This window comes from Kribbella sp. NPDC026596 (genome assembly GCF_040638415.1).
Classification (GTDB): domain Bacteria; phylum Actinomycetota; class Actinomycetes; order Propionibacteriales; family Kribbellaceae; genus Kribbella.
Genome location: NZ_JBEZYF010000039.1, coordinates 1 through 55,918, shown reverse-complemented (window position 1 = coordinate 55,918; position 55,918 = coordinate 1). Strand labels below are relative to the sequence as shown.

Sequence of the window (55,918 nt, the reverse complement as noted above, 5' to 3'; positions counted from 1 at the left end):
TGAATCTCCTCTCCGCCGTCCTACTCGATCCCAGGGAACAGGAGCTCCGCCGGGACTGGGACGACCTGACCGAGGAAGGCGTCGCGATCCTCCGCACCGAGCTTGGGCCTGATGTGCACGACCCGCGCCTGAAGGAGCTGGTCGGAGATCTGTCGCTGCGCAGCGACCGGTTCCGGCAGCTGTGGGCGCGGCACGACGTGCGTCCGAGGCGCGGCCGGTTGAGCCAGCTGACCCATCCCGCCGTCGGTGACCTCGACCTCCGCTCGGACAAGCTCACGATTGGTGGCACCGACAACATCACTCTGGTCGTCTTCCATGCCGTGCCGGGGTCCCGCGACGTCGAGTCGCTCGCGTTACTGGGGAGCCTCACCGCCGACGAGGTTCCTGAGCGGACCATCAAGCCCACCGACCGAAGGCCCGAATGATCTGCGGGAACGCCGCGAACGCCGTGCCGAAGTGGTCGACCGCGCCCATCGAGTGGACGGTGACCTTGGCACCGCGGGCCCGCAGCGAGGTCGCGCAGGAGTCCGCGTTGGCGGCGACGACGTCGGTGTCCTTCGTGCCGCTGTAGAAATGGACCGGTACGCGCGGAGTCCAGTCGTGGCAGATCTGGTCAGCAGCGCGCAAGGCCCGCAGGAAGCGGCCGGTGGGGTGCTTCAGCCGCTCAGCGAACTTCGGTGTGAACAGCTTCTCCGGTGAGTCCGGCAGCTTGGTGACGATCTCCTCATCAGGGTGCGTTCCGTCGAACAGTCCCTCGACGGTGTCGGCGTACGGCTCCTGGAAGGCCTCGCGCGGGTCGTCGTACAGGCCAACCGTCCGGTTCAAGGCCGTGACGAAGTACGCCAGGTAGAACGCCGCGGTTGCGGGCGCGACACCGCCGTCGAAGGTTGCCGGCAGTTCGCTGCCGAGCAGGTCGTACGGTCCGGCGACGGCCTGCAGCGCACCGAGCCGGAACGGCCCGGCCTCGCCGCGGCTCAGCGCCCGCCCGAGAGCGAGCGAGGCTCGGCCGCCCTGCGAGAACCCCGTGACCAGGACGTCCCGCTTGAGCGTGACCCCGTGCTTGGCCGCGAAGGTCCGGGCCGCAAGCAACAGGTCCGCGGACGCGGTGGTCTCGGTCTTGGTGTCGATGTACGGGTGCAGTCCCGGACCGAGCCCGAGGCCCAGGTAGTCGGGCGCGACGCCGACCAGGCCCGCGCCGGCGAAGAGCGCGGTCACCAGGCGATCCGTCGAGGTGTCGTCCAGGGACGCCGCGTAGGCCTTGGTCGCGTTGGTGCCGTGCAGGTACTCCGCGACCGTGAGCGCGCCCCGGCGCCCGTCGGGAAGCACGACGATGCCGCTCGCGGTGGTCGGCCGGCCGTTGTGGTCGATCGTGCGGTAGATCAAGCGGTACACCGTGACGCCGTACCGAGCCGGTGGGGCATCGGGGAAGTCGGCCGCGGCGGCGTCCAACTGAGCGGCCGTCAGAGTGGCGACCGGGACCGCGGACACGAGGGCACCCCGCACCGCGTGCATGCTGGTGACGGCAGCCTCGGACAGCGTCGGCTCGGTGACCGAGGCGTACGCCGAGAGCGGGAAGGCGAGCAGGGCTGCGGTGGCGAGGGTGGCGGCGACCGTCCTGGTCAGGCGAGAAGTCATGCCTCAACCCAACCTCCAGGCCGCCGCCTGGACGATGGTGCGAACCCCCGGGCGGAGGTGGGGTTTTCCCTACCCGAGCAGGCTGTTGTACAGCTGCACGGTCCGATCCGCGACGGCGTCCCAGCCGAATTGCGAGACTGCGCGCTCCCGGCCGGCCTTGCCCATCGCCTCGGCTTTGGCCGGGTCGTCGACCAGCGCGTTGATCCCCGCGGCCAGACCGCGCTCGAAGGTGTCGATGTCATTCTCGTCGTACGGGACGAGGATGCCGGTCGCGCCGTCGTCGACCACCTCGGGGATACCGCCGACCGCACTGGCCACGACGGCCGTCTCGCACGCCATCGCCTCCAGGTTGACGATGCCGAGCGGCTCGTAGATCGACGGGCAGCAGAACGCCAGCGCGTGCGTCAGCACCTGCCGGACCTCCTCGCGCGGCAGCATCTCGGAGACCACGAACACGCCGTCGCGGGCAGCCTTGAGGTCGTCGATCAGCGCATCGGTCTCGGCCTTCAGCTCGACTGTGTCGGCCGCGCCGGCCAGCAGTACGAGCTGCACCGACGGATCCAGCCGCAGACCGGCCCGGAGCAGGTGCGGGACACCCTTCTGCCGGGTGATCCGGCCGACGAACGTCACGTACGGGCGGTTCAGGTCGACCCCGAGCCGCTCGAGCACCGTGGTCTTCGGGTCCGGGCGGTAGAAGTCGGCGTCGATCCCGTTCGAGATCACGTGCACCTTGGCCGGGTCGATCGACGGGTAGCAGGCCAGGACGTCGTCGCGCATCCCCCGGCTCACCGCGACGACGGCGTCGGCCGCCTCGTACGCTGTCTGCTCGGCCCAGCCGGACAGCCGGTAGCCACCGCCGAGCTGCTCGGCCTTCCACGGGCGGCGCGGCTCCAGCGAGTGCGCGGTCACCACATGCGGGACGTCGTACAGGAGCTTGGCCCAGTGGCCGGCCATGTTCGCGTACCAGGTGTGGGAGTGCACGAGCTGTGCGTCGCCGACCGCCGCCGTCATCGTGAGGTCCGTGGACAGGATGCGCAGCGCCGCGTTCGCGTTCGGCATCCGTGGGTCGTCCTCGGAGTGCGCGGTCGCGCCCTGCCGGGGCTCGCCCATGCAATGCACGTCCACGTCGATCAGCCGGCGCAGCTCGCGGACCAGGAAGTCCACGTGCACCCCTGCCCCGCCGTACACATCCGGAGGAAACTCACGCGTCAGGATGGCGACCTTCATGCAGCCGACCTTAGGACATCATCTGAGCTCTGTCGGCACCCAGAACCGCAGCTTTCCGTGTCGTTCGTCTTCCAATTCGCCGCCGGCCGCCTCGATCACCTTGCGCGAGGCGACGTTGCCGGTGTCGCAGGTCACCAGCGCCGGGTCGATGCCGAGAGCCGCCGCGATCGGTAGTGACTGGGTCAGCATCTGGGTCGCGTACCCCCGGCGCCGGGCCGACGGGCGCACGTAGTACCCGATGTGGCCGCCGACCTCGGTCAGGGCGGCGGTGAGGTCGTGCCGGATGGACAGCCGGCCGAGCCACTCGACGCCGTCGACGAACCAGAGCACGGTCTGGTGCACGATCCCGGCCGGCAGCTCGGTCTCCGGTTCCGCCTCGGTCCTGATCACCTCTACCATCCGGGCGAACTCGGCCGGATCGGCCGCCTGCTGCCGGGTCCACTCCTCCTCGGGACCGGCCACCGACCGCGCGCCCATCCACCGCTCCTCCTGCGGCCCGGCCTCGTCCCAAGCGGCCAGGAACCCACGGTGAACAGCAGTGGACGGTACGACAAGGATCGGCATCTTTACAGTGTCGCGACACTCGCAAGCGCTTATGCCCCCGGGGATCCGGAGCTAAGGTGCGGACATGGCAAAGGCGCCCAGAGTTCTCGGAATCGTGCTGGCCGGCGGTGAGGGCAAGCGGCTGATGCCGCTGACCGGGGACCGGGCCAAACCGGCCGTCCCGTTCGGAGGCAGTTATCGCCTGATCGATTTCGTGCTGTCCAACCTGGTCAATGCCGGCTACCGGAACCTCTGTGTCCTGACGCAGTACAAGTCGCACTCGCTCGACCGGCATGTCACGCTCACCTGGCGGATGTCGACACTGCTGGGCAACTTCGTCACCTGTGTACCGGCCCAGCAGCGGCTCGGCCCGCAGTGGTACCAGGGCAGCGCGGACGCGATCTACCAGTCGATGAACCTGATCAACGACCACAAGCCCGATGTGATCGTGGTGTTCGGTGCCGACCACGTCTACCGGATGGACGCCTCCCAGATGGTGCAGGCGCACCTCGAGCGCGGGAACGGCGTGACCGTGGCCGGGATCCGGGTGCCACGGGTCGAGGCGACCGAGTTCGGCGTGATCAAGACCGGCCCGGACGGGCACTCGATCGAGGAGTTCCTGGAGAAGCCGGCCGACCCGCCGGGCCTGCCGGACTCGCCGGACGAGACGTTCGCCTCGATGGGCAACTACGTGTTCAGCGCCGACGTCCTGGTGGAGGCGCTGCGCAAGGACGCCGCCAACCCGGCGTCCCGGCACGACATGGGCGGCGACATCGTCCCGATGCTGGTTGCCGAGGGCAAGGCCGGTGTCTACGACTTCAAGGACAACGACGTACCGGGCGCGTTGGACCGCGATCGCTCGTACTGGCGCGACGTCGGGTCACTGGACTCGTACCACGAGGCGCACATGGACCTGGTCTCGATCCAGCCGGTGTTCAACCTCTACAACTCCGACTGGCCGATCTTCACCTCGCACCCGCAGTTGCCGGGCGCGAAGTTCACCGACGACGCGACCGTCGGCGAGTCGATCGTCTGCCAGGGCTCGATCGTGTCCGGTGCGACCGTGGAGCACTCGGTGCTCGGCTCCAACGTGATCGTCAGCGCCGGCGCGTTCATCGAGCGCGCGGTGATCATGGACAACTGCAAGATCGGTGCGAACGCCGTCCTGAAGAACGTCATCCTGGACAAGAACGTGATCGTGCCGGACGGCGTCGAGATCGGCGTCGACCCGGATCACGACCGCGAACGCGGCTTCACCGTCTCCAAGGGCGGCGTCACCGTGCTCGGCAAGGGCCAGGTGATCGATCCGCCGAAGGCCGCTGCCCCGTCCGACGAGTCAGAAGACGAGGTTGCCAAGGCGTGAGCACGGAGACTGAGGCATTGGAGCTCGATGCCACGGATCCGGGGCACCGCGAACTGTTCGACGTACCGCCGGCGCAGGGTGGCGACTACCCCGAGGTGGCTTACTTCGCCGGCAACTCGCTCGGTCTGCGCCCGCGCGCGACCCGGATCGAGCTGCTCGAGGACCTGGACGTGTGGGCTGCCCTCGGCGTTGAGGGGCACCTGGACGCCGAGCGGCCCTGGCTGCCGTACCACGAGCTGCTGACCGGTCCCGCGGCGCGCCTGGTCGGTGCGCTGCCGAGTGAGACCGTCGTGATGAACTCGCTCACCGTCAACCTGCACCTGCTGATGGTGTCGTTCTACCGCCCGACCCGCTCGCGGCACCGGATCGTGATCGAGGACTCCGCCTTCCCCTCCGACAGCTACGCCGTCCGCTCCCAGGCTCGTTTCCACGGGTACGACGCCGAGGACGCGATCATCCGCCTGCGGCCCCGGCCCGGCGAAGACTCCCTGCGTACGGCGGACGTCGTCGAGCAACTGGGTGGCGACGTGGCCCTGGTCCTCCTGGGCGGCGTGAACTACCTGACCGGCGAGCTGATGGACATCCCCACGATCACCAAGGCCGGTCACGCGGCCGGGGCGATCGTCGGCTGGGATCTCGCGCACGCGGCCGGAAATGTCCCGTTGGCGTTGCACGATTGGGGTGTGGACTTCGCGGCGTGGTGTTCGTACAAGTACCTCAACTCGGGGCCGGGCGCGCTCGCGGGTGCTTTTGTGCACGAGCGGCACGTCGGTGGGGACCTCCCGCGGTTCGAGGGCTGGTGGAGCACCGACCCGTCGACCCGGTTCGAGATGACACCCGAGTCGCGGCCGCCCGCGTCCGCGGACGCCTGGCAGGTGTCGAACCCGCCGATCTTCTCGATGAGCCCGGTCCGGACGTCGCTGGAGATCTTCGACAAGGTCGGCATCGGGGTCCTGCGGGAGCGCAGTCTGCGGCTGACGGCGTACCTGGAGAAGCTCTTGGCCAACGGCTGTCCCTTCCGGGTGATCACGCCGTCCGACCCTGCGCGACGGGGAGCTCAGTTGTCCTTGAAGGTCGATGGGATGCGGGCGGGTGACTTGGCGCGGCGGTTGCGGTTCGAGCACGGCGTGATCGCGGATGCGCGGGAGCCCGACGTACTGCGGCTTGCACCGGTGCCGCTGTACTCGACGTACCACGACTGCTGGCGCGCCGCGTCCGCTCTGGCTGAGGTGGTGCCGGCATGAAGGTCGCGATCGTCGGGGCAGGGCTGACCGGAAGTCTGCTGGCGTGTTTCCTGGCCCGGCGTGGACTGCAGGTGACGTTGTACGAGCGTCGCCCGGATCCCCGCATCGGTACGGCGGAACGCGGCCGGTCGATCAACCTGGCGATCTCCGAGCGCGGACTGGATGCGTTGCGGCGGATCGGCCTGGTCGACCAGGTGATGGCGGACGCCTTACCGATGAAGGGGCGGATGATCCATCCGGTCGCCGGGCCACTGGACTTCCAGGCCTACTCGGCGTCCGGCGATCGGGCGATCAACTCGATCAGCCGGGGCGCACTGAACAACGCCTTGCTGTCGGCGGCTTCGGATGCCCCCGGAGTCAGCGTCGTCTTCGAGCATCGGCTGGTGGAGCTGGACTCGCAGGCCGGGCGGATGGTCTTCGCCACGCCATCGGGCAAGGTGTCGGCTTCGGCTGACGTGGTGCTCGGTGCGGACGGAGCCGGCTCCGCGGTCCGTGAGCAATTGCTTGCCGAAGGTGTCGTTGCCGAGGACGTCGACTTCCTCGACTACGGCTACAAGGAGCTCTCGATCCCTGCCGTAGCCGGCGATTTCGCACTCGATCCGGGCGCGCTTCACATCTGGCCGCGCGGGACCTCGATGATGATCGCGCTGCCGAACCCGGATCGATCCTTCACCTGCACGCTGTTCTGGCCGGCCGGGTCCTTCGATGCGTTGACGGACGCTGCCGGGATCGAAGAGCACTTCCGGGTGAACTACCCGGATCTGTTGCCGTTGGCACCGGATCTCGTCGACGACTATCTGCACAACCCGGTCGGCGTGCTCGGCACCGTCCACACGTTGCCCTGGCAGGCTCACGGGCGTACGGCGTTGCTCGGAGACGCTGCCCACGCGATCGTCCCGTTCTACGGCCAGGGCGCCAACTGCGCCTTCGAGGACGTGGTCGAGCTGGACCGGTGCCTCGACGACACCGGCGGCTCGTGGGCCCGGGCGCTGCCGTTGTTCGAGGCACGCCGCCGCGAGAACACCGAGGCCATCGCCGGCATGGCGCTGGCCAATTTCATCGAGATGCGCGACAAGGTGGCGTCCCCGGTCTTCCGGCTGACCAAGCGCGTCGAACACGCCCTGGAGCGGTTGCTACCCGGCCGGTACGTGTCCCGCTACGAGCTCGTGTCGTTCTCCACCACGCCGTACGCGGAGGTGCAGGAGCGGGTGAAGCGGCAGCACCAGGTGCTGGGCCTGGGAGCGGTCGCCGCGGCCGGTGTACTCCTCGGGTTGGCGCGAAAGTGGGGCCGGCGATGAGCTTGTGGACACCTGAGTTGCTGACCGGGCAACCCAACTCGGTCGGATTGTTGCGGCACTTCGTCGACGGAGACTTCGTGGAGAGCGCGTCGACGTTCGCGAAGATCTCGCCGGTGACGGGGGAGCAGATCTTCGACGTGTGTGAGGCTGACGCGGCGACGGTGGACGCGGCGGTGAGCGCGGCCCGGGCGGCTTTGCGCGGGCCTTGGGGACGTCTCAGCGAGCAGGAGCGGGCGGCGGTTCTGCGCCGCGTCGCGGACGGGCTGGAACGGCGGTTCGACGACCTGGTCGCGGCCGAGGTGGGCGATACCGGCAAGTCGATCAGTCAGGCGCGGACGCTGGACATCCCGCGCGGGGCAGCCAACTTCCGGGCCTTCGCCGACTTCGCGACGACGGCGCCGACCGAGTCGTATACGACCGTGTTGCCCGACGGGCGGCGGGCGTTGAACTACGCGGTCCGGAAACCCGTCGGCGTGGTGGCGATCGTCGTACCGTGGAACCTGCCGTTGCTGCTGCTGACCTGGAAGGTCGCGCCGGCGCTTGCCTGCGGCAACGCTGTGATCGTCAAGCCGTCCGAAGAGACGCCGGCGTCGGCGACCGTGCTGGCCGAGGTGATGGCGGAGGCCGGCGTACCGCCCGGCGTCTTCAACCTCGTGCACGGGTTCGGCCCGTCGTCGGCGGGGGAGTACCTGACCCGGCATCCGGGCGTGGATGCGATCACGTTCACGGGCGAGTCCGCGACCGGTACGGCGATCGCCAAGGTCGCGGCGGACCGGGTCAAGGCCGTCTCGTTCGAGCTCGGTGGGAAGAACGCCGGGCTGGTCTTCGCCGACGCGTCGCTGGATGCGGCCGTCGAGGGATCGGTACGTTCGGTCTTCACCAACGGCGGCCAGGTCTGCCTGTGCACCGAACGCTTGTACGTCGAACGCCCTGTCTTCACGGAGTTCGTCGAGCGCTTGGCCGCGCGGGCGTCCGAGCTGACCTACGGGTGGCCTGCCGACGAGGCGACCATGAACATGCCGCTGATCTCCAAACAACACCGCGACAAGGTTCTGTCGTACTACGACCTCGCGCGGACCGAGGGAGCCGAGGTACTCGCGGGTGGCGGCGTACCGTCGTTCGGTGACGCCCGTGACGGTGGCTGCTACGTGCAACCAACTGTCGTCACTGGGCTGCCGCCGGACGCGCGGACGAACACGGAGGAGATCTTCGGGCCGATCTGCCACATCGCTCCGTTCGACACCGAGGAGGAGGCGTACGCGCTCGCCAACGGGTCCGATTATGGGCTGGCAGCAACGGTCTGGACGCGTGACGTCGGCCGCGCCCACCGCGCCGGCCCAGCCCTGGACGTTGGCATTGTTTGGGTCAACACCTGGTTCCTCCGCGATCTGCGGACACCCTTTGGTGGCATGAAGTTGTCGGGGGTCGGGCGCGAGGGCGGTCGGCACTCGCTGGACTTCTACTCCGAGCCGACCAACGTCTGCGTGGAGCTCACATGACCGTCGTACCGGGGAAGGCGGTGCCGCGGGGGCGGTTTCCGCATGTGAAGGTCAGCGGCGGGTTCGCGTTCGTTTCGGGGACATCGAGCCGGCGGCCGGACAACACGATCGCCGGGGCTTCGGTGGACTCATCGGGGACGGTCTCGCTGGACATCCGGGAGCAGACGCGCGCGGTGCTGGCGAACATCGCGGACATCCTGGCGGCCGTGGGGGCGGGACTCGAGGACCTTGTCAGCGTGACGACGTACCTGGTGTCGATGAACGACTTCGGCGGGTACAACGAGGTGTACGGCGAATTCTTCGACGAGTCCGGGCCGAGCCGGACGACCGTCGCAGTTCATCAGCTGCCGCATCCCCAGCTGCTGATCGAAATCCAGGCCGTGGCGGCCGTTCCAAAAGAACACAGCCCGCAAAGGAGCGAGTGATGGTCAATCTGGAGTCGACGAACTTTCCGCAGTGGATCGAGGAGAACAAGCACCTGCTGAAGCCCCCGGTCGGCAACAAGCAGATGTTCCCGACCGGGGACGACTTCATCACCATGGTGGTCGGCGGGCCGAACCAGCGGACCGACTTCCACGTCGACCCGTACGAGGAGTTCTTCTACCAGATCAAGGGACACCTGCACGTCAATGTGATGACCGACGACGGGCCGGCCAGGGTCGACATCAACGAGGGTGAGATGTGGGTGCTGCCGCGGAACATGCCGCACTCGCCGCAGCGCGGTCCGGAGTCGATCGGCCTGGTGATGGAGCGTGTTCGTGAGCCCGGGGTGCTGGAGAAGTTCCGCTGGTACTGCGAGAACTGCAACGCGATCGTGCACGAGGTCGAGCTCCAGGTGACCGACATCGTCGCCGACCTGCCGCCGGTGTTCAAGGCCTTCTACGAGAGCGAGGACGCCCGTACCTGCCCCGACTGCGGCACTGTGCACCCGGGTAAGGGCTGATGGCTGTTGATGTCCACACCCACCTAGTGCCGAAGGGGTGGCCGGATCTCTCGGTCGCGTGCGGTGGGGACGGCTGGCCGTGGTTGCGGATCGACTCCGAGCGGGCCGCGATGATCATGGTCGGCTCGACCGAGTTCCGCCCGATCGGCCCACCGGCTTGGGATCCGGCGACCCGGCGTGCGGACATGGATGCCGACGGCATCGACGTACAGGTGGTGTCGCCGACGCCGGTGTTCTTCGGGTACGACCGGCCGGCTGATCAGGCGGTCAAGCTGGCCAGGATCTTCAACGATCTCACTCTGGAGACGCTCGCCGGGGACAGCCGTTTCGTGCCGTTCTGCCAGGTGCCGTTGCAGGATCCGGACGCTGCGTGTGCCGAGCTGGATCGCTGCCGGGCCGCCGGACATGTGGGCGTCGAGATCGGCAACCACGTTGGCGACAAGGATCTCGACGACCCCGGAATCGTTGCCTTCCTCAACCACTGCGCCGAGACCGGGACGCCGGTGCTGGTGCATCCGTGGGACATGCCCGGCGGTCCACGGCTGGACCGCTGGATGGCTCGCTGGCTGACCGGGATGCCGGCCGAGACCCATCTGTCTGTACTCGCGATGATCCTCGGGGGTGCCTTCGACGCGCTGCCGCCGTCCCTGCGGATCTGTTTCGCTCACGGTGGCGGGAGTTTCGCGTTCTGGCTCGGGCGGCTGGAGAACGCCTGGCACCGGCGCGGCGACATCGTCCGTGGTTGCTCCGAGCACCCACCATCGCACTATCTGGACCGGTTCTTCGTCGACACGGTCGTGTTTGAATCAGCGCCTTTACGGCTACTTGTCGATACCTTGGGGGAAGACCGCGTTCTGGTCGGCAGTGATTATCCCTATCCACTGGGTGAGCGGCCGGTCGGGGAGGTGGTACGGAAGGCCGGTTTCCTGACCGCGGACCAGCAGCACAAGCTGCTGTCCGGGAACGCATTGCGCTATCTCGGGAGGTCTGATGAGTGAAGACCGATCGGTACTGTCGCGTGAAGCGCGCGAGCCCGACGAGGAGCTCCGGTACGGCGACCACGCGGACCAGGTGATCGACTACTGGCACGCGAAGGAGTACCGGCCGCTGGTCGTGTTCGTGCACGGTGGTTTCTGGCGGCCGGAGTACGACCGGACGCATGCTCGCCCGCTCGGTGAAGCGCTGGCCGACCTCGGCTGGCCCGTGCTGTCCCTGGAGTACCGCCGCGAGCCCGGTGATCCCGATGTCACGACGTCGGACGTCCGTACGGCGCTCGACGCGCTGCCCGACCTGGTCGACGTCCACGCCGGCTACGTGATGATCGGCCACTCCGCAGGGGGGCAACTCGCCTTGTGGGCCGCGTCTACGCTGAACCCGGTTCGCCTCCGCGGCCTGATCGCGCTGGCCCCGGTGGCCGACCTGCTGATGGCTGACCGCCTCGGCCTCGACGACGGCGCCGTACAGGACTTCATCGGCAGCGGCGTACGCAACGACCTCGACCCGGCGCACCTGCCCGCCCCGATCGCCCGGGTCGCCCTCATCCACGGCACCGCCGACACCCGCGTCCCGATCACCCTGACCGAGTCCTACTTCACCGCCCACCCCACCGCCCGCCTGATCCGCGTAGAACACGCCGGCCACTACGACCTCATAGACCCTCTGAGCGACTCCTGGCACGAGGTCACCACCGAACTCACCCGACTGACAAGCTGAGCATCATGCTCAACGGACAACGGATTGTGTTGCGTCCGGTGCGTGAACGCGATCTCGAGGTCTTCATCACCGCGCACACCGAGATGTCCACCCGCGGTGCGTACTTCCCGCTCGGTGTCCAGTCGGAGCCGGTACTGCGGCGGACGTACGCCGAGACCGGATTCTGGCAGCGCGACGAGGGCACCCTGCTGATCTGGGACCGGAGCGAGGTCATGGTCGGCCACATCGAGTTCTTCAAGTCGGTGGGCTACTGGGACGCCTACGAACTCTCTTACCAGCTTTATGGCGCGGAGCACGCCGGCCAGGGTTACACGACCGAGGCGGTCTGCCTGCTGGTCGACTACCTGTTCGGCTCGAAGAAGGTCAACCGCCTCTCCCTGGTGATCGTCCCCGAGAACACTCCCAGCCGGCGGATCGCAGAGAAATGCGGCTTCCAGCTCGAAGGCACCGCTCGTGGAGCGTTCTTCAACGCCGGCCGCAACCTCGACGTCCTCGTCTACTCACTGCTCCGCGACGACCCACGCCCCTGGCACGTCGACAGCTGAGGGGGTCGGCCTCAGGCATCGCGGCGTGGTTGGGCGGTGACGTCATCGATGACGTCGTCGAGGCTGGCCGGGGCCTCGTCGCTCCGCCCGGGCAGCTTCGCCTCGTCGTCGACCGGGGCGGCCTCGGCCTCCTCGATCTGTTCCGCGATCTCGACGACCTCGGCGGTGGTCAGGTCCTGATCGGCCATCCGGGCGTGCACCACGAACTCGTACAGCAGGAACAGGCTGACGTCGTCGTCCCCGCGCTCCTGACCGACTTTGAAGGGCTTGTTGATGACGTTGAGAAGCCGGAGCAAGTAGAGGAAGAAGAACGACAGGAACCCCAGCGTCACCAGGGTTTCCGTCTGGCCCCCGATCCTGGTGAACATCAGCAGCAGCAGGATCATCACCACGAACGAGACGATCATCGCGTACGCCGAGGGCAGGAACTCCTCGCGCTGGATGTGGTAGACCCGCAGGGCGGACTTGCGCAGACCGGCCTGCTCGGCCCGTAACCGTACGACGTAGTTGGCGGGGGCGTCGGACTCGTCCAGTTCGAGGAACGACTCTGAGACTTGTTCGATCGCGTCCTGGCACTTCCGGGTGTCACCTGCGCTGATGTCCTGCCTTAGTGCGTCCACGACGCCGATGAGCCGCTCCCGCAGCGAGTGCAGGTTCGGCGACCCCCACACGCGGCTCATCGACTCGCATTCACGCAGGATCGCGTACAGGCCGGCCGCGAGGTCGGTGGGGGCGCGTTCGGCGTCCTTGTAGTCCGACAGCGTCCCGGCGATCACCAGCGCCATCACGAACACACCGCCGGCGATGATGCTCGAGGCGAGCGCGGTCTGGCCGATGCCCTCGACCCCGATGTTCCACAGCACGGCCCGGATCCCGACCAGCACCGCGACGACGACCAGCGTCTGGAGGGCGAGGCGGTAGTCCTTCAACGACTTTCGCCACGGCATCTGCGGCCTCCACGTGCTCCCTGCTACTGGGCATCTCCCGCTCCGGAACGGAGGGGCGGACCGCGGAGACCGGCGTACCCGCCCGTCCCGAACACCGTAACGTCCGCAGAGACCCCACTGCGACGCCTGGCACGAACTAACACTTCACCGGCTGAGGTACGGGAGAAGACTCCGAGCGGTGTCGACGATCGTGCCCTCGACCGGCCGTGGCGACCAGCCGAGGACCCGGGTCGCCTTACCGAGCCGCGGTTCGCGGCGGACGCCCGCATCCCGGGCGAGCGCACGCAACGGACGTACGACGAGCGCGACAGCCTTCAGCAACCAGGTCGGAATCCGGCGCGTGGGCACCTTCGCCGCGTCGGCCCCGAGCCTGGACCGCAGAATCCCGGCGATCCCGGCCATCGACGAATAGCCGCCAGAGGCGATGAACCGCTGACCGGCGGCCCGATCGTCGGTCATCGCGACCAGGGGCAGAGCCGCCACATCGCGGACGTCGGCCACACCGAACCGCTGGTCGGGCAGGAACGGGAGGCGGCCCTCCAGCAGTGCGGTGATGACGCCGAGCGAACTGGCGAAGTCAGGCCCGAGAGCGGGACCGAAGATGCCGGTCGGGTTGATCACGGTCAGCTCGAGCCCCGCGGCGACGGCGTACTTCCAGGCCGCGCGTTCCGCCACGGTCTTCGACTTCACATAGGCACCGATCGGCGCGTCCAGGTTGGTCCAGGTCGCCTCGTCGTACGGCCCAGGACCGTCGTGGCCGTAACCGATCGCGGCGAACGACGACGTCAGTACGACGCGACGGACGCCGGCGTCACGGGCTGCGCGCAGTACTCGCAAGGTTCCGTCGCGCGCCGGAACGATCAAGGGCCGCCGGGATCGGCGTGATAGGTGACCAGGAGCTGATCGGACTCGGGCAGCACGAACTTCTGGTACCGCAGATCGAGCCGGCCGACCTGCGGACGGAGGAACTTCGTGATGCCTTCGTCCCGCACCTTCACGTCATGGCCGGCCCAGAGAGCGCCGGAAAGGATCGGTCTTCGCGGTCATCCCGTCCCAGTCGCGATAGAGCTCCCGCAGGTCCGGCTCGAGGAACGCGGCCCGCAACGTGTTGGACCCGACCGAGAAGTGCCGCGACAACGCCACCGCAAGCCGGTTCGCGGCCAGCACGGTGAACCCCCGGCCCTGCACGTACGCCGCCGGCGTCGGCCACCCGTCGATCAACGCCTGCAGATGCCGGCTCGCAGTGTCCTTCGACCGCCGCGGCCTGGCCGGCCGCGCGATGGCCCGCAGGTACGCCGTCGCGTCGCTGTCGAGCCGCAACGCCTCGGCAAGGCTCGCCAGGACCTGGTCACTCGGATGCAGATCCCGCCCCTGCTCCAGCCGCAGGTAGTACTCCGGACTGATTCCCGCAAGCAGCGCGACCTCTTCCCGCCGCAACCCCACCACCCGCCGCCGTCCCCCGGACACCAACCCAACATCCTCAGGCCGCAACCGCCCCCGCCTGGCCCGCAAATACTCGCCCAACCCGCCGGTGCCCATGGTTGCTCCTGCCTGTTGAGTCGCGTCGGAGATCAGTCCTGATCGGGGACTTGAATCCAGACCGCGCCGCGACCTGCTCCGGTGGAATTGACCTTTCCCTCGTTCCTGAGCTGCTCCAGCACCAATCGGATGGTTTGGTCGCTCACACCCGGAAGCGCTGCCCGAACCTCCGAAACCTTGAAGACCGCGGCCGCATGCTTGAGCACATGCTGCCGAACTCGATCCTGCTTCGTCCCTCCTGAACGATCGGCCGCCGCTCGGCGGGCGAAGGCCTGATATGCCGACGCCAGTGTGGTCACGAAGTACGACAGCCATGGCCAGGGATCTGCCGCATCTTGATGCCAGTCATGGGTCGATCGGAGCAACGCGTCGTAGTACGAGTCGGCGGAGTCAGCGATGAGTTGCTCGAGAGAAACCCATCGACAGACCTCGTAGCCCGCGTCGACCAGCACGGCGTTGGTCAGAGCCCGGGCGACCCGGCCGTTGCCGTCCGCGAACGGATGGATGACCAGGAGATCGAGGACCATCAGGCCGACCAGGAGAACCGGATGGTGCCGGCCCGCCCGCTGAGCGGCCAGGTACCGATCGATCAGGTCTTTCAGGTAGGCGTCGGTTTTCGCCGCCGGCACCGGGACGAACCGAACCGTCGTACTTCCGTCCGGCGAACGATCCACGACGAGGTTGTCGTCGGTCTTCAGCTGACCGCCGGGGTAGGCCGTCTCCGACCAGAGCAGGCGGTGCAGGTGGAGGAGCAGGCCGAGGCCGAGCGGATGCCAGTCCTCCTGGAACAGATAGTCCAGCGCCTTGCGGTAACCGGCGAGCTCTTGCTCGCTTCTGGTGCGAAGGACGCCGGCGCGACCTTCGATGATGCGTTCAGCCCGTGCAGCGTCCGGTACGACGACGCCTTCGATTGCCGATGACGCGGTGATGCTCTGGATCCGCGCGCGGTTGGCGAGCTCGGTAAGGAGGGCCGGAAGCTGGTTGCGGTACAGCGCCTCGCTGCCTCTGCCGGTATCGATCGAGCGCAGTTGCATGACGACGCCGGCCGGCACCTGCCCGATCACGCGATCCAGGTCCGCGAACGAGCGCATCCGATCCTCCAAAGAAACCAACAAATTTACTAATCAGAGGTCACTTTAGCGTATTTGTTGGTTTCTTTAGCATGTTTCTACCGCCTATCGACCGCACTCGGTGGCCAATCTTGCACTAGCTGTAGTTGTCAGCTGAGGCGTTTGGCGGCGGTGAGGAGGCCTTCGGAGGTGGGGAGGAGGGCGGAGACGAGGTCGTCGTCGTCGCGGACGGCGCGGATCAGGTCGCGGAGGGCGGTGGTGTCGGGGTCGCGGATGGCCGGGTCGGCGACGCGGCCGCCGGAGAGGATGCCGGCGAAGACGACGACGCCGCCGGGGCGCAGCAGCCGGAGGGCCTCGTGCAGGTACGCCGTGTTCTCGCGGCGGTCGGCGTCACAGAAGACCAGGTCGTAGTGCCCGTCGGTCAGCCGGGTGACCACGTCCAGCCCGGCGCCGGCGATCAGGCGGAACCGGTTCGACGGCACGCCGGCGTCGAGGAACGTCTTGCGGGCCAGCCGCTGGTTCTCCGCGTCGATGTCGACCGTGGTCAGGGTGCCGTCGGTGCGCATCCCGCGCAGCAGGGCCAGCCCGGAGACACCGGTGCCGGTGCCGATCTCGACCACCGCCTTGGCGCCGACGCCGGCGGCGAGCATGCTCAGCGCGGCGGACGAGCCGGGTCCGATCGGGACCACTCCGCTTTCAGCGGCGCTCGCCCGCGCACCGGTGACGACTTCGCCTTCACCGGTGTAGTCCTCGGCGTACGCCCAGGACGTCGGGTCGATGCCGGTGGCGATGATGCCCTCCCAAGGATCTGCGGGGTGTTCTGCGGCTGCGGTACTCATGCTGAACCGAAGCCTAGCGGCACGAGGTCCGCATTCCGTGTCTCCCGCGCGGAGACTGCGCACTCTTGCTCATTACAGGTGACCTTGAATCAGATATGATCGTCCTCAGCAGGCAAACCGGACCCAGTGAGGGGAGGTGCGGAGTGAGGTCAGGCGCGGATGACGTCGATGCCGGCTTCCTTGAAGACGGTCAGCTGGGACTCGTCGGCCTGGGCGTCGGTGACGAGGGTGTCGATCTCGCTCAGCTCGCAGATCCGGGCGAACGCCCGCTGCCCGAGCTTGGAGGAGTCGGCCACCACGACCACCTTCGCGGCCCGGCTGACGATCAGCTGGTTGATGTTCGCCTCGCCCTCGTGGTGGGCGGTGGCGCCGGTCTCGTCGATCCCGTCCACGCCGATGAAGGCGATGTCCAGGGACAGGTCGGACAGGATCCGGTGCGACAGCGGGCCGATCATCTCGTAGGACTGCGGCCGTGCGACGCCGCCGGTCAGCACCATCTTCACGTGCGGCCGGACGATCAGCTCGTTGGCGATGTTCAGCGCGTTGGTGACGAGGGTGAACGCGGGCTCGCCGTGCTCGGCCGACAGCTCCGGCCGGGTCGCCAGCGTGCGCGCCACCTCGGAGATCGTGGTGCCGCCGTTCATCCCGATCACCATGCCGCGGCGCACCAGCGTGGCCGCCGCCTGCGCGATCCGCTGCTTCTCGGACGCGAAACGCGCAGTCTTGTAGCGCAGCGGCAGGTCGTACGACACCGCGTTGGCGACCGCGCCGCCGCGGGTCCGAGTGAGGAGCTGCTGCTTGCCGAGGTGGTCCAGATCGCGCCGAATCGTCGCTGCGGACACATGCAACTGCTCGGCCAGCTCATCGACGTCGATGGCGCCCTTCTCGGCGAGCGACTCGAGCAAGGTGTTCAGGCGTTCATAACGCTTCACCCGGGGCTCCTCCTTCACACAATCGGTCAGCCGGGTGGCGGCTGGTTGGCACCATTCGATCACGTTCGAGCAGTTTCGACCATGACAAGTGCGGAGACGACATGACGCAGACGCCATTTGTGAGCACTGAGATCGCCACCCAGCCGGACCTCTGGAGGCAGATTTCGGACGGTTTCGCGCAGTACGGCGGTGCATTGCCGAAGGCCGGTCAGCGTGTCGCGGCGGTGGGTTGCGGCACGTCGTGGTTCATGGCGATGGCGTACGCCGCCCTCCGCGAGGACCTGGGCCAGGGGGAGACCGACGCGTTCGCGGGCTCGGAGTTCCCGGCGGGACGCGAGTACGACGCTGTGGTCGTGATCAGCCGGTCGGGGACGACGACCGAGGTGCTGGATCTGATCCGTGCGACCGACCTGCCGACCGTGGCGATCACCGCGACCCCTGGCTCGCCGATCGTCGACCTGGCCGACCAGACCATCATGCTGGACTTCGCGGATGAGCAGTCCGTTGTGCAGACCCGGTTCGCGACCACCACGCTGGCGTTGCTGCGCGCTTCGCTCGGCCAGGACCTCACTCAGGCCGCCGCGGACGCTCAGACCGCGCTGACCATCGATGTGGACGAGCTGGCGAAGCTGGAGCAGGTCACGTACGTCGGCACCCGGTGGACCGTCGGTCTGGCGCACGAGGCCGCGCTGAAGCAGCGTGAGGCCGCGTCGGCGTGGACCGAGGCCTACCCGGCGATGGACTACCGGCACGGCCCGATCGCGATCGCCCAGACCGGCCGCGGTGTCTGGATCTTCGGCGAGGCGCCGGCCAACTTCCTCGACGACGTCGCCGCCACCGGTGCAACCGTCGTACACCACGCCGACCTGGACCCGATGGCTTCCCTGGTGGTAGCCCAGCGGGTCGCAGTCGCCAAGTCCCTGGCCCTAGGCCTCAACCCCGACCAGCCCCGAAGCCTCACCCGCTCAGTCATCCTCGACTGACCCCACCAGCCATCCTCGACTGACTCGACCGACCCCGCGGGATATCCGGCTCTCCTGGGTCCGCGGGAATGCCACCAGCCCAGGGGGTTGCCCGTTCAGTTGGAGGGTTGCCCACTGAGAATCTGAGGGGGCAACCCTCCACCTCGATGTGCAACCCCTGCCATGAGGGCACCCGCTCGCCGCACCTGCCAGTCCACGTGGGGCCGGCGGGAGGCGCGGCCAGGCCTCGGCGAGTCGGCAGTGGGGCAGCCGGTCACGTGATGGCCGCCGGTGGCGGCGGCGGCGTACTGATCGACAGGTAGTGCTCAGGTGCCTGGTAGTGCAGCTGAGCGGGGACGGAGCCCGCGTGTACGTCGTATCGGGGTGCACTACCTGTCCGTTGGTACACGCACCCGGAGCGCGCGACTGGTGTGCTCGCGGCCTGGGAGTGTGACAAGCCGTGGGTGCCCGGGGAGCGAGGGTGTCGTGGACGGAGGCGTGGGGACAGGACAGGAACTGGTGGATGGGGGACCTGTCCCAGGTCACCGTCTCCTGTCAGGTCACCCGTGCACTGTCACTCCAGGCACCCACACCTACGGCACAAGAGCCGGATATCCCTCCGTCGTGTGCGTCCGGTGTGGTGGTGCGGAATTGGGATCGGCTGAGGTCTGGTGTTTGCGAAAGCGCTTGCGCTACTCTGCGGAACAGTCGGCTCGCCGACCGCCATCCCCGCTGAGGAGTTTCGATGACCAGAACCGCAATTCGTTCCACCGCGGCGTTTTCGACCGCAGCACTCGCGCTGGCAGGGCTGGTGGCCTGCTCCAGTGCACCGTCCGCGTCCGGTGACGCCGCTGCCTCCGGGCAGGTGACGATCACCGTCGGTGACCGCCCCAGCAGCTCGGACCCGGCCAACCGGGCGACGTACGACAAGAAGGTGGCCGACTTCCAGACGGCGAACCCGGACATCAAGCTGAACCCGGTCGAGACGCTCTGGGATCCGACCACGTTCCAGGCCCAGGCGGCCGGCGGGCAGTTGCCCGACGTGCTGAACGTGCCGTTCACCGAGCCGCAGGGCATGATCGCCCGCAAGCAGGTCGCCGACCTCACCAAGACGCTCAAGGACGACGGGTTGCTGGCCGAGCTGAACCCGAACGTGCTGAAGATCGGCCAGGACCAGGCGGGCAACGTGTACGCCGTCCCGACCGCGGCGTACTCGGTCGGCCTGATCTACAACCGCGACCTGTTCACCAAGGCCGGGCTGGACCCGGACAAGCCGCCGACGACCTGGGACGAGGTCCGCGCGGACGCCAAGCAGATCGCTCAGAAGACCGGTCAGGCCGGCTACGCCCAGATGACCACGAGCAACACCGGGGGCTGGATGTTCACCACCCAGACCTACGCGTTCGGCGGCTCGGTCGAGAACGAGGACGGCAGCAAGGCGTCCTTCGACGACGCGCCGTCGAAGGCCGCGCTGCAGGCGCTGCACGACATGAAGTGGGTCGACAAGTCGATGGGCCAGGCAGTGCTCTACGACATCGACGGCATCTCGAAGGCGTTCGCGGCCGGCAAGATCGGCATGTACATGTCCGCGCCGGACGCCTATCGCACCCTGGTCCAGACCAACGGGCTCAAGGCGTCGGCGTTCGGTATCGGCCCGATGCCCCAGCAGGGTGGCGATCACGGCACTCTCAGCGGCGGCAGCGTCCAGATCGTCAGCCCGAGTACGACGGACGCCGAGCGGGTGGCCGCGGTCAAGTGGATCAAGTTCGCCTACCTGAACAAGTACGTGAACCAGGACGCGGCGGTGACGAGTGCCAAGAACGGTGTGGCGGCGAAGCTGCCGGTCGGGGTGCCGGGTCTCCCCGTGGTCGCGGCCGATCAGTGGACGACGTACCAGTCGTGGATCAAGCCGTACGTGAACGTGCCGCTGGACAACTTCGCGCCGTACACGAAGGTGGCGGCCGACCAGAAGATCATCCCCGAGCCGCCGGTGAAGGCGCAGGAGGTCTACGCCGCCCTCGACCCGGTGGTGCAGACCGTGCTCGGCAACGAGAAGGCCGACATCCCGGCGCTGCTGACCAAGGCCACCGCCACGGTGAACGCCAAGCTCGGGCGCTGAGTTGCCCACCGCAACGACAACCGGCACGACCACCGGGCTGCGCTCCCGCAGCGTGGCCCGGCGGCCGGCCTGGATCCTGCTCCGCCGGGCCCGGAACGGCATCCCGGCAGTGCTGTTCGCGCTGCCGGTGCTCCTGATCTTTCTGGTCTTCTCCTGGGGCCCGATCGTCCGCGGGCTGGTGATGAGCCTGCAGCAGACCAACCTGATCGACCCGGTCAAGTGGGTCGGTCTGGAGAACTTCCGGTACGTCCTGACCGACCCCGCGGTCGGTCAGGCGACCGTGAACACGGTCTGGTTCACCCTGCTGGCGCTGCTGTTCGGCTTCCCACTGCCGATCCTGCTGGCGATGTTCCTGTCCGAGCTGCGCGGCCGGTCCTGGGCCTACACGACGCTCGCCTACCTGCCGGTGATCACTCCGCCGGTGGTGGCGATCCTGTTGTGGCGGTTCTTCTACGACCCGTCCTCGAACGGGATGTTCAACAGCATCCTCGGGGTGTTCGGGCTCGGACCGTACCTCTGGCTCGACAGTCCGTCGTCGGCGATGCCGTCGATCGTGCTGGAGGCGACATGGGCCGGTGCGGGCAACGCAGTGATCATCTACCTGGCCGCACTGACCTCGGTCCGGGCCGATCTCTACGAGGCGGCCGAGCTGGACGGTGCCGGCGTGTTCCGGCGCGTGTGGCACGTGATGCTGCCGCACCTGCGCGGCGTACTGCTCCTGATGCTGCTCTTGCAGGTCATCGGCACCATGCAGCTGTTCACCGAGCCTCTGTTGTTCACCGGGGGAGGGCCACAGGGCGCGACCATGACGATCCTGCTGCTGATCTACAACTACGCCTTCGTCAACGGTGACTATGGCGCCGCAACGGCGTTGAGTGTGCTCCTGGCGGTGGCACTCGGTGTGATGTCGGCGGTCTTCCAGTTCGCCACGCGTGGCTGGAGCTCCGAGTGAGTGACGAACGCGGTGCGCTGTCGAACTCCGACCGCAAAGAGTCCCGTATCCGGGTGCCATTCGTCATCGGTCAGGTCGTGGTGTTCGCCGGGCTGCTGGTGGCCGGCCTCGGACCGTTCCTGTGGTTGCTCAAGGCAGCGATCTCGCCGACCCAGGACAGCATCCGGCACCCGCTCGCGTTGTTCCCGTCCGGTGAGGTGCAGTGGCAGAACCTCGCAACCGCTTGGCAGCAAGGCCATATCGGCTACTACCTCGGCAACACCGCCATCATCGCGGCGGGTACGGCGCTCGCGTCGCTGATCATCTGTACGACGGCCGGCTACGTGCTCAGCGTGCTCCGGCCGCGCTGGGGACCGTGGTTGTCGGCGGCGATCCTGGTCACGCTGTTCGTGCCGCACATCGTCTCGCTGGTCCCGCTGTACCTGACCGTGCTGAAGCTGCCGGTGGTGCACACCAACCTGACCAACACGTTCTGGGCGGTCTGGCTGCCGCCCGCGGCCAGTGCGTTCAACGTGCTGATCGTGAAGCGCTTCTTCGACGGCATCCCGCGCGAGTACTTCGAGGCGGCCCGGATCGACGGGGCCGGGTCGCTGCGGGTCTTCACCTCGCTCGTGCTCCCGCTGTCGCGTCCGATCCTCGGTGTGGTCGTGCTGCTCAGCATCATCTCTTCCTGGAAGGACTATTTGTGGCCTCTGCTGGTGCTGACCAATCCGGATCTGCAGCCGGTCTCGGTGGCGTTGCCGAAGATCGCCAAGGTGACGGAGCTCAACATCCAGTTGGCGGGCCTGTTCCTGGCCCTGCTGATCCCGGTGGCCTTGTTCCTGGTCTTCCAGCGGGCGTTTCTGCGTGGCGTCGGCCTGTCCGGAGGGATCAAGGCGTGAGGCGGGTCCTGGTCACCGGCGCGGACGGATCGATCGGCCGGGCGGCGGTCGACGGCCTGCGGGCGGCTGGGTACGACGTCACCGGCCTCTCGCTGCGCTACGACCAGGCGAGTACGGCGGACCGCCCGCTGGTCGGTGACGCCCGATCATCGGCCGATGTCGTGGCCGCGCTCGACGAGGTGGACGCCGTACTGCATCTGGCCGCGATCCCGCATCCGAGCCTGGGGACGCCGGAGGAGGTGTTCGAGAACAATGTGGCGGCGACGTTCAACGTACTCGCGCAGGCCGGGCAGCGGGGGATCCGCCGGGCCGTGATCGCGAGCAGTATCAACGCGTTCGGCGTACCGATGAACGTGAACCCGGTGGTGCCGGCGTACTACCCGCTCGACGAGGACGTGCACGCCGACATCTCCGACGCGTACTCGCTGTCGAAGAGCGTCGACGAGCAGAGTGCCCGGATGGCCTGGCGGCGGTGGGGGACCAACGTGATCGCGCTGCGCTTTCCGCTGGTGAAGACGCGCGAGCAGTTGTTCAAGTTCGCGGCCAACGCGGAACGCGATCCGTCCACGATGGCGCGTGAGGGCTGGGCCTACCTCGACCTGCGGGACGGCGTCCGGGCGATCATCGCGGCGCTCGAGTCACCGGCGACCGGCGCCCACGTGGTCGGCCTGGCCGCCGACGACATCCTGATCGACCGGCCGACGAATGAGCTACTGCGCGAGTACGCCCCCACAGTCCCGGTACGCCGTCCCGTCCCCGGACGCACCGCCTTGGTCGACACGTCCCGAGCCCGAGACCTCCTCGGCTTCACCCCGCACTACTCCATCCACGAGGACGGTCAGACGGTTTCGGCGATGACCAGCTGAGGAGCGACGTACTGGATGCCGGGCCGGGGGTCGGGTTCGAGGAGGCGGGCGGCGACCAGGCGGCCGATCTCCTCGAGTCCGACGTCGATCGTGGTCAGGTGGCGGCGGACGCGCTGGTCGTGCATCAGGCGTTCCCAGTTGTCGACGCCGATCAGGCCCACGTCGCCGGGCACCTGCCGGCCGCTCGCGCGGATGACGCGCTCCGCGCCGCGGGCGATCGCGTCACTGCCACAGAAGATCGCGTCGACGTCGGGCACCTCGGCCAGCACCTCGCCGGCGGCCTCCTCGCCCCAGTCCTCCCGCCAGCGGCCGAAGCGCACCGGCGTGGCCCACTCGAGTCCGGCGTCGGCGAGGACCTCACCGGCGCCCGCCGCCCGGCGCTGCGCGGCGTTGTCGCCTGGTTCCGCGGTGATGTGGGCAATCCGGCGACGGCCGGTCGACAGCAGGTGGGTCGCGGCCAGCCGGCCGATCGCGATGTCGTCCGAGGTGATGGTGACGTCATCCGGGTCCTCGGTGAAGGTGAACGCGTAGATCACCGGGACCTCGAACCGGCTGGTGAGTGACGGGGTCGGGAACGACGTACCCGTACCGATCACGATCACGCCGTCGATCCGGCGGGCCCGCAGTTGCAGGATGCTCTCGGTGACGTCCTGCTCGTCCATCCGGGCGTCGTACAGCAGGATCGCCTGTTCCTTGGCGCCGAGCTCGGTGGCGGCGGTGGCCAGCACGACCCGGGTGAACGGGTTCGAGGCGCGGTGCGTCAGGACGCCGATCGTCTGGCTCCGGCCGCGGGCGAAGGACCGGGCCAGCGCGTTGTGCCGGAACCCGAGCCGGTCCGCGGTGACACGGACGTGCTGGCGGGTCGCCTCCGAGATCCGGTCGGTGCCGTTGAGCGCCTTCGAGGCGGTCGACAGCGACACCCCCGCGGCAGCGGCCACGTCGGACAAGGTGATCAGCTGGTCGGCCATCTGCTCATCGTAGTCAGTGATGAGCCGTTGACAGCGGGCTCGCCGGGTATCAAGGTGTGATTTGCGAAACCGCTTTCGCATACCTGGGAGGAGAACTCTATGACCCGTCGCCGCTTCGGCGCAGTCGGTCTTCTCACGGTCGGCTTGTTGCTGGCCGCCGTATTACAGATCCCCACCGCCCTGCCGGCCGCCGCTGCGGCCCCGGCGCTGACCATCGTGCCGACCACGGTCGGCAACGCGTTCACCGTCGGTCAGCAGGTCAAGCTCGGCTTCACCACTGACGCCGCAACGGTCGGCTGGACCGTGCGGGACGCGACCGGCACCGAGGTCGCCAAGGGCTCGGCCTCGGCCGCGTCGCTGAACGGCCAGCTCGCCCTCTCGATCGGTACGCCGGGCTGGTACCAGGTCGACCTCACTGCGACAGCCTCCGACGGTTGGGTGACCAACGGCGGCACGGACTTCTCCGTACTCACGCCGCACGACTTCTCCACCTCGACCGACACCCGGATCGGTGTCGCCACCGGTCTGGGCTTCAGCAGTGGCGCCAACCCGGGCCTCGACTCCGTGCCATTGCTGGCGATCGGTGGTATCTCGACCGCGCGGGACGAGGCGTTCTGGGCCAGCGCTGAGACCACGAAGGGTGTGATCCAGTTCCCGCAGAAGGTCAAGGACTACAAGGCCGCGCTGGACGCGAACAACGTCGACTTCCTGAACATCCTCGACTACGGAAACACGCTCTACTACCCGGATGAGGCGCCGTCGACCGACGAGCAGCGACAGGCCTTCACCCGGTACGCCGTGGCCGCGGTCGACGAGTTCGGTACGGCGCACACGACGTACGAGCTGTGGAACGAGTGGAACTGGCGTGACCTGGACGGCGCTGCTGGTGGCACCGCCGACAACTACGTCGCTTTGCTGAAGATGGTCAGCCCGGCGATCCGGGCGACGCACCCGGACGTCAAGCTCACCGGTCCGTCGCTGGCAGTCATCTCGGACTGGCAGGCCTGGTTCACCCGGTTCGCGGACCTGGGTGGCCTGGACTACGTCGACGCGGTCACCATCCACCCGTACGTGCAGCCGAACGACCCGGAGGCGTCGGTCGCGTACGTCAACACGATCCGCGGCATCATGGCCGCGCACGGCTCGACCAAGCCGATCTACATCTCCGAGCAGGGCTGGGCGACCGGAACGAACCCCAGTGCGGTCAGCGAGCCGGTCCAGGCGCGTGACCTGGTCCGCGGCGAGCTGCTTGCCTTCGGCAACGGCGTTGCTCGCTACAGCGGTTACAACTTCATGGACTCGGGCACCGACCCGGCCAACATCGAGCACCGCTTCGGACTGGTCCGCAACCGCCAGGACACCCGCGGTGCCCTGGTACCGAAGCCGTCGTACACCGCCACCGCCGTACTGGCCCGGCAGATCGACGAGCTGCCGCTGATCGGTCAGACCAAGTTCGGCACCAACGGCTACGACGTCGCCTTCAACGCCGGTAGCGGACAGAGTGTGCACGCTGTCTGGTCCACCACACCCGGACTGGTGAACGCTGCGGCACCACCAGGCTCGACCGTCCAGGTGACGAGCATGTACGGCGCTGTGACCAACCTGACCGCGGATGCGGGCGGCCATGTCTGGGTGACCGCAGGACCCGAGCCGGTGTACCTGCGCGGCGCCATCAGCGGCGTGGCCCCGTCGAACCGCTTTGCCCTGTCGGTCACTCCTGAAATCGCCGGTGACCCGGTCAGCGGCAGCCTGACCTTCACGAACCCTGACTCGACCGCACACGCCTTCACTGTCGACGCGGGCGGAAGCCAGACAAGTGGCAACGTCCCTGCGGCTGGTACGGCGTCCGCACCGGTCACCTACCCGGCTCAGAACTCGACCGGAGCCCGCACGTACACCGCCAAGGTCACCGTTGACGGTGTTCCGGCCGCACTCCTTAGCACCGGCGGTACGGCGACCCCACCGTTGACTGTCACCGGGTCACACGTGCTGAGCACCAGCGGACAGGACCTGCTGCGGCTCCGCGTCACCAACGCGTCGTCCCACTCGTACACGGTCGCCGGACTCGACTGGGCGTCCGGTCCCGGATCGGGAACGCTCCTGGGTGGCACCACGATCGCAGCGCACGGTACGGCGTCGGCCGACGTACCGCTCACGGTCACGGCGGCGTCGGACTGGGCAGCCAGTCTGCGGATCTCGGGCGTCGGCTTCTTCAAGGCATCCGGCAAGCTCAAGCCCGTCGGTACGCCGACAGTCGCGACCGAGCACACCGTGACACTCGACGGGGTGATCGATCCGGAGTTGAGTCAGGTCACGCCGATCGCGTTGGAGGGCACGGGGACACCACCGGTGACGGGCTGGGGCGGACCGAGCGACCTGTCCGGATCACTGTGGCTCACCCACGACGATCAGAATCTCTACCTGTCCGCGACGGTGACCGACGACGTGTTCTCGCAGCCCAACCGCAACGGCAACATCTGGGGCGGGGACGGTCTGCAGATCGGCATGACAGCCGGTGCGCCGGGGGAGGCGACCAGGATCCAGGAGATCGGTGCCGCCCTGACCGATGCAGGCACGGTGGACACGTGGCGGTGGACTCCGGTGGAGCTCGCCGGGACGCCGCCGGGGGTCCAGGCCAAGGTTGTGCGTGATGCAGCGGCCCACACCACGACGTACGAGGTCGCCATTCCCTTCAGCACGCTGGAGTTCGCGCCGGCCGACCGGTTGCTGTCCACGACGGTGGTGGTCAACGAGAACGACGGCACGGGCCGCCGTGGCTGGTTGACGTGGGGGACTGGCGTCGCGGAGGCGAAGAGTCCGGCCGGCTTCAACGCGATCCGGCTGGACGCCACACCAGCGGCACCGGCGAGCGCGACGGACGCGGCCTTCGGTATCACCACGACGGCACGGCCGCAGTGCTGGAGTGGCTCGGCAGTGCTGCCGGTCTACGCGTACAACGCGGGCTCCGCGCCGATGGACGTCCGCTTCACCACTCCGCTCGGTGAGCAGAAGATCTCGTCGGTCGCGGCCGGCAAGGGCGCTTACCACGCGTTCCAGGCCGGCGGCACGTCGCTGGCCGCGGGATCGCTCACCACAGCGGCGTACCGCTGGAACAACGGATTACCGCAGTACACCCGCCTGACCCTCAACTACCCGGCCATCAACTGTGCAGGGTGAGTAACTCGGCGTAGGTGCCCCGGAAGCTGCCCCCGGGGTACCTACGCCGGTCTGGTCCGCCCCGCCTAGGATCGAGGCGGGAGTTCCGGACCGGAGGAGTGCGAGTTGAGTCACACCGTGGTGGCCGAGCTGGTGGCCAATGTGCTGAAGGTCACCGCCCGGGCCGGCGACACGGTGGAGCCGGACGACACCCTGGTCATCCTGGAGTCCATGAAGATGGAGATCCCGGTGCTGGCCGAGGTCTCCGGCACCATCGTCGAGCTGCGGGTCGTCGAGGGCGAAGTGGTCCGCGACGGCGACCCGATCGCTGTCATAGAAGAGAAGTGATTAAACCGAAATGGCCGCCCACGCGTCTTTACCGGTGAGGGCACCCGCCGGGAACTTCCGGCTGGAGCGCCGCGTTGAGCCGTCGTACGAAGAACTCAGGGTTTTCCCCGGGTCTTCCCGACGTGCGCAGAGGACGGTGACCGCGGCACCATGGCCTTCACGCTTATTGCCGAGAGGACCCAGGGAGGCGTTGCGGTGAAGCCGGCCGACACCTCAGTGGTGCCCGCGCTGCAGCCCGTTCCGGACGCGCTGCCGTCGTGGGACGAGATCGTCCGCACCCACTCCGCCCGGGTCTACCGGCTCGCGTACCGGCTGACCGGGAACAAGCACGACGCCGAGGACCTGACCCAGGAGGTCTTCGTCCGGGTCTTCCGCTCGCTGTCGTCGTACACGCCGGGCACCTTCGAGGGCTGGCTGTACCGGATCACCACGAACCTGTTCCTGGACGGCGCCCGCCGCAAGCAGCGGATCCGCTTCGACGGCCTGCCGGAGGACGCGCACGACCGGCTGCCGGCCAAGGGCGAGGGCCCGGCCGAGAAGCTGGACTCCGACCTGTTCGACCACGACGTGCAGGACGCGCTCGACGCGCTGCCTGAGGACTTCCGCGCCGCGGTCGTGCTCTGCGACATCGAGGGCATGACGTACGACGAGATCGCGGATGTCCTGGACGTGAAGCTCGGCACGGTCCGCAGCCGGATCCACCGCGGCCGGTCGATGCTGCGCAAGCACCTGGAGCACCGGGCCCCGCGGTCCGGCCAGACCCGGGTCGGAGGCCCACCCGCCGAAGGGCACTTGGACGCTGGAGGTGAGCACCGGTGAGCCTTCAGCACCCGATGGACAAGCTCAGCGCCGTCGTCGACGGCGCGCTCGACCACGACTCCCGTGACAAGGTGCTGAGCCACCTGGTCGGCTGTGACACCTGTCGCGCCGAGGTGGACGCACAGCGCCGGCTCAAGGCCCGGATGGCGGCGCTGGAGCAGCCCGACCCTTCCACTGACCTGATGCAGCGCCTGATGGGCGTCTCGTCGTTCTCCCCAGAGCCGCGCGAGGAGATCCGTCCGGTGCTCACGCCGGCCGTCACCCTCTTCCCGCAGCGGTCCGCGTTCCCGGCCGGGCGTACAGGTGACACCCGGCCGGGCGCACCGCGCACCACGCGGTCCCGTCGGCGCACCGGCGTACTGGGTGCGGCCGGTTCGGCCGCCGCGGTCGCCTCACTGCTCGGTACGGCGTTCGTCGTCGGAGACCCGGCCCGGTCCGAGCAGCCGCCCGCGCTGCAGCCGCCGGTGGCGAGCTTCTCCTCCGACCACGCGAGTACGACGGGCGGAGCGCCGTTCGCCGACCCGGTCGCGCTACTGAACTCCTACAACGGGACCGGGTATGCAGGGCTGAACCCGACGCTGCAGCCGGTGGCCCTGACAGGACGCTGAGCTGTGAGCCTCTCCCGGCTCGCCGTGCTGGTCAGCACCGCTCTGATCGGCTTCGGCCTGCCCATGCCCGCCTTCGCCGCGCCGGCCGCCACGCGTGCGGACTCGCCGCTGGCGATCAGCTGGCTGAAGCGCGCCGCCGCGGCTCCGAACCAGGTCTCGTACCACGGCACGCAGATCATCACCGCCTGGGGACCGCAGGGCGCGAGTTCGGCGATGCTCGACATCGTGCACGCGGCGTCACAGGGCTCAGAGATCAGTGTGGTCGGCTCGTCACCCGCACCGGGCGCCAAGGCCTTCGTGCAGCGCGCGACGACCACGGGGGCGGCGATCGACGGCGGACCGCTGGCGTTGCTGCAGGCGACGTACCAGCTGGTCTACAAGTGCTGCACGGACACCATCGGGCGGAGCGCCGTACTCGTGGAGGCCTTGCGGGCCGACCAGATGCTGGCGGCACGGTTCTGGATCGACAAGGCGACCGGACTGCTTCTGCAGCGGCAGTTGTTCAGCGTGGACGGCAAGACCATGGTCCGGGCGACCGTGTTCACCGAGCTGGAGATCGAGGACACGGAGTTCATCAGCCACCTGCCTCCGATGGTGCCGAACGGGGTGGAAGCGCTCGGTCTGGGCAAGGTCGACAACCTGCGGTCCGAGGGCTGGGTCTGCGCGCCGGAGCTGCCCGCATCGCTGCAGCTGTACGACGTTCACAAGGACACGAGTAACGGGTCCCTGCAGTTCTCGTACTCCGACGGATTGTTCAACGTGTCACTCTTCGAGCAGCGCGGAGCACTGGACCCGGCGGCCGTGGCCGGCTTCAGCAGCACCGGGAACCCGGGTGTCTACCTCCGCTACGGAATGCCGTCGTACGTCGTCTGGTCGTCCGGAGGGATCGTCTACACCCTGATCGGGGACCTGCCGCCGGACACGCTCGGGCAGGTCGTCCAGGCGTTCCCGCACGACGTTCCGGTCAAGCTCTCCGCGATCCAGCGGATGGGGACCGGGCTGGCGAAAATCGCGACCTGGCTCACTCCGATGGGTGCGCTTTCGCCGAAACTGGGATAATCGAATCTGGAAGTGCCTCTCGTCACCCGAGCAGGACCTCCCGACCGACGACCACGACGACGACGTGAGGCGGGGACCGTGATCAGCGACGACGCCGAGCCGACAGTTCCGAATCCAACTTCGGAACCCACTGCAGCGCTTCCGACCGCCGACGATCCCCCTGCGGCGCCCAACGGCTCCGCACCCGTGACCAACGGCTCCGCACCGGTGACCTCGCTGGCGCCGCCGGCATCGGGCGCGGGGAGCGCCCCGCTGCGGACGCCGGGCAGCGACGCGCCGTACCGGCAGACGAACGGACGGTCCGTGACGCAGCGGAGCTTCGGCAAGCCGCAGCCGCAGGAGCCGACCTTCCGGCCGGTGTACCAGGGACAGGCGTGGCCGGCACAGCAACCGGCGTACCGGCCGGCGTACACACCGCCTCCGCCGCTCGACTGGCACCAGCAGCAGGCCCGTGCGTACACCCCGGCCCCGGCGCCGAAGGCCAACCGGGTCGTCGTCATCGCCGCCGTCGTCGCGCTGGTGATCGGCGTGATCGCCGGTGCCGGTGCGGCCGCGACGGTCGTCGCGCTGGACCACAACAGCACCCCGGTCGCCGACCAGCCCAACGTGCCGGTGGGGACCGGCGCCAACCCGAAGATCCGGAGCGGTTCCGTCTCCGCTGTCGCCGCCACCCTGCTGCCCAGCGTCGTCCAGCTGAAGGTCGAGGGCGCGGACAACTCCGACGCCACCGGATCCGGGTTCGTGATCGACAACGCCGGGCACATCCTGACCAACAACCACGTCGTCGCCGGCGCGGCCAAGGGCGGCTCGATCCAGGTCCTCACCGAGAAGGGCAAGACCTCGACCGCACGGCTCGTCGGCCGGTCCCCGGCGTACGACCTGGCCGTCGTGCAGGTGGTCGGGCTGGACGCGCCGTCGGTGCAGTTCGGCCGGTCGGACCTGGCGGTCGTCGGGCAGGACGTGGTCGCGATCGGCTCGCCGCTCGGGCTGGCGGGCACGGTGACGTCGGGGATCATCTCGGCCAAGAACCGTCCGGTGACCACGGGCGAGAGTGCCGACCAGACGTCGTACATCAACGCCCTGCAGACCGACGCGGCGATCAACCCGGGCAACTCCGGTGGCCCGCTGGTCGACATGAACGCGCGGGTGATCGGGGTGAACTCGGCGATCGCCACCGTCCGCGGGGCCGAGGAGGGGCAGAGCGGGAACATCGGCCTCGGGTTCGCGATCCCGATCGACCAGGCCCGGCGTACGGCGCAGCAGCTGATCGCCAACGGAGTGGCGTCGTACCCGGTGATCGGGGCGAGCGTGGACATGCAGTTCGAGGGCGGTGCACGGGTGAGCGCGGTGAATGCCGGCTCTCCGGCCGCGCGGGCCGGGATGCGGGTCGGTGACGTGATCACGTCGATCAACAACCAGACCGTGGATTCCGCGGAGGCGCTGATCGTCGCGATCCGGACCCATCAGCCGGGAGAGAGCGTGCGGCTGACGTTCGAGCGCAGCGGCAAGCCCCGGGAAGCCACGGTCACGCTGGCGCAGCAGATCGGCTGAGCCCTTCGCTGGTGTCCGGAATCGGCTGACCCGGCAGGCGGCGTGACCACAGTCGGGATACCCTGGTCGGCGTCGGGGCTGACGTACAGAGAGGTGGGGACATGTTCGGCATCGGGCCGCTCGAGCTGGTCGTGATCGCGATCGTCGCCGTGCTCGTCTTCGGCCCGGATCGGCTGCCGGAGTTCGCTCGTACGGCGGGCAAGCTGCTGCGCCAGGTCCGCCAGATGGTCAGCAACGCGCAGAACGATCTGCGCAACGAGCTCGGTCCCGAGTTCGCCGACCTCGACCTGCAGGACCTGAACCCGAAGAACTTCGTCCGCAAGCACCTGCTCGAGGGCTCCGACGACTACGACGACGACAAGCCCGTCGCCGACTTGAGTGACTCCGCCCCGCAACGCCTCCCGGCCGGCCAGAAGCCGCCGTACGACCCCGAGTCGACCTAGTCCAGAGGCGCCCAGATCGGTCGGAGTGCGGCCAGGCCGTCTTCGACGTACGTCGCGATCGGCTGGGTGCCGCCGTCGAGGTACCACTGCTCCAACGCGGCGAAGTAGCCGAAGACGAGCGCGTTGGCGGCGACGCGGGACTGAGTCTCGGTCAGGCTGCCGGAGAGCGCCATCAGCGGGGTGATGCGCCGGCCCGCGCGGTCGAGAGTGGCGCAGAAGGCCATCCGGACGGACGGCAGTCGGACTCTCGGTCGTGCTCGCCGTGGTCGCACTTGTCGACCAGGCCGGCGGCCGGACCCTGGCAGACCACGCCACCACCGCCTACGCGCAGCATGGCAAGCACGCGTCCGAAGGGGCGCTCTACGGCCTGCTGTACGGCGTCGCCGTACTCGATGGCCTGCTCTGGCTCCTGGTGGCGGGCCTCGCCCGTTCACGTCGCCTGATCGCGGCTAGCCTCGGCGTCCTCGCCGTCCTGCTCACGGCGACTCTCGGCGTACTCCTGCTGGTCTCCTCCGAGTACGGCGTGCACCCGTTCACACCGCTCTGGGGCGTCCTCGCTCTGCTCCCTGCTGTGGCCGGCGCGGTCGCGGTGGCCCAGCTGTTCCGTCAGCGGTCTGTGGCCAAGAGGTCGTAGGTGACCTTGCCGTCGAGGTGGGTCGAGAGTGGGAAGGCTTCGCGTTCGGTGCCGGTCAGCTGGAAGCCGGCCTTTTCCGCGGTCCGGCGGGCCGCTGTGTTGGAGGCCGCTGTACGGATGAAGAGCCTGCGGCCGCCGAACCCGCCGTCGTTCTCCGGGGTGAAGTACCACTCGGCAACCCGCTCGATCGCCTCGGTCATCACGCCGCGGCCCTGTGCGTCAGGATGCAACCAGTAGCCGAGCTCGCCGTCACGCACAGAGTCGTAGTGGATCCCGAACAGGGTGAGGTTGCCCAGCCCTTGGCCGGTCTCGGCGTCCGCCACGCACCAGTTGAACCTTCGGCCGGTGGCGGCCTGTTCGGCCATGTCCTTCAGCCAGAACCGCGCGTCCTCGGCGGTGAACGGCTGCGGGATGAACGGCAGGAAGTGCGCGGTCGCCTGGTTGGTGCGAGCCGTCGTGATCCGCGCGACCTCGTCCTCCCGCCACGTCCGCAACGTCAGCCGCGGCGTCTCGAGCACCGGGTGCTCGAACCACGGCCTCCTCGGCTCCCGCGCATCCTTCGGCCCGATCCAGGCCGTCCAGGCATCCACCCGCTCGCCGCCTTCCTCTGCCAACGCGGGAATGGTCTCGCCGAACCGGAAGCCGGTCGCCCACGCCACCCGGCGCGACGGCCAGTTGCCGACCCGCGCCCACCAGTGGATGACATGAAACCCGCAGGTGGTGAAGCCGAACTCCAGCAACAGCCGCACCGATCGGCTGCTCACGCCGGCACCCTGAGCCCAGCGCGACAGGCTGTAATGCACCCGCGCGTTGCCGTCGGTGTCGGGCTCCAGTGCGACGGATCCGGCGTACCGGCCGCCGTACTCGATGATGAACAGGAGCCGCTCGTGCTTCGCCCAGGCCTCGGTGATGCCGTAGGTGATCCACCGCCGGGCGTCCTCGGCGCCGAAGCGGCGGCCGGGCTGTTCGGCCTGGCGGTCGATCTGGCCTTGGATGTCGTCAGGGCGCGGCGCTCGAAGCGTCACGACGCCGTCGGTCAGGACCGGGTGCTCTGCGGGAATCGGCACCCGGCCTAGTCAACAACCACCGAGGGTCTTGGCGGAACCGCGCGTACGGCTCCGCGGATGCGGCGAGGTCAGCGGCCGGCGGGGGAGAGGCCCAGTTGGCGACCCAGGAGGCCACGGGGGCGGCCGCCGAGTTTGGCGGCGATCCGGTCGAGGACCTGCGCGGCCGGGGTGTCCGGGTCGGCGGTGACCAGCGGGTTGCCGAGGTCGCCACCGCTGCGCAGTCGCTCATCGAGGGGGATCTCACCCAGCAGCGGGATGTTGTACCCGAGGCGCGCCGACAGCGTCTCCGCGACTCGCGTCCCACCGCCCGTGCCGAAGATCTCGATCCGGTGCTCGGGACCGCAGTGCGGACACGGCAGGAACGACATGTTCTCGACCACGCCCGCGACCCGCTGGTGCACCATCTGCGCCATCGTGCCGGCCCGCTCGGCCACCTCGGCGGCGGCTTCCTGCGGCGTCGTCACCACGATCACCTCGGCGCTGGTCAGCCGCTGACCGACCGAGATCGCGATGTCGCCGGTGCCGGGCGGGAGGTCGAGGAGCAGTACGTCGAGGTCGCCCCAGTACACGTCCGCCAGCATCTGGACGAGCGCGCGGTCCAGGATCGGGCCGCGCCACGCGACCACCTGGTCCCGCTTCGGCTTCAGCATGCCGATCGAGATCACCTTCACGCCGTGCGCGGGCACCGGCATGATCATGTCGTCCACCGCGGTCGGCCGCTCGTCCGCGACCCCGAACATGGCCGGCACCGAGTGCCCGTAGATGTCCGCGTCCAGGACGCCGACCGACAACCCCTGCTTGGCCATCGCGACCGCGAGGTTCACGGTGACCGACGACTTGCCGACGCCGCCCTTGCCGGACGCGATCGCGAACACCTTGGTCAGCGAGTCTGGCCGGGAGAACGGGATCTCCTTCTCCGCGACGCCGCCGCGGAGTTGGGTCTGCAGGGCCGCCCGCTGCTCGGCCGACATCACGCCGAGGTCGATCTCGACCCCGGTGACGCCGTCGAGTTTGCTGACCGCGGCCGTGGTGTCGCGCCGGAGCGTGTCCTTCATCGGACAGCCCGCGACGGTCAGCAGGATCCGGACGGCGACGACGCCGTCGTCGCGCACGACGACGGACTCGACCATGCCGAGGTCCGTGATCGGCTTTTTGATCTCCGGATCCAGCACACCACCGAGCGCCGTGGTCACCTGATCAGCAGTGGGAGCCATACCCCAAGGCTACGTGCTCCAACACCCCAACCCGACCCCGGTCTATGTGACATACCCCCAACAACCCACTCCCACGCGGTCACAGGACGGTACGGCGCGGTGGGGTTAGAGGCCGGGGGCTCCGTAGACGGGGAACCAGCGGGAGAGGTCTTGTTCCATGCGGAGGTCCGTGCCGATGATCGAGCGGAGTTGGAGTTCGGTGGCGTTGTCGCGGCGGTCAGCCCCGGTGGGGACGAACGGGTACCAGGAGCCGCGTTTGTAGAGGTAGACCAGGCCCATCGACTTCGAGCCGTTGGTGAAGGCGATCAGAGTGCACAGCAGGGCCGAGCCGAAGCCGGCGTCAACCAGGGACGTGTTGACGGCGTGGAGGTCGGTCACGAGGCCCTCGAGGTCGTCGGGCGAGGTCTCGCGGACCAGCCAGGTGAAGCCGTAGGAGTCCGTGTGGGTGGTGAACTTCCCGTCGTCGAGGGCGAGCAGTTTGTCGACCTCCTCGCGCAGCGTCGAGAAACCACCACCCTCGGCCGCCTTGAAGCAGACCGAACCACTGCCGGTCGGGCGGTAGCCGGCCGCGGTCTCCAAGGTGATCGCGGCCGACGGAAGCGAGAACAGCTGATCGAGGTTCGGCGGGACGGCTTTGCTCCTGCCGAGCAGGATGTCGAGAAGGCCCATAGGTCTAAGCTTGCTCGCCCAGCTCGCGGGACAGCACACCGAGGCGGTCGAGTCGCTTCTCCAGCGGCGGGTGGGTGGAGAACAGCGACGACAGGCTCGCGCCCTTGCCGGAGATCGCGGGCGCGAAGAAGAAGGCGTTGAACGCCTCCGCCTGCCGCAGGTCGCGCGACGGTATCCGCGCGATGTCCCCGCTGATCTTCGTCAGCGCCGACGCCAGTGCGGACGGTCTTCCGGTCAGCATCGCTCCGGCCCGGTCCGCCGCCAGTTCGCGGTAGCGCGAGAGTGCCCGGGTCAGCAGGAACGAGATCGCGTACACGGCGATGGACACCGCGATGACCGTGAGCACGATGACCGCGGTGTTCTGGTCACGGTTCCGCCCCAGGCCGCCGTACAGGCCGAAGCGGGTGATCAAGCCGGCCAGTACGCCGAGGAACGACGCGATCGTCATCACGGCGACGTCCCGGTGCGCGACGTGCGAGAGCTCGTGCGACAGCACACCCTCGAGCTCGTCCGCGTCCAGCCGGCGCATGATCCCGGTCGTCACGCAGACGACCGCGTTGTTCGGGTTCCGGCCAGTGGCGAAAGCGTTCGGCAGGTCGACGTCCGCGATGGCCACCCGCGGCTTCGGCATGTCGGCCAGTGCGCACAGCCGGTCGATCGCGCCGTGCAGCTGCGGAGCCTCCTCCGGCGTGACGATCCGCCCGCGCATCGCGTACAGCGCGATCCGGTCGGAGAACCAGTACTGCACGAACAACGCGCCGCCCGCGATGATGATCGCCAGTACGGCGCTGCTGGTCAGCGCGATCAGCAGTGCCACGAAACCGACGTACAGCAGACCGAGCAGGAAGCTCGTGAGCACCATCCGCCTGGACAGCCCCCGGTCCGGCGCGAATCGAGTCTTCATTCAACGTCCTCTCTCACCTGACAACGAGCGTAGCTCGGCTCCGAAGAGCTCAAACGCGGTCGTCCTCGCGGCTCTTCAGGTCGAGATCGGCGAGCAACGAGCGGAGCTCGGAGCGGAGGAAATCACGGGTGGCGACCTCGCCGACGGCCATCCGCAGCGACGCCATCTCCCGGGCCAGGAACTCCATGTCGGCGCGCGTCCGCGAGTCGACGTCGCGGTCGCGCTCGTACTGGACCCGGTCGCGAGCCTCCTGCCGGTTCTGCGCGAGCAGGATGAGCGGAGCGGCGTACGACGCCTGCAGACTGAGCGCCAGCGTCAGGAAGATGAACGGGTACTGGTCGAAGCGCACGCTCGCCGGCGCGAAGATGTTCCAGGCGACCCAGAACAGGATCGTCGCGGTCATGTAGACCAGGAACTGTCCGGTGCCGAGGAAACGGGCGATCCGCTCCGACAGCCGCCCGAACGCGTCGGCGTCGTACGTCGGCCGCGGTACGAACGTACGTCGCCAGTCCCGCGGCACATCGAGTCGCGCGGTACTGCGGAGGCGGCGGTCGTCGGTGCTGCGGTCGTCACGAGGCATCGTGGTCCACCTCCTGGGCATCGCTGGGCTGATCCGGTTCACGCCAGTCGTCGGGCAGCAAGTGGTCGAGGACGTCGTCGACCGTGACCGCACCGAGCAGCCGGCCCTCGTCGTCGAGCACTGGTGCCGCGACCAGGTTGTAGGTGGCCAGGTACTTGCTGACCGCGGTCAGGCTGTCGTCCGGCCGCAGTCCGTCCAGATCGGTGTCCAATGCGGCGGACACCAGCTCGGACGGTGGTTCGCGCAGTAGTCGCTGGATGTGGCCGACTCCGATGAACCGTCCGGTCGGAGTCTCCAGCGGTGGCCGGCAGACGTAGATCATGGCGGCCAGTGCCGGGCTCAGCTCCGCGTTCCGCACGTGGGCGAGTGCATCCGCCACGGTGGCGTCGGCCGGCAGGATGACCGGCTCCGACGTCATCAGTCCGCCGGCAGTGCGTTCCTCGTACGTGAGCAACCGCCGTACGTCCTCCGCCTCGTCCGGCTCCATCAGCGTCAGCAGGCGCTCCGCGGTGTCCGTCGGCAACTCGGCGATCAGGTCGGCCGCGTCATCCGGTGACATCTCCTCGAGCACGTCCGCGGCCCGCTCGGTGTCCAGACCGGCCAGGATCTCCACCTGGTCGTCCTCGGGCAGTTCCTCCAGCACATCGGCCAGTCGCTCGTCGTTCAGGGCGGCCGCAATCTCCTTGCGCCGCTTGGGAGACAACTCGTGCAGTACGCCGGCCAGGTCCGCGGCCTTCATCGACTCGAACGCGGCCAGGATGTGCGTCGCGCCCTGCCCCTCCTCGACCTGGGCGAAGCCACTGACGTCGGCCCAGTCGAGCACGTGCGACTGTCCGCGCCGCCGGAACCGTTTGGTGGGCTCTCGCACCGCCACCTTTGACAGCACCCAGTCTCGCGTCCGCCTCTGCTCCATAGCCATGTCGAACACGACCGCGGTCGCCTCGGTCTCGCGGATGGTGACAGTGCGGTCCAGCATCTCGCCGAGCACCAGTACCTCGGTCTGTCGCTGCTCGAACCGCCGCATATTGACCAGACCGGTGGTGACGACGTGCCCGACGTCGACGGACGTCACCCGGGTCATCGGCACGAAGATCCGGCGCCGGGTGAACACCTCCACCACCAGACCGAGCACTCGGGGCGGCTGGGTGCCTTGCCGCATCATCGCCACGACATCGCGCACCTTGCCGACCTGGTCCCCATTCGGGTCGTACACCGGGAGACCGGCCAGCCGGGCGACATAGACGCGCGACGGTGAGCCACTCATGTTCGAAGGCTAACCCGCCACGTTCCCCAGGCCTCGGCACCGCGTCGGAACCGTAGACTTCCGGCCAGGCGAGTTCGGCACCTTCGAGACTGGGGCGGGCGCATGCTGGGGTCTGGTGGGCTCGGGGCGGAGAACGAGGCGACGTACCTGGCGCTGGTCCGGGACGGGGCCGCCACGGTCGAGGAACTGGCCGGGCGGGTCGGGCGGCCGGTGGAGGAGGTGCGCCGAGCGGTCGATCTGCTGCAGATCGAGGGGTTCGTGCACCGTACGCCGCCGCCCCGCGAGCTGGTCGTGCCGGTGCCGCCGGAGCTCGCCGTCGAGCAGATGATCGAGCGGCACGAGCAGGAGCTGCAGCGCACCCGGGAGGCGGCGTACCGGCTGACGGCCGCGGCGTTCAACCAGGCCGGCGACCGACGGACCGAGGAGCTGATCGAGATCGTCACCGGGCAGACCGCGGTCGGTCTGGCGTTCGACCGGGTGCAGCGGACGGCTCGCAAGGACATGCGGGAGCTGGTCGCCCCGCCGTACGCCGCATCCGCCGAGGTGAACCGGACCCAGCTCGACCGGCAGGCCGACGGCGTCGTCTATCGGGTCGTCTACGACAGTTCGGCGCTGGCCGACGCGGTGCTCTCGGCCAGCGCGGTCAGCCATGTCCGGGCCGGTGAGCAAGCGCGGATCGCGGACGATCTGCCGACCAAACTGGCCGTGGCGGACCGGGAGCTCGCGCTGCTGCCGCTGGACTGGGCGACGCCGGCCCACGACGCGGCTCTGCTGGTGCATCCGTGCAGCCTGCTGGACGCGCTGGTCGCGCTGTTCGAGACCGTCTGGAGCAGGGCGAGTCCGCTGTCGGTGACCGAGTCGGACGGACTGTCCGCCGAGGCCACGATGTCCGCGGAGGACCGGCACCTGTTGTCCCTCCTGGTCGCCGGACTCACCGACGACGCGGCCGGTGCGCGACTGGGGGTCAGCAGACGAACGGTGGCCCGCCGGGTCCAGGTGCTGATGGAGCAGACCAACTCGAGGTCCCGGCTGCAGCTCGGCTGGCACGCCCGCGAGCGCGGCTGGCTCTGAACCTGGCCGGATTGGCCGTGTCAGCTTTGCGCCAGCGCAATCGATGGCCTCGGGTGACCAGGCGCACATGTAATGCGGGAGATCTGCGAGTTCGCCCCGCATCCCCTGGAGCTCCCTTGTCCCTGTCATCGTCCCGCATGCGCGGGTTGATCGCGGCCGTGCTGGCGCTCGCGGCCGTCGTACCCGCCACGCCCGGCGCGGCCGCCGCCGTACCGTCCACAGGCCATCAGGCCGCTGTTCCTTCCGGCCCGCCGCGAACGGTCACCCTGATCACAGGGGACAAGGTCACGGTGACCGCCACCGCCGACGGCCGGACCACGGCGACCGTGCAGAAGCCCAACGGCACTCCGGCCGGCGCACACATCATGGCCGTGGGCAACGACACCTACGTCTATCCCGACGCGGCCCTGCCGTACCTGGCGTCCGGCGTACTCGACCAGCGGCTCTTCAACGTCACCGAACTGATCGCGGACGGGTACGACGACGCACACAGCGACCAGCTCCCGCTGATCGTCTCGTACACCGACGCCGCCACCCGGGCCCGCAAACAAGCCGTACCGGCCGGGGCACGCCGTACCCGGGAGCTCACCAGCATCCAGGGCGCGGCGCTGACGACTGACCACTCCGCCGCATTCTGGGCTTCTCTCACGGGCAGTCCGGTCGCTCGCAGCGCTAGTGCACTCCCGGGTGGGATTGCCAAGGTTTGGCTGGACGGCAAGGCGAAAGCGACGCTGTCCGACACGACCGCGCAGATCGGTGCCCCGCAGGTCTGGCAGTCCGGTGACACCGGGCAGGGCGTCGACGTCGCAGTGCTGGACACCGGCATCGACGCCGCTCACCCGGACTTCGGTGGTCGGATCGCCGCGGCGACCAGCTTCGTGCCCGGTGCGGACGTCACCGATCGGAACGGCCACGGGACGCACGTCGCCTCGACTGTCGCCGGCACCGGTGCCGCGTCCGGTGGCAAGGAGAAGGGGGTTGCTCCCGGCGCCGCCCTGCACATCGGCAAGGTGCTGGCCGACGACGGCAGCGGCCAGGACTCCTGGATCCTGGCCGGGATGGAGTGGGCCGCGCGTGATCAGCACGCGAAGGTGATCAGCATGAGCCTCGGCTCCGGGCCGACCGACGGCACCGATCCGATGAGCCAGGCCGTCAACGAGCTCAGCGCGGAGACCGGCGCCCTGTTCGTCATCGCGGCGGGCAACTCTGGACCGGATCCCTTCAGCGTCAGCGCACCCGGTGCGGCAGACGCGGCGCTGACCGTCGGCGCGGTAGACGCTGCCGACCGGCTGGCTTCGTTCTCCAGCCGCGGTCCGCGGATCGGCGACAGTGCCGTCAAGCCCGATCTGACCGCTCCTGGGGTCGATGTGCTCGCGGCCCGGTCGCAGTACGCCCAGGAGGGGGAGGGCCAGTACCTCACCATGAGTGGGACCTCGATGGCGACACCACATGTGGCGGGTGCCGCCGCACTGCTCGCCGCCACGCATCCGGACTGGAACGGCGCGCAACTCAAGGACGCGCTGGTCAGCACGACCAAGACCACCGTCCAGTACAGCCCGTTCTCAGGCGGCAGCGGTCGGCTCGATGTGGCCGCCGCGGTGAACAGCACGCTGTTCGCCACCGGTACGGCGTTCGCGGCCGTCAAGTGGCCGTATCCGTCGAGCGGACTGGTGCAGAAGGACGTCACGTACACCAACACCTCCGCTGACCCCCTCACACTGGACCTCGCCGTCCGGTCCCAGGGGATTCCAGCGGGTCTGCTCACCCTGACCGCACCGCAGGTGACCGTGCCCGCCCACGGCTCGGCGACGGTCGGCGTACTGAGTCACTTGGATCTCGCCGCCGACGATGCGGGCTACAGCTCGGTCCTCACCGCCACCGACAGCAGCGGTGTACTGCGGGCGCACACGTCCCTCGGCGTCAGCAAGCAGAGCCAGCGGGTCAAGCTGTCGCTCCGCGCCAAGGACCGGAACGGCTCGGCGTTGCCGGGCATCGTCGTACTGAAGGACATCCGGCGGGACACCGTCCCCCAGGTGTACGCCGTTGACGAGAGCGGCAGCCTGGACGCGAACGTGCGTCCGAGCACCTACGCCGCCTGGATGTACGCCGATGTCGCGGGACTCGACGGACCGCACTCGCTCGGCCGTGCTGTGCTCAGTGCACCTGAAGTCGTCGTGAACAGCGACCGGACGTTGACGTTCGACGCATCCACACTGCGCAAGGTCAGTGCGATCACCCCGCAGCCCAGTGTCAACAGCTACCTGCGCGTGGACCAGTACCGAAGCTATGGAACGCTCCACCGCTTTGTCGACACCTACCAGCTCGAGTGGTGGCTCTACGACAGCCTGTGGGCCACTCCGACCAGCAAGGTGACGCAGGGCTCGTACACGTTCGCGACCCGGTGGCGTCAGGTGCAGCCCGCGCTGACGGCGGGTTCGTACGACACGGTGGTGCAAAGCTTCTCGCCCAAGCTGCCGGAGGGGACGACGACGTATCCCGTGGTCTTCGCTGAGGACCTCACGAAGATCGTTGCCCGCGGGAAGATTGTTGTCACCCGTCGCAACGACACGGTGACCCCGACCGATCAGGCCGCCGCGGCGGCGAAGGCCGGCGCCAAGCTGTTGCTGCTCGTGAACGACGGCTACGGACCGCTGGACGCGTGGGCCGATCTTCCGCAGGAGGACGCGGCTCCCTTGCCGGTGGCGTCGCTGAGCACGGACGAGGGCCAGCGGCTCATCGCCCAGCTCGTGCATGGCGCCAAGACGCTCAAGCTGGTGTCGCATCCCTATCCGCAGTACTTGTACGACCTCGTCCAGCACCATGACGGTGCGATCCCGCGCGATCCGGCGTACCGGCCCGGAGCCGGTGAGCTGGCGAGGATCGACGAGTCGTTCCGCAACACGTCGCCGGGTGAGGCGATCGACGTTCGCTACGACCTGTCGACCGACTTCACCTGGGCCGTCGGCGCCGCGGCGACCCCGGTCCGTGCGCAGGGCGATCACACCGTCTGGGTCACTGCCGGGTCGAAGGTCAAGTGGCTCAGTCAGGCCGCTGTGCCGGATCTGAACGAGATCGGGTCATCGCTGTCCTACCCGGCCCGCAGCACGACTCGCGAAACTTGGTTCGCCGGGATCCAGCGGCCGAGGTTGCTCAGCGACAGTGCGGTGTCCACGCCGCCGTCGCGGGTCGGCGACATCATCAGCGTCTTCGGGATGCCCGGCTGGGCTGACTCCGGCCGGCACCAGGGCATCGTGTACGGCGGTGTCACGCTGAACACCTCGCTGTACCAGGGCGACACCCTCGTCGGAGAAGGCAGCGACTTCGTCTCGGCCGATGTCGCGCCGGACCGGCTTCCGTATCGACTGGTCGTGGACACCACGCGCGACCTGCCGGACCGGCCGTACTCACCGCGCACCCACACCGAGTGGGGCTTCAGCTCCGACCAGGCCGATGTCACCGCGCTGGAGACGCTTCCGCTGATCCAGTTGGACTATGGGGTCGCCACGGACCTGTCCGGCCTCGCACACCGGCGTACTGAGTTGGTGGTGAGCCCGTCGCACCTGCCGGGGGCCGCAGGGGTGGGAGAGATCGCCGATGTGAAGCTCGAGCTGTCCTACGACGACGGTGCGAGCTGGCACACGGCTCGGCTGAAGCGCAAGGGAGCGAGTTGGACGGCGCAGGTGGACGCGCCGTCGAAGGCTGGCTTCGTGAGCGTGCGGGCGACCGCCCGCGACTCTGCGGGCAACAGCATCACGCAGACAGTGGATCGAGCGTTCGGGATTCGCTAGCTCGTTCGGGACGCCGCCGCCTCAGCTCAGCTTGGGGCGGCGGCGGATCGGGCGGTGCAGGGTGGTCGGCGCCTTGCCCCGGGTCGTCGCCTTGGTCGCCACGGGTGCCTCGGCTCGCGGAGTGTCGTCGTACCGCCCGGCGGCCTCGTTGATCTCGCCAGTGGGCTCCAGCACGAGCAGGTCGGCCTCGGTCTTCCACCGCTCGAGCTGCGTGTCCAGTCCGGCCGCGTTGAGCCGCTCGGTCCGCAGTACTTGAGCCGCAGCCGTCCACTGCTCACTGTCCGGCTCCAGCCGCCGTACTGTCGCCGTCCAGCTCGCCAGCCGGTTGGTGGCCGGCTTGGCCGGTACGACGACCTCCGCCGACCCGGCCGCAGCCAGTCCGGGCAGTGGCTGCTCCGCTCCGTCGGCCGCATCCGCGAGTACGACGTACTGCCCCTCGACTGTGGCGAACCAAGCGGGAGTCGGCCGGCCGCCGTTCCATGACAGCCAGACCAGGCCAGCCTTTTTCATCACCGCCGCGATCTCGGTCACAGCCTGGTCGGTATCCACCGTCCAAGAGTGTCACAGTGAGCGATGTCACCGGGCAGGACGCGAGCGTTTCGCCGTACGCTGCCGGTGACCGGTGGGTAACCGAGCGGAGGTCGCAGCGATGTCTGAGCAGGTCTTGCGGAGCAGAAGGTCGTGTCTGGCCACGCCGGGGTCGAACCCGCGGTTCCTGGCCAAGGCGAAGGGACTCGACGCGGACCAGGTGTTCCTCGACCTGGAGGACTCGGTCGCGCCGATCGCCAAGGTGGACGCGCGCAAGAACATCGTCGCCGCGCTGAACGAGGGCGGCTGGGGGACCAAGATCCGCGTCGTCCGGGTGAACGACTGGACCACCGAGTGGACCTACGCCGACGTCATCGAGGTTGTCGGCGGAGCCGGCGCGAACCTCGACTGCATCATGCTGCCGAAGGTGCAGACCGCCGAGCAGGTGGTCGCGCTCGACCTGCTGCTCACCCAGCTCGAGAAGGTGCACGGGTACGAGCCCGGCCGGATCGGCATCGAGGCGCAGATCGAGAACGCGCTCGGCCTGACCAACGTGAACGCGATCGCCACCGCGTCGCCGCGGGTGGAGACGATCATCTTCGGCCCGGCCGACTTCATGGCGTCGATCAACATGAAGTCGCTGGTGGTCGGCGAGCAGCCGCCCGGGTACGACGTCGGCGACGCGTACCACTACATCCTGATGCAGATCCTGATGGCGGCGCGGGCGCACGGCAAGCAAGCGATCGACGGTCCGTACCTGCAGATCAAGGAGGTCGACGGCTTCCGCCGCGTCGCCGGCCGCTCGGCCGCGCTCGGCTTCGACGGCAAGTGGGTCCTGCACCCGGACCAGATCGCCGCCGCCAACGAGGTCTACTCCCCGCGCCAGGAGGACTACGACCACGCCGAGAACATCCTCGACGCCTACGACCACTACACCTCGGCCGCCGGCGGTGCCCGCGGCGCGGTGATGCTCGGCGACGAGATGATCGACGAGGCCTCCCGCAAGATGGCGCTCGTCATCTCCGCCAAGGGCCGCGCCGCCGGCATGACCCGCACCGACATCTGGCAACCGGCCGACTAAGGGCCGACCTGGGCCATGATCGCGAGCAGGTGACCGTCGGGGTCGGGGAAGAACGCCATCCATTCCTCGACCCCGTTGTCGTGCTTGTGGATCAGGTGCGGTGCCTGCTCGAACTCGACACCCCGGCCGCGGAGTTCGTCGTACGCCGATTGGATGTCGTCGACCCGGAAGTATAGGCATGACGGCTCACCGCCGGAGGACTCCTCGGTCGCGCTCAGGAACAGCCGCGTCCCGCCACAGTCGAAGAACGCCAGGTCCCCGAACGTGTACAGGTGCGGCAACCCCAGCACCTTGCCGTAGAAGTCGACCGCGGTCTGGATGTCGCTGACGGGGCGGGCGATCTGCCCGATCGCACCTAGCTGCGGGCTCATGTCCGGGTCTCCTTGTCGTCGCAGAGCACTGTCCGCGGGCACACCACGCCAGCTGCGAAGCTCGGCCCGGCGCTCCAGGCCGAGCTTCATCAGCGCGTTCGCGACATGGAACTTCACCGCGTCGGCGCTCACCCCACGCCGCCGCGCGATCTCCCGGTTCGGCATCCCGTGCCGCACCATGTCCACCACCTGCCACTCGGCCGGTGTCAGCACGTCCGGGTGCCGCGGTCTTCCACGCCTGCCCACGACCTCAAGCTAGCGCCGCAGGCCCCGAATTACCCTCCCCTCAGTGCGCCCAGACCTTGTAGATCCGGATCGGCTTGACCGGCGGGCCGTCCTGGTCGGGGTCGGCGATCCCGGCGGCGACCATCCGATCGAAGGTGGACATCCCGGCGATCACGTGGCCGAGGACGGTGTAGTTCGGGGCGATGTTGGCGAAGGAGTGGACGACGAAGAACTCGGATCCGTTGGTGCCCGGGCCCTGGTTGCCATAGGCAACGGTCCCGCGCGGGTAGGTCTCCTGGCCGGTGACCTCGTCGGGGAACTTGTACCCCGGTCCGCCCTCCTCCTGGCGGTAGATGTCACCACACTGCAGTACGCCGAGCCGCGCCGAGTTCGTCAGCCGGAAGCACTGCGTGAAGTCGTAGAACCGGCTCTTCACCAGGTGCACGAAGTTGTGCACGCCACACGGCGCGTTGGCCCGGTCCATCCGGACCACGAACGGTCCGTAGTTGGTCACGAAGTACACATCGACCGTGCCCTTCGCCCGAGCATTGGCGGACGGGATCCGGACCGGTTTGGCGGCAGGGTTCTCCGGGGTCGGGGTGAACTCGCACTTCACCACCGGCTTCGAAACCGGGGCGGCGGAAGCGGGAGTCGTGGTCAGCGTCGCGGCGACCAGGGTGGCCGCGATCAGGGCGGTAAGTGATCGCTTCATCAGCACAACGTAGTACTTCGGTCGCTCTGTGCAGAGGTTCTGCAAGCTTTCGGTCCAGAACTCGCTCTCACACGCCTCGCTTGCCTAAGGTGTTGCGGTCCACTGCGGAAGGTGTGGTGCGTGAACGGCGAGGTATTCGCGGGGCGGTACCGGTTGCTGACCCTGCTGGGCAGGGGCGGCGCGGGTGAGGTGTGGCAGGCCGAGGACACCGTTCTCGCCCGTCAGGTGGCGGTCAAACTGCTGCGCCGGCTCGAAGGCGACCCTATGGACGAGGTTGCGCGGTTCCGGGCCGAGGCCCAGGCGGCCGCGCGGCTGATGCATCCGAACGTGGTGGCGACGTACGACGTCGGCACCGAGGGCGAACACGTGTTCCTCGTGATGGAACTCGTGTCCGGACCGGATCTGGCCAAGCTGATGCGTACGGCGGGTCTGCCGAGCGCGCAGCTGGTCGCCGACATCGCCACGCAGGGTGCGCGCGCACTGGACGCCGCTCACGGCGCGGGGATCGTGCACCGCGACGTGAAGCCGGGGAACCTGCTGCTGGCGCCGGACGGCACGCTCAAGATCACCGACTTCGGCATCGCGAAGAGTGCGGGCACCGAGACGACCGGTCTGGGCGTTCTGCTCGGTACGGCGTCCTACGTCTCGCCGGAGCAGGTTCGTGGCGAGCCCGCCACTCCTGCCAGCGACTGGTACTCGTTCGGCTGCGTCCTGCACGAACTCCTGACCGGCACACCCCCATTCACCGGCCCGACTGTCGACGTGGTGATGCGCCAACACCTCGACGCACCGCCACCGCCCATCATGCGTACCGACGTACCGCCTGAGCTGGGCGACCTCATCACTCACCTGCTCGCCAAGGACCCGGCAGATAGGCCGTCGTCCTCCGGTGAGGTCGTCGAGCTGCTGACAGCGTCCAGCAGGACGCAGGTGCTGGCGTTCACGCCACCTGCGGCCGCGGAAGTGCTGGGAGTGGGCAAGTGGGAGGAAGAGCCCGAGGAGGTTGCCGAAACCGGGACTCACCGGGCGCCGGGCCGGACGTTCCCGTTGGCAAAGGTTGGCGTGGCCGCGGCGGTGGTCGTCGCCGGTGTGGTCGGCGCCCTGCTGTTGCGGGCGGGTGTGACGAACGATGCGCCCGCGCAGGCCGGTGGGACGCCGTCGGCGCCGGTGGTGGAGGCGACCAGCGCTCCGAAGACGACACCGAAGCCGACGCCCACAAAGACTCCGTCGAAGAAGCCGACACCGAAGCCCACTCCGAAGGAAACGCCGAACCCGCAGGCGGTGCTGGTGTCGACGATGCGGACACTGGCCGCGCAGGTGCGCGCGACGGAGCAGGGGAGCAAGAGCAGGGCTCCGCGCGAGGCGGCGCGCGACCTGGATCAAGCCGCGCAGGCGCTGGACCACGGCGACACCGAGTCCGCGGCGAAGCACTTCTACGAGGCCAGACAGCGGCTGGTCGAGGCGCAACAGCGCCACCGGTGGCAGGCCACTGCGCAGATCGCAGCCCTCTTCGCCACTGTCGGGCGCGCGTTGCCGCGCCCCGACGGATCAGCGAACGAGTGAGGCACGCGACCTTCGCCAGGTGGCCGGAGTCACAGCGGGTGTCACCCTCGTGCCGGGATGCTGATATTCGCGATACTCGCGGGTAAGGCCATCTCGACCGCAAGGAGCTGACGATGAGCAGGCTGCAGCAGACCGACGGGCTGACCGACATCCAGGAGGAGATCCTGAAGACGGTCCGCGCCTTCGTCGAGGCGGAGATCCTCCCGGTCGCCACCGAGCTCGAGCATCGCGACGAGTACCCGACCGAGATCGTCGAGGGCTTGAAGGAGCTCGGCCTGTTCGGCCTGATGATCCCCGAGGAGTACGGCGGCCTCGGCGAATCGCTGCTCACCTACGCGCTGTGCGTCGAGGAGATCGCCCGCGGCTGGATGAGTGTGTCCGGCATCATCAACACCCACTTCATCGTCGCGTACATGCTGCTCCAGCACGGGACCGACGAGCAGAAGCAGAAGTACCTGCCCCGGATGGCCACCGGCGAGGTCCGCGGCGCGTTCTCGATGTCCGAGCCGGGCTGTGGCTCGGACGTGGCCGCGATCAAGACCAGGGCGGTCAAGGACGGTGACGCGTACGTCGTCAACGGCCAGAAGATGTGGCTGACGAACGGCGGCTCGTCGAACCTGGTCGCCGTACTCGTGAAGACCGACGAGGGGCAGGACTCGGTCTACCGGAACATGACCACGTTCCTGGTGGATAAGGAGCCCGGGTTCGGTGAGGTGGACAAGGGCCTCACCATTCCCGGCAAGATCGAGAAGATGGGCTACAAGGGCGTCGACACCACCGAGCTGATCTTCGACGGCTACCGGATCGACGCCGGCCAGATCCTGGGCGGCATACCGGGCAAGGGCTTCTATCAGATGATGGACGGCGTCGAGGTCGGCCGGGTGAACGTCGCCGCCCGCGGTTGCGGCGTTGCCAGGCGGGCGTTCGAGCTCGGGATCTCCTACGCGCAGCAGCGGGAGACCTTCGGCAAGAAGATCGCCGAGCACCAGGCCGTGCTGTTCCGGCTGGCCGACATGGCGGTCAAGGTCGAGGCCGCGCACGAGCTGATGGTGAAGGCGGCGCGGAAGAAGGACTCCGGCTCCCGCAACGATTTCGAGGCCGGCGTGGCGAAGTACCTGGCCAGTGAGTACTGCGCTCAGGTCGTGGAGGACTCGTTCCGCATCCACGGCGGCTACGGGTTCTCCAAGGAGTACGAGATCGAGCGGCTCTACCGCGAGGCGCCGATGCTGCTGATCGGCGAGGGGACGGCGGACATCCAGCGGATGATCATCGGCCGCCGGCTCCTCGAGGACTACAAGCTCTAACTGCACCGACTCTCAAGGCACCGCCGGCACGCTGGGCCGACAGGCGGGGCGGTGCCGGTCGGCGGCCAGCGTGCGACGGGGCAGGGTCTAGGCGGTGATGCGGGTCCGGGCCGGTCGGGTGCGGCCGGAGCCGTAGCCGGAATGCAGCCAGATGCCCAGCTGGGTGATCTCGTGGCGGACGGAGGCACCGGCGCGGCGGGTGGTGATCAGGCCGGCCCCGCGCAGCACCGTCGCCTGATGGCTGGCCGCGGCCGGGGAGATCTTGCAGTGCCTGGCCAGCTCGGTCGTCGTACAACCCGTCACCGCCGCCTCCAGCGCGGCGGCCCGGGTCGAGCCGAGCAGTGAGCACAGCGGGTCGTTCGACGAGGTTGCCTCCATCGACGCCTGCCGCAGGATGCCGGGAGCGTGCTGGATCGGATACACCAGAATCGGCTTGAGTTCCGGATCCCGCAGCTTCGTCGGCACCTGCCAGCAGAACGCCGACGGCTGCAACTCGATCCCCCTGCCATCGAGGTACAGATCGCGGTCGTTCAGATCGAGCACCTGCAGCACCGGCGCGACCCACCGCACCCGCGGGTGCAGCGACGAGAGCAGCCGGTCCACCCCGTGCCGGGCCAGCGCCTCCCCGCGGTGCGCGTGATCGGCGGACACATGCGTCCCGATCGACTTCCAGTACGGCGCGATCGCGGCATTGTGATACGTCCGGATCGCCCGGCCGAGCTTCTGCAGCGACGCCCGGTTGCCCTGCGCCAGCTCCCGCGTCCACGGCGACACCGGCCGGTACTTGAATAACCGCATCTGGTCCGCGGCCACCGTGGCCCGAACGTGACGGCGCCAGTCCTCGAAGATCAGCCGGCCGTCGGACTGCTGCAGCATGTGCAGACTCAGCAGCACCTCCCACAGCGGAGCGGGAGTGGTGGCGACCGTGACCCGCGCCAGATCACGTGGCGTGAAATGAATCCGGAGCACAATCCCTCCCTTGCTGCCGAAGCGTCTCGACATCCCCCGCTACCGTCGGTCGCAGACTGTGGTGGCCTGCTGACCGAACGCGATGGGGCATTCAACCAAGGGGTCAATCGGTCCACAACCGTTTGAACATTCCAAACGAGTGGTACTCGCGGCCATGGCAGAAGGTTGCCAAGTCAGGCGTTACGCGGTAGTGGAACTCCGGCCTCAGAGCCAGTGGTTTCGCTTGAACAACCGGTAAAGCACGGTGCACGCGGTCAGCATCACGCCGAGGACGACGAAGTACGCGTACTTCAGCCGCAGCTCCGGCATGTAGTCGAAGTTCATCCCGTAGATGCCGGCGATCACGGTCGGCACCGCCAGGATCGCCACCCAGGACGAGATCCGCCGCATGTCCTCGTTCTCGGCCACCTGCACCTGGGCCAGCCCGGCTTGCAGGATCGAGCTCAGCAACTCGTCGAACGAGATCACCTGCTCCTTCACCCGCACCAGATGGTCGTCGACGTCGCGGAAGTAGTTCCTGGTCTCGTCGGCGATCAGTGGATGCCTCAGCGTCGACAGTGCCCGCATCGGCCCGGTCAGCGGCGCTACAGCCCGCTTCAGCTCCAGCACCTCGCGCTTGAGCTGGTACACCCGGTCGATGTTCCGCCAGCCGCGCGGAGTGAACATCTCGGTCTCGATCAGGTCGATATCGGCCTGTACAGCGTCCGTGACCTCCAGATACCCGTCCACGACATGGTCGGCGATGGCATGCAGCACAGCGCCCGGACCGAGGGACAGCCGCGTCGGCTCCTTCTCCAGGTTCTGCCGCAGGCCCGCCAGCTCACTGTGCTCGCCATGGCGGACCGTGATGACGAAGCCTGGCCCACAGAAGACCATCACCTCGCCCGTCTCCACCACCTCACTGGTGGCGGTCAGGTCCCCGTGAGGGACGTACCGAACGGTCTTGAGTACGGCGAACAGGGTGTCGTCGTACCGCTCGAGCTTGGGCCGCTGATGGGCCTCCGAGGCGTCCTCGAGCGCCAGAGCGTGCAGACCGAACTCCTTGCCGATGATGGCCAGCTGGTGATCGGTCGGCTGGAACAGACCGATCCAGACAAACCCCTGGCCGCGCCGCGCCCGGGCCAGCGCCTCCGTGTAGGAGTTGGTCCGGCCGTCGCGGTGACCGTCGCGGTAGAAGCCCCAGTCGACCAGAGCGCCGTCCAGCTTGCCGCTGGCGACCAGATCCGCCGGGACCGGGCCGTCACCGCCCGCACGCCGGGCGAAGACTCGTCCCATCCGGCGTGTCGCGCCTATGTCCCACCGTCGCCCGGCCATCACCGGCGAGGCTATCAAGACGCGGTAACCAGCCGTCGGCAATGATGGGGGTGGAAGCACGTGGAGAGGAACGACGATGACCACGCAGGGCATGCCCTCGATGGACCCTCGGCCGAGCGGCCTGACGATCGGAACGTACGACACCTACCGGGAGGCGCAGCGCGCTGTCGACTACCTCTCGGACGAGAAGTTCCCGGTCGAGCACACGACCATCGTCGGCAACAACCTCCGTCAGGTGGAGAAGATCACCGGCCGGCTCACCTGGGGCCGGGCGCTGACCGCGGGCCTGGCCAGCGGTGCCTGGTTCGGTCTGTTCGTGGGCCTGCTGCTGGGCCTGTTCACGACCGGTAACTGGCTGGTCGCGCTGCTGACCGGTGTGGTGCTGGGTGCTTTCTTCGGACTGGTGTTCGGCGGCCTCAGCTATTCCCAGTCGGCCGGCCGACGCGACTTCACCTCCCGGACCGCGGTGGTGGCGACGACGTACGACGTACTGTGCGACTTCAAGTTCGCCGAGGAGGCACGCAACCACCTGGCCAAGCTGGCACTCAAGGGCGAGGTGAACCCACGGTTGCCGGAGCAGCCGATCCAGCAGCCCGTCCAGCAGCAACTGCAGCAGCCGCACGACTGAGTGGCCGGGTGACCAAGGTCTCGCCCGGTTGAGAGCTAGACCACGCGCGGGCTACTGCCCAGTCACCTCATCTTTCGGCAGCATGGCCCTCGGGGACACCTGACAAGGAGCCGAGAGATGCAGTTCGGGCGTAGCTACGAGGAGTTCGAGGTCGGTGCGGTCTACAAGCACTGGCCGGGCAAGACGGTGACCGAGTACGACGACCACCTGTTCTGCCTGCTCACCATGAACCACCACCCGCTGCACCTGGACGCGAACTACGCCGGCGAGACCACCCAGTTCGGCAAGAACGTTGTGGTGGGCAACTACATCTACTCGATCCTGCTCGGCATGTCGGTCCCGGACGTGAGCGGCAAGGCGATCGCGAACCTGGAGATCGAGTCGCTGCGGCACGTCGCGCCGACCTTCCACGGCGACACGATCTACGGCGAGACCGTCGTCCTGGACAAGTGGGAGTCGAAGTCGAAGGACGACCGCGGCGTCGTCCACGTCGAGACCAAGGGCTACAAACAGGACGGCACCGTCGTCTGCCTCTTCCGCCGCAAGGTGATGGTCCCCAAGAACAACTACCTGGAGGCCCGCGGCGGGGAACAGCCGGGCCGCCCGGTCCCGATCGACCGCGACTGAGACCGACGAACGGCCTGTCCGGTGAGGGGGAACCGGGCAGGCCGTCGTCAACCGCGGACGGTTAGCTCAGGAAGAGCTCGATCACGGGGACCAGGACGTTCGGCCTCTGGATCGGGAGTTTCAGGGTGAGGGTCTCGGTGGAGACGCCGCCCATGGTGGTGTTCTGGGCCTGCTGGTGCGGGTCGCTGACGATGCGCTTGATCTCGGAGGCGTCGTTCAGGAGCTGGGCGTACTTCACCTTGCCGGCCAGGCCCTGCAGGTGGATGTGACCCATCGGCCAGGAGAACAGGTGCAGGTACAGCCGGTCGCCCTTCTGGGTGAAGCGGCAGTCGACCGGAGCGGCGTACTCGGCCGGCCGGGCGCCGCGGATCGAGCGCTCGTGCAGCCGCATCCACTCGCCGATCGAGGACAGCGTGGCCAGCGCCCGCGGGTCGAACTCACCCCGGCCGGTCGGGCCGACGTTCAGCAGCAGGTTGCCGTCCTTGGAGACCGAGTCGACCAGCATCTTCACCAGCGTCTCCGGTGACTTCCAGTCCAGGTTGTCCCGGTCGTAGCCCCAGCTGCCGTTCAGCGTCTGACACGCCTCCCACAGCACCGGCTGCCCGTCGCGCATCATCGGCCCGTCCGGCTGGTACTGCTCCGGCGTGACGAAGTCGCCCGGGATGTCGAGCCGGTCGTTGATCAGGATGTCCGGCTGCAACTCCCGGACCATCGTCATCAGTTCCTCGGACCGCCACTCGTCGCGGCCCTTGCCGTTGCCCGGTCCGGGCAGACCGTCCTCGCGGTTGCGGTTCGGGTAGGAGAAGTCGAACCACATGATGTCGATCGGGCCGTAGTTGGTCAGCAGCTCACGCGTCTGCGCGTGCAGGTAGTCGGCGTACACCTGGACGTCCCGGCCGGCGGCCTTGGCCTGCGCCTCCTCGTCGTACCGCTGCGGGTGGACGACGTCGATCGGGAACTCCGGGTGGTGCCAGTCGATCAGCGAGTGGTAGAAGCCGACCCCGAGTCCTTCGGCCCGGCAGGCCTCGACGAATTGGGCGACGAGGTCCTTGTCCTTGCCCCACGCCGTCTTCGCGACCGTGTAGTCCGACACCTCGGAGTCCCACAGGCAGAAACCCTCGTGGTGCTTGGTCGTGAGTACGGCGTACTTCATGCCGGCGCCGCGGGCCGCGCGGGCCCACTCGCGGGGGTCGTAGAGGTCGGGCTCGAAGTGGTCGAAGTACGGCTGGTAGTCCTCGTCGGTCAGCCGCTCGCGGTTCTTCACCCACTCGTGCCGGGCCGGCAGCGAGTACAGGCCCCAGTGGACGAACAGGCCGAACCGCCAGTCGCGGAACTTCTCGACGGAATGCGCGGGAGGCGCGTCGGTCATCTCAACACTCCTTGGAAGGGAGAACGAATGTGGTTGGTGGGTCAAAGCAAAGAGAAAGACGGAGGGGAGGAATTGGCTTTAACGGCCGCCCAGACCGGTGACGAGCAGGCCGCGGACAAGGTGTTTCTGCAGCAGGATGACGAGCAGAACGGTCGGAACCATGGCCATGATCGACGCCGCCATCATCAGGTTCCACTGAGTGCCCTGCTGCCCGGCGAACTGCGCCAGGCCGAGCGGCACGGTGCCCTTGGTCTCGACGCTGTTCACGATGATCAGCGGCCACAGGAAGCTGCCCCAGAAGCTGATGAAGGTGAAGACGGTCAGTACGGCGATCGCCGGCCGCGCCAGCGGCAGCATGATCCGCAGGAAGGTGCCGAACGGTCCGCACCCGTCCACCCGGGCCGCCTCCTCCAGCTCGGCCGGGACCGTCAGGAAGAACTGCCGGAGCAGGAAGGTGCCGAACGCGGTGAACGCCCAGGGAAGGATCAGGGCCCAGTAGCTGTCCACCCAGCCGAGCGACTGCATCAGCCAGTACATCGGCACGATCAGCACCTCCTGCGGCACCATCAAGGTGCCCAGGAACAGCACGAACAGTTGCTCACGGCCCCTGAACCGCAACCGGGCGAAGGCGTACGCCGACAGGCTCGAGGCAATGACCACCACCAGGGTCCCGGCCAGTGCCACGAACAGGCTGTTCACGAAGTAGCGGCCGAACGGCGCGAACGTGAACGCGTCGGCGTAGTTCTGCCAGCGGATCTCGGAGCCGAACAGATGCGGCGTCGGCGTGAACACCTCGTCCGCGGGCTTCAGTGAGGTGGACACGGCGTACACCAACGGCCCGAGGAACAGGAGCGCGACGATGATCAGCAGGATGTGGGAGACACTGCTGCGGATCCGGCGGCCGGTCACTGTGACCGCGGTTTCAGACGTCATAGTTCACCCACCTGCGCTGCCCGACGAACTGGATCGCGGTGATGGCCATGATGATCACGAACAACACCCAGCCGGCCGCGGACGCCAGGCCCATGGTGAGGAACTGCCAGCCCTGGTTGTAGACGTACATCACGATCGTCTGGGTGGACACGCCCGGACCGCCCTGGGTCAGGATGAACGGCTGCGCGAACACCTGGAACGAGGTGATCAGCGTCATCGTGGTGGCGAAGAAGATCGCCGGCGTGATCATCGGCCAGGTGATGTACCGGAACCGTTGCAGCGGGCCGGCGCCGTCGATCTGCGCCGACTCCAGTTGCGACTGCGGCACCTGGTCGAGCGCGGCGGAGAAGACCAGGAAGTTGTAGCCGAAGCCCTGCCAGACCGACATCGCCACGATCGCCGGCATCGCCCAGGTGGACGAGCCGAGGAAGTTCGGCGCGCTGACGCCGAACCAGCTCTGCATCCCGCTGTCGATCAGGCCGCCGGGCTGGAACAGCAGCTTCCAGACCATCGCGTTGGCCACCATCGGCGTCATCACCGGAATGAAGAACAGCACCCGGAACGCCTGCCGCCCCTTGATGTGCGGGCCGACCCAGGTTGCGAGCCCGAGCGACACGACCACGTTCAGCGGCACGTACAGCACCACGAACAGGACCGTGTTCAGCACCACCCGGCGGAACACCGGGTCGTGCAGCAGGTGGGTGTAGTTGTCGATGCCGAGGAACGTGCGCTCGCCGAACACCGGCCAGTCGAACAGGCTGATCCCCAGTGCCATCGCGGTCGGGAACAAAGTGAACACGGCCAGTCCGGCGAGGCTCGGGGCCAGGAAGACCCCGGCGTGCCGGCCGTCCCGTCGCAGCGCGGACCGCCGCCCCGCCCGGGCGTCGCCCGAAGGCGGCGCACCGAGCGGAGCAATGGTGGTGGTGTTCGTGGTCATGGGGCCTCCCGGCCTGGACTGAGGAGCGCAGGGAGCGAAGCGACCGGAGCGACGAGGGAAGGCCGGGAGTCAAAGCCCCATGACCCCGCCGGCGCCG

General features: G+C 68.3%; 56 protein-coding genes (1 of these 56 cut by a window edge). 30 read left to right on the top strand and 26 right to left on the bottom strand.

The window, feature by feature from the left end:
• Positions 1-425 carry the end of a helix-turn-helix transcriptional regulator gene (locus AB0E63_RS28410; RefSeq protein WP_360372738.1) on the top strand. The gene continues 436 nt to the left of window position 1, outside the view, so the window shows 425 of its 861 coding nt (coding positions 437-861); its start codon lies off the left edge, out of view; its stop codon occupies positions 423-425.
• On the opposite strand, the gene AB0E63_RS28405 is transcribed toward AB0E63_RS28410, so the two are convergent.
• From AB0E63_RS28405 to AB0E63_RS28395, 3 genes are all read right to left on the bottom strand, one after another.
• Positions 397-1,635, bottom strand: a complete 1,239-nt coding sequence (locus AB0E63_RS28405; protein WP_360372735.1) for a hypothetical protein — start codon at positions 1,633-1,635, stop codon at positions 397-399. The genes AB0E63_RS28410 and AB0E63_RS28405 overlap by 29 nt on opposite strands.
• A gap of 69 nt (positions 1,636-1,704) precedes the next feature.
• Positions 1,705-2,862: a glycogen synthase gene (gene glgA / locus AB0E63_RS28400; RefSeq protein ID WP_360372733.1), complete on the bottom strand. Its 1,158-nt coding sequence runs from the start codon at positions 2,860-2,862 to the stop codon at positions 1,705-1,707.
• Positions 2,863-2,880: 18 nt separating this feature from the next.
• Positions 2,881-3,426 (bottom strand): GNAT family N-acetyltransferase, encoded by a 546-nt coding sequence (locus tag AB0E63_RS28395; RefSeq protein ID WP_360372730.1) that lies wholly within the window; start codon positions 3,424-3,426, stop codon positions 2,881-2,883.
• A gap of 64 nt (positions 3,427-3,490) precedes the next feature.
• Here AB0E63_RS28395 and glgC point away from each other — a divergent pair, with 64 nt between their 5' ends.
• From glgC to AB0E63_RS28350, 9 genes are read left to right on the top strand one after another with little or no spacing between them, the layout of a single operon-like run.
• Positions 3,491-4,768, top strand: coding sequence for a glucose-1-phosphate adenylyltransferase (gene glgC / locus AB0E63_RS28390; protein WP_360372727.1), 1,278 nt, complete (start codon positions 3,491-3,493; stop codon positions 4,766-4,768).
• The gene (gene kynU, locus AB0E63_RS28385; protein WP_360372724.1) at positions 4,765-6,012 is read left to right on the top strand and encodes a kynureninase; all 1,248 of its coding nucleotides are present in this window, start codon (positions 4,765-4,767) and stop codon (positions 6,010-6,012) included. The genes glgC and kynU overlap by 4 nt, the downstream gene beginning before the upstream one ends.
• Positions 6,009-7,310, top strand: a complete 1,302-nt coding sequence (locus AB0E63_RS28380; protein ID WP_360372722.1) for an NAD(P)/FAD-dependent oxidoreductase — start codon at positions 6,009-6,011, stop codon at positions 7,308-7,310. Before kynU ends, AB0E63_RS28380 begins: the two co-directional genes overlap by 4 nt.
• Positions 7,307-8,809: a 2-hydroxymuconic semialdehyde dehydrogenase gene (locus tag AB0E63_RS28375; RefSeq protein WP_360372719.1), complete on the top strand. Its 1,503-nt coding sequence runs from the start codon at positions 7,307-7,309 to the stop codon at positions 8,807-8,809. The genes AB0E63_RS28380 and AB0E63_RS28375 overlap by 4 nt, the downstream gene beginning before the upstream one ends.
• The gene (locus tag AB0E63_RS28370; RefSeq protein WP_360372716.1) at positions 8,806-9,234 is read left to right on the top strand and encodes a RidA family protein; all 429 of its coding nucleotides are present in this window, start codon (positions 8,806-8,808) and stop codon (positions 9,232-9,234) included. Before AB0E63_RS28375 ends, AB0E63_RS28370 begins: the two co-directional genes overlap by 4 nt.
• Entirely contained in the window at positions 9,234-9,752 is a 519-nt protein-coding gene (locus AB0E63_RS28365) for a 3-hydroxyanthranilate 3,4-dioxygenase (protein WP_360372713.1), read from the top strand. Before AB0E63_RS28370 ends, AB0E63_RS28365 begins: the two co-directional genes overlap by 1 nt.
• Positions 9,752-10,750 carry an amidohydrolase family protein gene (locus tag AB0E63_RS28360; RefSeq protein ID WP_360372710.1) on the top strand — a complete coding sequence of 333 codons (999 nt, stop codon included), beginning with the start codon at positions 9,752-9,754 and terminating at the stop codon, positions 10,748-10,750. The genes AB0E63_RS28365 and AB0E63_RS28360 overlap by 1 nt, the downstream gene beginning before the upstream one ends.
• Positions 10,743-11,465, top strand: a complete 723-nt coding sequence (locus AB0E63_RS28355; protein ID WP_360372708.1) for an alpha/beta hydrolase — start codon at positions 10,743-10,745, stop codon at positions 11,463-11,465. The genes AB0E63_RS28360 and AB0E63_RS28355 overlap by 8 nt, the downstream gene beginning before the upstream one ends.
• Before the next feature lie 5 nt (positions 11,466-11,470).
• Entirely contained in the window at positions 11,471-12,010 is a 540-nt protein-coding gene (locus AB0E63_RS28350) for a GNAT family protein (protein ID WP_360372705.1), read from the top strand.
• Between the two features lie 11 nt (positions 12,011-12,021).
• Here the strand turns inward: AB0E63_RS28350 and AB0E63_RS28345 are convergent, their stop codons facing one another.
• The 7 genes from AB0E63_RS28345 to AB0E63_RS28315 all read right to left on the bottom strand — a co-directional run bounded on the left by AB0E63_RS28345 (position 12,022) and on the right by AB0E63_RS28315 (position 17,337).
• The gene (locus AB0E63_RS28345) at positions 12,022-12,957 is read right to left on the bottom strand and encodes a hypothetical protein (RefSeq protein WP_360372702.1); all 936 of its coding nucleotides are present in this window, start codon (positions 12,955-12,957) and stop codon (positions 12,022-12,024) included.
• A gap of 144 nt (positions 12,958-13,101) precedes the next feature.
• Positions 13,102-13,794, bottom strand: a complete 693-nt coding sequence (locus tag AB0E63_RS28340; protein WP_360372699.1) for an NAD-dependent epimerase/dehydratase family protein — start codon at positions 13,792-13,794, stop codon at positions 13,102-13,104.
• Between the two features lie 23 nt (positions 13,795-13,817).
• A complete protein-coding gene (locus AB0E63_RS28335; RefSeq protein WP_360372696.1) occupies positions 13,818-13,949 on the bottom strand; it encodes a hypothetical protein in 132 nt (43 codons plus the stop codon).
• Positions 13,950-13,956: 7 nt separating this feature from the next.
• Positions 13,957-14,424, bottom strand: coding sequence for a helix-turn-helix domain-containing protein (locus AB0E63_RS28330; protein WP_360372693.1), 468 nt, complete (start codon positions 14,422-14,424; stop codon positions 13,957-13,959).
• A gap of 104 nt (positions 14,425-14,528) precedes the next feature.
• The gene (locus tag AB0E63_RS28325) at positions 14,529-15,587 is read right to left on the bottom strand and encodes a Fic family protein (protein WP_360372690.1); all 1,059 of its coding nucleotides are present in this window, start codon (positions 15,585-15,587) and stop codon (positions 14,529-14,531) included.
• A 128-nt stretch (positions 15,588-15,715) separates the two neighbouring features.
• The gene (locus tag AB0E63_RS28320) at positions 15,716-16,405 is read right to left on the bottom strand and encodes an O-methyltransferase (protein WP_360372687.1); all 690 of its coding nucleotides are present in this window, start codon (positions 16,403-16,405) and stop codon (positions 15,716-15,718) included.
• 149 nt (positions 16,406-16,554) lie between these two features.
• Positions 16,555-17,337 (bottom strand): DeoR/GlpR family DNA-binding transcription regulator, encoded by a 783-nt coding sequence (locus AB0E63_RS28315; RefSeq protein WP_134108530.1) that lies wholly within the window; start codon positions 17,335-17,337, stop codon positions 16,555-16,557.
• Between the two features lie 119 nt (positions 17,338-17,456).
• Between AB0E63_RS28315 and AB0E63_RS28310 the strand changes: the two genes are divergently transcribed.
• The 5 genes from AB0E63_RS28310 (at position 17,457) to AB0E63_RS28290 (ending at position 23,117) form a co-directional block, all read left to right on the top strand.
• Positions 17,457-18,320, top strand: coding sequence for an SIS domain-containing protein (locus AB0E63_RS28310; RefSeq protein ID WP_360372684.1), 864 nt, complete (start codon positions 17,457-17,459; stop codon positions 18,318-18,320).
• A gap of 724 nt (positions 18,321-19,044) precedes the next feature.
• Positions 19,045-20,418, top strand: coding sequence for an extracellular solute-binding protein (locus tag AB0E63_RS28305; protein WP_360372681.1), 1,374 nt, complete (start codon positions 19,045-19,047; stop codon positions 20,416-20,418).
• 1 nt (position 20,419) lies between these two features.
• A complete protein-coding gene (locus tag AB0E63_RS28300) occupies positions 20,420-21,370 on the top strand; it encodes a sugar ABC transporter permease (RefSeq protein WP_360372677.1) in 951 nt (316 codons plus the stop codon).
• Positions 21,367-22,251, top strand: coding sequence for a carbohydrate ABC transporter permease (locus tag AB0E63_RS28295; protein ID WP_360372674.1), 885 nt, complete (start codon positions 21,367-21,369; stop codon positions 22,249-22,251). The genes AB0E63_RS28300 and AB0E63_RS28295 overlap by 4 nt, the downstream gene beginning before the upstream one ends.
• Positions 22,248-23,117: an NAD(P)-dependent oxidoreductase gene (locus tag AB0E63_RS28290; RefSeq protein ID WP_360372671.1), complete on the top strand. Its 870-nt coding sequence runs from the start codon at positions 22,248-22,250 to the stop codon at positions 23,115-23,117. The genes AB0E63_RS28295 and AB0E63_RS28290 overlap by 4 nt, the downstream gene beginning before the upstream one ends.
• Here AB0E63_RS28290 and AB0E63_RS28285 read toward each other — a convergent pair.
• Positions 23,090-24,085: a LacI family DNA-binding transcriptional regulator gene (locus AB0E63_RS28285; RefSeq protein ID WP_360372668.1), complete on the bottom strand. Its 996-nt coding sequence runs from the start codon at positions 24,083-24,085 to the stop codon at positions 23,090-23,092. The two genes, AB0E63_RS28290 and AB0E63_RS28285, sit on opposite strands and share 28 nt — an antisense overlap.
• Before the next feature lie 99 nt (positions 24,086-24,184).
• Here AB0E63_RS28285 and AB0E63_RS28280 point away from each other — a divergent pair, with 99 nt between their 5' ends.
• The 7 genes from AB0E63_RS28280 to AB0E63_RS28250 all read left to right on the top strand — a co-directional run bounded on the left by AB0E63_RS28280 (position 24,185) and on the right by AB0E63_RS28250 (position 32,069).
• Positions 24,185-27,262: a sugar-binding protein gene (locus AB0E63_RS28280; RefSeq protein ID WP_360372665.1), complete on the top strand. Its 3,078-nt coding sequence runs from the start codon at positions 24,185-24,187 to the stop codon at positions 27,260-27,262.
• Positions 27,263-27,367: 105 nt separating this feature from the next.
• Positions 27,368-27,589 carry a biotin/lipoyl-binding carrier protein gene (locus tag AB0E63_RS28275; RefSeq protein ID WP_360372662.1) on the top strand — a complete coding sequence of 74 codons (222 nt, stop codon included), beginning with the start codon at positions 27,368-27,370 and terminating at the stop codon, positions 27,587-27,589.
• Positions 27,590-27,739: 150 nt separating this feature from the next.
• Complete coding sequence (sigE, locus tag AB0E63_RS28270) at positions 27,740-28,408, top strand: RNA polymerase sigma factor SigE (protein WP_360372659.1); 669 nt, start codon at positions 27,740-27,742, stop codon at positions 28,406-28,408.
• On the top strand, positions 28,405-29,016 hold the full coding sequence (locus AB0E63_RS28265) for a zf-HC2 domain-containing protein (RefSeq protein WP_360372656.1): 612 nt from the start codon (positions 28,405-28,407) through the stop codon (positions 29,014-29,016). Before sigE ends, AB0E63_RS28265 begins: the two co-directional genes overlap by 4 nt.
• Positions 29,017-29,019: 3 nt before the next feature.
• Positions 29,020-30,075 carry a transcriptional regulator gene (locus AB0E63_RS28260; protein ID WP_360372653.1) on the top strand — a complete coding sequence of 352 codons (1,056 nt, stop codon included), beginning with the start codon at positions 29,020-29,022 and terminating at the stop codon, positions 30,073-30,075.
• A 186-nt stretch (positions 30,076-30,261) separates the two neighbouring features.
• Positions 30,262-31,626, top strand: a complete 1,365-nt coding sequence (locus AB0E63_RS28255) for a trypsin-like peptidase domain-containing protein (protein WP_360372650.1) — start codon at positions 30,262-30,264, stop codon at positions 31,624-31,626.
• 101 nt (positions 31,627-31,727) lie between these two features.
• On the top strand, positions 31,728-32,069 hold the full coding sequence (locus AB0E63_RS28250; protein ID WP_360372648.1) for a sec-independent translocase: 342 nt from the start codon (positions 31,728-31,730) through the stop codon (positions 32,067-32,069).
• Here AB0E63_RS28250 and AB0E63_RS28245 read toward each other — a convergent pair.
• Positions 32,066-32,293, bottom strand: coding sequence for a hypothetical protein (locus tag AB0E63_RS28245; protein ID WP_360372645.1), 228 nt, complete (start codon positions 32,291-32,293; stop codon positions 32,066-32,068). The two genes, AB0E63_RS28250 and AB0E63_RS28245, sit on opposite strands and share 4 nt — an antisense overlap.
• 29 nt (positions 32,294-32,322) lie before the next feature.
• Between AB0E63_RS28245 and AB0E63_RS28240 the strand changes: the two genes are divergently transcribed.
• The gene (locus AB0E63_RS28240) at positions 32,323-32,703 is read left to right on the top strand and encodes a hypothetical protein (protein WP_360372643.1); all 381 of its coding nucleotides are present in this window, start codon (positions 32,323-32,325) and stop codon (positions 32,701-32,703) included.
• Here AB0E63_RS28240 and AB0E63_RS28235 read toward each other — a convergent pair.
• From AB0E63_RS28235 to AB0E63_RS28210, 6 genes are all read right to left on the bottom strand, one after another.
• Entirely contained in the window at positions 32,676-33,770 is a 1,095-nt protein-coding gene (locus tag AB0E63_RS28235; protein WP_360372640.1) for a GNAT family N-acetyltransferase, read from the bottom strand. The genes AB0E63_RS28240 and AB0E63_RS28235 overlap by 28 nt on opposite strands.
• Positions 33,771-33,838: 68 nt before the next feature.
• Complete coding sequence (locus tag AB0E63_RS28230) at positions 33,839-34,984, bottom strand: Mrp/NBP35 family ATP-binding protein (protein WP_360372637.1); 1,146 nt, start codon at positions 34,982-34,984, stop codon at positions 33,839-33,841.
• A 105-nt stretch (positions 34,985-35,089) separates the two neighbouring features.
• Entirely contained in the window at positions 35,090-35,653 is a 564-nt protein-coding gene (locus tag AB0E63_RS28225) for a hypothetical protein (protein WP_360372634.1), read from the bottom strand.
• Positions 35,654-35,657: 4 nt separating this feature from the next.
• Positions 35,658-36,557: a zinc metalloprotease HtpX gene (gene htpX / locus AB0E63_RS28220; RefSeq protein WP_360372631.1), complete on the bottom strand. Its 900-nt coding sequence runs from the start codon at positions 36,555-36,557 to the stop codon at positions 35,658-35,660.
• Positions 36,558-36,606: 49 nt separating this feature from the next.
• A complete protein-coding gene (locus AB0E63_RS28215; protein ID WP_360372627.1) occupies positions 36,607-37,137 on the bottom strand; it encodes a DUF1003 domain-containing protein in 531 nt (176 codons plus the stop codon).
• Entirely contained in the window at positions 37,127-38,401 is a 1,275-nt protein-coding gene (locus tag AB0E63_RS28210) for a CBS domain-containing protein (RefSeq protein ID WP_360372624.1), read from the bottom strand. The genes AB0E63_RS28215 and AB0E63_RS28210 overlap by 11 nt, the downstream gene beginning before the upstream one ends.
• A 102-nt stretch (positions 38,402-38,503) precedes the next feature.
• Here AB0E63_RS28210 and AB0E63_RS28205 point away from each other — a divergent pair, with 102 nt between their 5' ends.
• The gene (locus tag AB0E63_RS28205) at positions 38,504-39,472 is read left to right on the top strand and encodes a helix-turn-helix domain-containing protein (RefSeq protein WP_360372622.1); all 969 of its coding nucleotides are present in this window, start codon (positions 38,504-38,506) and stop codon (positions 39,470-39,472) included.
• A 137-nt stretch (positions 39,473-39,609) separates the two neighbouring features.
• Positions 39,610-43,260: a S8 family serine peptidase gene (locus tag AB0E63_RS28200; protein ID WP_360372620.1), complete on the top strand. Its 3,651-nt coding sequence runs from the start codon at positions 39,610-39,612 to the stop codon at positions 43,258-43,260.
• A gap of 21 nt (positions 43,261-43,281) precedes the next feature.
• Here the strand turns inward: AB0E63_RS28200 and AB0E63_RS28195 are convergent, their stop codons facing one another.
• On the bottom strand, positions 43,282-43,809 hold the full coding sequence (locus tag AB0E63_RS28195; protein ID WP_360372617.1) for a hypothetical protein: 528 nt from the start codon (positions 43,807-43,809) through the stop codon (positions 43,282-43,284).
• A 100-nt stretch (positions 43,810-43,909) separates the two neighbouring features.
• On the opposite strand from AB0E63_RS28195, the gene AB0E63_RS28190 reads away from it, so the two are divergent.
• Positions 43,910-44,869: a CoA ester lyase gene (locus AB0E63_RS28190; protein WP_360372614.1), complete on the top strand. Its 960-nt coding sequence runs from the start codon at positions 43,910-43,912 to the stop codon at positions 44,867-44,869.
• Here AB0E63_RS28190 and AB0E63_RS28185 read toward each other — a convergent pair.
• Entirely contained in the window at positions 44,866-45,486 is a 621-nt protein-coding gene (locus AB0E63_RS28185) for a VOC family protein (RefSeq protein WP_360372612.1), read from the bottom strand. The genes AB0E63_RS28190 and AB0E63_RS28185 overlap by 4 nt on opposite strands.
• 40 nt (positions 45,487-45,526) lie before the next feature.
• Positions 45,527-46,177 carry a peptidylprolyl isomerase gene (locus tag AB0E63_RS28180; protein WP_360372609.1) on the bottom strand — a complete coding sequence of 217 codons (651 nt, stop codon included), beginning with the start codon at positions 46,175-46,177 and terminating at the stop codon, positions 45,527-45,529.
• Positions 46,178-46,297: 120 nt separating this feature from the next.
• Here AB0E63_RS28180 and AB0E63_RS28175 point away from each other — a divergent pair, with 120 nt between their 5' ends.
• A complete protein-coding gene (locus AB0E63_RS28175) occupies positions 46,298-47,740 on the top strand; it encodes a protein kinase (protein WP_360372606.1) in 1,443 nt (480 codons plus the stop codon).
• Between the two features lie 113 nt (positions 47,741-47,853).
• On the top strand, positions 47,854-49,044 hold the full coding sequence (locus AB0E63_RS28170; protein WP_360372603.1) for an acyl-CoA dehydrogenase family protein: 1,191 nt from the start codon (positions 47,854-47,856) through the stop codon (positions 49,042-49,044).
• Between the two features lie 87 nt (positions 49,045-49,131).
• Here AB0E63_RS28170 and AB0E63_RS28165 read toward each other — a convergent pair whose 3' ends face one another.
• Both AB0E63_RS28165 and AB0E63_RS28160 read right to left on the bottom strand, forming a co-directional pair.
• Positions 49,132-50,013: a helix-turn-helix domain-containing protein gene (locus tag AB0E63_RS28165; RefSeq protein WP_360372600.1), complete on the bottom strand. Its 882-nt coding sequence runs from the start codon at positions 50,011-50,013 to the stop codon at positions 49,132-49,134.
• Between the two features lie 204 nt (positions 50,014-50,217).
• Positions 50,218-51,327: a magnesium and cobalt transport protein CorA gene (locus AB0E63_RS28160; RefSeq protein ID WP_360372597.1), complete on the bottom strand. Its 1,110-nt coding sequence runs from the start codon at positions 51,325-51,327 to the stop codon at positions 50,218-50,220.
• 76 nt (positions 51,328-51,403) lie between these two features.
• On the opposite strand from AB0E63_RS28160, the gene AB0E63_RS28155 reads away from it, so the two are divergent.
• Both AB0E63_RS28155 and AB0E63_RS28150 read left to right on the top strand, forming a co-directional pair.
• The gene (locus AB0E63_RS28155) at positions 51,404-51,955 is read left to right on the top strand and encodes a general stress protein (protein WP_360372594.1); all 552 of its coding nucleotides are present in this window, start codon (positions 51,404-51,406) and stop codon (positions 51,953-51,955) included.
• Positions 51,956-52,009: 54 nt separating this feature from the next.
• Positions 52,010-52,582, top strand: a complete 573-nt coding sequence (locus AB0E63_RS28150; protein ID WP_360372792.1) for a MaoC family dehydratase — start codon at positions 52,010-52,012, stop codon at positions 52,580-52,582.
• Positions 52,583-52,643: 61 nt separating this feature from the next.
• Here the strand turns inward: AB0E63_RS28150 and AB0E63_RS28145 are convergent, their stop codons facing one another.
• The 3 genes from AB0E63_RS28145 to AB0E63_RS28135 all read right to left on the bottom strand — a co-directional run bounded on the left by AB0E63_RS28145 (position 52,644) and on the right by AB0E63_RS28135 (position 55,821).
• Entirely contained in the window at positions 52,644-53,951 is a 1,308-nt protein-coding gene (locus tag AB0E63_RS28145; RefSeq protein ID WP_360372591.1) for an alpha-L-fucosidase, read from the bottom strand.
• 78 nt (positions 53,952-54,029) lie between these two features.
• Positions 54,030-54,884: a carbohydrate ABC transporter permease gene (locus AB0E63_RS28140; RefSeq protein ID WP_360372588.1), complete on the bottom strand. Its 855-nt coding sequence runs from the start codon at positions 54,882-54,884 to the stop codon at positions 54,030-54,032.
• Positions 54,874-55,821 carry a sugar ABC transporter permease gene (locus AB0E63_RS28135; protein ID WP_360372585.1) on the bottom strand — a complete coding sequence of 316 codons (948 nt, stop codon included), beginning with the start codon at positions 55,819-55,821 and terminating at the stop codon, positions 54,874-54,876. The genes AB0E63_RS28140 and AB0E63_RS28135 overlap by 11 nt, the downstream gene beginning before the upstream one ends.
• Positions 55,822-55,918: the final 97 nt, after the last annotated feature.

What these genes read in the sequence shown, in the direction of transcription:
- AB0E63_RS28405 (WP_360372735.1), bottom strand. Translation starts at nt 1,635, where the DNA reads ATGACTTCTCGCCTGACCAGGACGGTCGCCGCCACCCTCGCCACCGCA.
- glgA (WP_360372733.1), bottom strand. Translation starts at nt 2,862, where the DNA reads ATGAAGGTCGCCATCCTGACGCGTGAGTTTCCTCCGGATGTGTACGGC.
- AB0E63_RS28395 (WP_360372730.1), bottom strand. Translation starts at nt 3,426, where the DNA reads ATGCCGATCCTTGTCGTACCGTCCACTGCTGTTCACCGTGGGTTCCTG.
- glgC (WP_360372727.1), top strand. Translation starts at nt 3,491, where the DNA reads ATGGCAAAGGCGCCCAGAGTTCTCGGAATCGTGCTGGCCGGCGGTGAG.
- AB0E63_RS28380 (WP_360372722.1), top strand. Translation starts at nt 6,009, where the DNA reads ATGAAGGTCGCGATCGTCGGGGCAGGGCTGACCGGAAGTCTGCTGGCG.
- AB0E63_RS28375 (WP_360372719.1), top strand. Translation starts at nt 7,307, where the DNA reads ATGAGCTTGTGGACACCTGAGTTGCTGACCGGGCAACCCAACTCGGTC.
- AB0E63_RS28370 (WP_360372716.1), top strand. Translation starts at nt 8,806, where the DNA reads ATGACCGTCGTACCGGGGAAGGCGGTGCCGCGGGGGCGGTTTCCGCAT.
- AB0E63_RS28365 (WP_360372713.1), top strand. Translation starts at nt 9,234, where the DNA reads ATGGTCAATCTGGAGTCGACGAACTTTCCGCAGTGGATCGAGGAGAAC.
- AB0E63_RS28360 (WP_360372710.1), top strand. Translation starts at nt 9,752, where the DNA reads ATGGCTGTTGATGTCCACACCCACCTAGTGCCGAAGGGGTGGCCGGAT.
- AB0E63_RS28355 (WP_360372708.1), top strand. Translation starts at nt 10,743, where the DNA reads ATGAGTGAAGACCGATCGGTACTGTCGCGTGAAGCGCGCGAGCCCGAC.
- AB0E63_RS28350 (WP_360372705.1), top strand. Translation starts at nt 11,471, where the DNA reads ATGCTCAACGGACAACGGATTGTGTTGCGTCCGGTGCGTGAACGCGAT.
- AB0E63_RS28345 (WP_360372702.1), bottom strand. Translation starts at nt 12,957, where the DNA reads ATGCCGTGGCGAAAGTCGTTGAAGGACTACCGCCTCGCCCTCCAGACG.
- AB0E63_RS28325 (WP_360372690.1), bottom strand. Translation starts at nt 15,587, where the DNA reads ATGCGCTCGTTCGCGGACCTGGATCGCGTGATCGGGCAGGTGCCGGCC.
- AB0E63_RS28320 (WP_360372687.1), bottom strand. Translation starts at nt 16,405, where the DNA reads ATGAGTACCGCAGCCGCAGAACACCCCGCAGATCCTTGGGAGGGCATC.
- AB0E63_RS28305 (WP_360372681.1), top strand. Translation starts at nt 19,045, where the DNA reads ATGACCAGAACCGCAATTCGTTCCACCGCGGCGTTTTCGACCGCAGCA.
- AB0E63_RS28285 (WP_360372668.1), bottom strand. Translation starts at nt 24,085, where the DNA reads ATGGCCGACCAGCTGATCACCTTGTCCGACGTGGCCGCTGCCGCGGGG.
- AB0E63_RS28280 (WP_360372665.1), top strand. Translation starts at nt 24,185, where the DNA reads ATGACCCGTCGCCGCTTCGGCGCAGTCGGTCTTCTCACGGTCGGCTTG.
- sigE (WP_360372659.1), top strand. Translation starts at nt 27,740, where the DNA reads ATGGCCTTCACGCTTATTGCCGAGAGGACCCAGGGAGGCGTTGCGGTG.
- AB0E63_RS28250 (WP_360372648.1), top strand. Translation starts at nt 31,728, where the DNA reads ATGTTCGGCATCGGGCCGCTCGAGCTGGTCGTGATCGCGATCGTCGCC.
- AB0E63_RS28245 (WP_360372645.1), bottom strand. Translation starts at nt 32,293, where the DNA reads ATGGCCTTCTGCGCCACTCTCGACCGCGCGGGCCGGCGCATCACCCCG.
- AB0E63_RS28230 (WP_360372637.1), bottom strand. Translation starts at nt 34,984, where the DNA reads ATGGCTCCCACTGCTGATCAGGTGACCACGGCGCTCGGTGGTGTGCTG.
- AB0E63_RS28225 (WP_360372634.1), bottom strand. Translation starts at nt 35,653, where the DNA reads ATGGGCCTTCTCGACATCCTGCTCGGCAGGAGCAAAGCCGTCCCGCCG.
- htpX (WP_360372631.1), bottom strand. Translation starts at nt 36,557, where the DNA reads ATGAAGACTCGATTCGCGCCGGACCGGGGGCTGTCCAGGCGGATGGTG.
- AB0E63_RS28215 (WP_360372627.1), bottom strand. Translation starts at nt 37,137, where the DNA reads ATGCCTCGTGACGACCGCAGCACCGACGACCGCCGCCTCCGCAGTACC.
- AB0E63_RS28210 (WP_360372624.1), bottom strand. Translation starts at nt 38,401, where the DNA reads ATGAGTGGCTCACCGTCGCGCGTCTATGTCGCCCGGCTGGCCGGTCTC.
- AB0E63_RS28205 (WP_360372622.1), top strand. Translation starts at nt 38,504, where the DNA reads ATGCTGGGGTCTGGTGGGCTCGGGGCGGAGAACGAGGCGACGTACCTG.
- AB0E63_RS28200 (WP_360372620.1), top strand. Translation starts at nt 39,610, where the DNA reads ATGCGCGGGTTGATCGCGGCCGTGCTGGCGCTCGCGGCCGTCGTACCC.
- AB0E63_RS28190 (WP_360372614.1), top strand. Translation starts at nt 43,910, where the DNA reads ATGTCTGAGCAGGTCTTGCGGAGCAGAAGGTCGTGTCTGGCCACGCCG.
- AB0E63_RS28180 (WP_360372609.1), bottom strand. Translation starts at nt 46,177, where the DNA reads ATGAAGCGATCACTTACCGCCCTGATCGCGGCCACCCTGGTCGCCGCG.
- AB0E63_RS28170 (WP_360372603.1), top strand. Translation starts at nt 47,854, where the DNA reads ATGAGCAGGCTGCAGCAGACCGACGGGCTGACCGACATCCAGGAGGAG.
- AB0E63_RS28160 (WP_360372597.1), bottom strand. Translation starts at nt 51,327, where the DNA reads ATGGCCGGGCGACGGTGGGACATAGGCGCGACACGCCGGATGGGACGA.
- AB0E63_RS28155 (WP_360372594.1), top strand. Translation starts at nt 51,404, where the DNA reads ATGACCACGCAGGGCATGCCCTCGATGGACCCTCGGCCGAGCGGCCTG.
- AB0E63_RS28145 (WP_360372591.1), bottom strand. Translation starts at nt 53,951, where the DNA reads ATGACCGACGCGCCTCCCGCGCATTCCGTCGAGAAGTTCCGCGACTGG.
- AB0E63_RS28140 (WP_360372588.1), bottom strand. Translation starts at nt 54,884, where the DNA reads ATGACGTCTGAAACCGCGGTCACAGTGACCGGCCGCCGGATCCGCAGC.
- AB0E63_RS28135 (WP_360372585.1), bottom strand. Translation starts at nt 55,821, where the DNA reads ATGACCACGAACACCACCACCATTGCTCCGCTCGGTGCGCCGCCTTCG.